This is a genomic window from Winogradskyella sp. SM1960, from assembly GCF_020179375.1.
In the GTDB taxonomy this organism is placed as follows: Bacteria; Bacteroidota; Bacteroidia; order Flavobacteriales; family Flavobacteriaceae; genus Winogradskyella; species Winogradskyella marina.
On sequence record NZ_JAICBG010000004.1, the window covers coordinates 1 to 57,671 of the forward strand.

General features: G+C 32.7%; 57 protein-coding genes (1 of these 57 running past the window's edge). 26 read left to right on the forward strand and 31 right to left on the reverse strand.

All coding sequences use genetic code 11. The annotated features are described in order from the left end of the window. Positions 1-212: 212 nt before the first annotated feature. The 12 genes from K1X16_RS10690 to K1X16_RS10745 form a co-directional block, all read right to left on the reverse strand. Positions 213-452: a DUF6095 family protein gene (locus tag K1X16_RS10690; RefSeq protein WP_195872643.1), complete on the reverse strand. Its 240-nt coding sequence runs from the start codon at positions 450-452 to the stop codon at positions 213-215. Beyond that, entirely contained in the window at positions 439-1,251 is an 813-nt protein-coding gene (gene murQ, locus K1X16_RS10695; RefSeq protein WP_225036136.1) for an N-acetylmuramic acid 6-phosphate etherase, read from the reverse strand. The genes K1X16_RS10690 and murQ overlap by 14 nt, the downstream gene beginning before the upstream one ends. 204 nt (positions 1,252-1,455) lie before the next feature. Next, positions 1,456-2,271 carry a DUF4249 domain-containing protein gene (locus K1X16_RS10700; RefSeq protein WP_225036137.1) on the reverse strand — a complete coding sequence of 272 codons (816 nt, stop codon included), beginning with the start codon at positions 2,269-2,271 and terminating at the stop codon, positions 1,456-1,458. A 3-nt stretch (positions 2,272-2,274) separates the two neighbouring features. Continuing rightward, positions 2,275-4,650, reverse strand: a complete 2,376-nt coding sequence (locus K1X16_RS10705; protein ID WP_225036139.1) for a TonB-dependent receptor — start codon at positions 4,648-4,650, stop codon at positions 2,275-2,277. A 138-nt stretch (positions 4,651-4,788) separates the two neighbouring features. Continuing rightward, on the reverse strand, positions 4,789-7,011 hold the full coding sequence (locus K1X16_RS10710; RefSeq protein WP_225036141.1) for an NADP-dependent isocitrate dehydrogenase: 2,223 nt from the start codon (positions 7,009-7,011) through the stop codon (positions 4,789-4,791). 146 nt (positions 7,012-7,157) lie between these two features. After that, a complete protein-coding gene (locus K1X16_RS10715; protein ID WP_225036143.1) occupies positions 7,158-7,733 on the reverse strand; it encodes a pentapeptide repeat-containing protein in 576 nt (191 codons plus the stop codon). A gap of 793 nt (positions 7,734-8,526) precedes the next feature. Beyond that, a complete protein-coding gene (rplS, locus tag K1X16_RS10720) occupies positions 8,527-8,877 on the reverse strand; it encodes a 50S ribosomal protein L19 (RefSeq protein ID WP_195872649.1) in 351 nt (116 codons plus the stop codon). A gap of 133 nt (positions 8,878-9,010) precedes the next feature. Further along, complete coding sequence (locus K1X16_RS10725; protein ID WP_195872650.1) at positions 9,011-9,352, reverse strand: hypothetical protein; 342 nt, start codon at positions 9,350-9,352, stop codon at positions 9,011-9,013. Between the two features lie 13 nt (positions 9,353-9,365). Beyond that, positions 9,366-10,040: a tRNA (guanosine(37)-N1)-methyltransferase TrmD gene (trmD, locus tag K1X16_RS10730; protein ID WP_195872651.1), complete on the reverse strand. Its 675-nt coding sequence runs from the start codon at positions 10,038-10,040 to the stop codon at positions 9,366-9,368. A gap of 172 nt (positions 10,041-10,212) precedes the next feature. Beyond that, on the reverse strand, positions 10,213-10,836 hold the full coding sequence (locus K1X16_RS10735; RefSeq protein ID WP_225036146.1) for a tRNA (guanine-N1)-methyltransferase: 624 nt from the start codon (positions 10,834-10,836) through the stop codon (positions 10,213-10,215). 271 nt (positions 10,837-11,107) lie between these two features. After that, entirely contained in the window at positions 11,108-12,556 is a 1,449-nt protein-coding gene (locus K1X16_RS10740; RefSeq protein WP_195872653.1) for a glyceraldehyde-3-phosphate dehydrogenase, read from the reverse strand. 139 nt (positions 12,557-12,695) lie between these two features. Continuing rightward, positions 12,696-14,105, reverse strand: a complete 1,410-nt coding sequence (locus K1X16_RS10745) for a trypsin-like peptidase domain-containing protein (RefSeq protein WP_225036147.1) — start codon at positions 14,103-14,105, stop codon at positions 12,696-12,698. Positions 14,106-14,285: 180 nt separating this feature from the next. Between K1X16_RS10745 and dapF the strand changes: the two genes are divergently transcribed. The 5 genes from dapF (at position 14,286) to K1X16_RS10770 (ending at position 18,307) form a co-directional block, all read left to right on the forward strand. Continuing rightward, positions 14,286-15,059 carry a diaminopimelate epimerase gene (gene dapF, locus K1X16_RS10750; RefSeq protein WP_225036148.1) on the forward strand — a complete coding sequence of 258 codons (774 nt, stop codon included), beginning with the start codon at positions 14,286-14,288 and terminating at the stop codon, positions 15,057-15,059. After that, positions 15,053-15,577 (forward strand): GNAT family N-acetyltransferase, encoded by a 525-nt coding sequence (locus tag K1X16_RS10755; RefSeq protein WP_195872656.1) that lies wholly within the window; start codon positions 15,053-15,055, stop codon positions 15,575-15,577. Before dapF ends, K1X16_RS10755 begins: the two co-directional genes overlap by 7 nt. Positions 15,578-15,579: 2 nt before the next feature. Then, the gene (gene mltG, locus K1X16_RS10760; RefSeq protein ID WP_195872657.1) at positions 15,580-16,623 is read left to right on the forward strand and encodes an endolytic transglycosylase MltG; all 1,044 of its coding nucleotides are present in this window, start codon (positions 15,580-15,582) and stop codon (positions 16,621-16,623) included. 3 nt (positions 16,624-16,626) lie between these two features. Next, on the forward strand, positions 16,627-17,532 hold the full coding sequence (locus K1X16_RS10765; RefSeq protein WP_225036149.1) for a DUF2279 domain-containing protein: 906 nt from the start codon (positions 16,627-16,629) through the stop codon (positions 17,530-17,532). 118 nt (positions 17,533-17,650) lie between these two features. Next, entirely contained in the window at positions 17,651-18,307 is a 657-nt protein-coding gene (locus K1X16_RS10770; RefSeq protein WP_195872659.1) for a peptidoglycan-binding protein LysM, read from the forward strand. 149 nt (positions 18,308-18,456) lie between these two features. On the opposite strand, the gene K1X16_RS10775 is transcribed toward K1X16_RS10770, so the two are convergent. The 4 genes from K1X16_RS10775 to dnaA form a co-directional block, all read right to left on the reverse strand. Beyond that, complete coding sequence (locus tag K1X16_RS10775; RefSeq protein ID WP_195872660.1) at positions 18,457-19,173, reverse strand: SAM-dependent methyltransferase; 717 nt, start codon at positions 19,171-19,173, stop codon at positions 18,457-18,459. Further along, positions 19,173-20,594 carry a PQQ-dependent sugar dehydrogenase gene (locus K1X16_RS10780; RefSeq protein ID WP_225036150.1) on the reverse strand — a complete coding sequence of 474 codons (1,422 nt, stop codon included), beginning with the start codon at positions 20,592-20,594 and terminating at the stop codon, positions 19,173-19,175. Before K1X16_RS10780 ends, K1X16_RS10775 begins: the two co-directional genes overlap by 1 nt. A gap of 71 nt (positions 20,595-20,665) precedes the next feature. Next, positions 20,666-21,121 carry a low molecular weight protein-tyrosine-phosphatase gene (locus K1X16_RS10785; protein ID WP_225036151.1) on the reverse strand — a complete coding sequence of 152 codons (456 nt, stop codon included), beginning with the start codon at positions 21,119-21,121 and terminating at the stop codon, positions 20,666-20,668. Between the two features lie 12 nt (positions 21,122-21,133). Further along, on the reverse strand, positions 21,134-22,561 hold the full coding sequence (gene dnaA / locus K1X16_RS10790) for a chromosomal replication initiator protein DnaA (RefSeq protein WP_195872662.1): 1,428 nt from the start codon (positions 22,559-22,561) through the stop codon (positions 21,134-21,136). Positions 22,562-22,761: 200 nt separating this feature from the next. Here dnaA and K1X16_RS10795 point away from each other — a divergent pair, with 200 nt between their 5' ends. After that, entirely contained in the window at positions 22,762-23,169 is a 408-nt protein-coding gene (locus K1X16_RS10795) for an acyl-CoA thioesterase (protein ID WP_195872663.1), read from the forward strand. On the opposite strand, the gene K1X16_RS10800 is transcribed toward K1X16_RS10795, so the two are convergent. The 5 genes from K1X16_RS10800 to K1X16_RS10820 form a co-directional block, all read right to left on the reverse strand. Beyond that, positions 23,164-23,769 carry an IMPACT family protein gene (locus K1X16_RS10800; RefSeq protein WP_225036152.1) on the reverse strand — a complete coding sequence of 202 codons (606 nt, stop codon included), beginning with the start codon at positions 23,767-23,769 and terminating at the stop codon, positions 23,164-23,166. The genes K1X16_RS10795 and K1X16_RS10800 overlap by 6 nt on opposite strands. Next, positions 23,769-24,620 carry an EamA/RhaT family transporter gene (locus K1X16_RS10805; RefSeq protein WP_225036153.1) on the reverse strand — a complete coding sequence of 284 codons (852 nt, stop codon included), beginning with the start codon at positions 24,618-24,620 and terminating at the stop codon, positions 23,769-23,771. The genes K1X16_RS10800 and K1X16_RS10805 overlap by 1 nt, the downstream gene beginning before the upstream one ends. Beyond that, positions 24,617-25,228, reverse strand: a complete 612-nt coding sequence (locus K1X16_RS10810) for an HAD-IA family hydrolase (RefSeq protein WP_225036154.1) — start codon at positions 25,226-25,228, stop codon at positions 24,617-24,619. The genes K1X16_RS10805 and K1X16_RS10810 overlap by 4 nt, the downstream gene beginning before the upstream one ends. 97 nt (positions 25,229-25,325) lie before the next feature. Beyond that, positions 25,326-26,333: a bifunctional diaminohydroxyphosphoribosylaminopyrimidine deaminase/5-amino-6-(5-phosphoribosylamino)uracil reductase RibD gene (gene ribD / locus K1X16_RS10815; RefSeq protein WP_225036156.1), complete on the reverse strand. Its 1,008-nt coding sequence runs from the start codon at positions 26,331-26,333 to the stop codon at positions 25,326-25,328. Further along, on the reverse strand, positions 26,334-26,792 hold the full coding sequence (locus K1X16_RS10820; protein WP_225036158.1) for an LEA type 2 family protein: 459 nt from the start codon (positions 26,790-26,792) through the stop codon (positions 26,334-26,336). It abuts the gene before it with no gap. Between the two features lie 51 nt (positions 26,793-26,843). Between K1X16_RS10820 and K1X16_RS10825 the strand changes: the two genes are divergently transcribed. From K1X16_RS10825 to K1X16_RS10845, 5 genes are all read left to right on the forward strand, one after another. Continuing rightward, positions 26,844-27,335, forward strand: a complete 492-nt coding sequence (locus tag K1X16_RS10825) for a GNAT family N-acetyltransferase (protein WP_225036160.1) — start codon at positions 26,844-26,846, stop codon at positions 27,333-27,335. 3 nt (positions 27,336-27,338) lie between these two features. Next, on the forward strand, positions 27,339-28,226 hold the full coding sequence (prmC, locus tag K1X16_RS10830) for a peptide chain release factor N(5)-glutamine methyltransferase (protein ID WP_225036162.1): 888 nt from the start codon (positions 27,339-27,341) through the stop codon (positions 28,224-28,226). A 125-nt stretch (positions 28,227-28,351) separates the two neighbouring features. After that, a complete protein-coding gene (locus K1X16_RS10835) occupies positions 28,352-29,023 on the forward strand; it encodes a hypothetical protein (protein WP_225036164.1) in 672 nt (223 codons plus the stop codon). A gap of 2 nt (positions 29,024-29,025) precedes the next feature. Continuing rightward, positions 29,026-31,020, forward strand: a complete 1,995-nt coding sequence (gene ligA / locus K1X16_RS10840; protein ID WP_225036166.1) for an NAD-dependent DNA ligase LigA — start codon at positions 29,026-29,028, stop codon at positions 31,018-31,020. A gap of 104 nt (positions 31,021-31,124) precedes the next feature. Continuing rightward, positions 31,125-31,865 carry a hypothetical protein gene (locus tag K1X16_RS10845; RefSeq protein WP_225036168.1) on the forward strand — a complete coding sequence of 247 codons (741 nt, stop codon included), beginning with the start codon at positions 31,125-31,127 and terminating at the stop codon, positions 31,863-31,865. Positions 31,866-31,883: 18 nt separating this feature from the next. Here K1X16_RS10845 and K1X16_RS10850 read toward each other — a convergent pair whose 3' ends face one another. After that, entirely contained in the window at positions 31,884-32,798 is a 915-nt protein-coding gene (locus K1X16_RS10850; RefSeq protein ID WP_225036170.1) for a bifunctional metallophosphatase/5'-nucleotidase, read from the reverse strand. A gap of 3 nt (positions 32,799-32,801) precedes the next feature. After that, positions 32,802-33,560 (reverse strand): 5'-nucleotidase C-terminal domain-containing protein, encoded by a 759-nt coding sequence (locus K1X16_RS10855; protein WP_225036172.1) that lies wholly within the window; start codon positions 33,558-33,560, stop codon positions 32,802-32,804. A gap of 71 nt (positions 33,561-33,631) precedes the next feature. On the opposite strand from K1X16_RS10855, the gene K1X16_RS10860 reads away from it, so the two are divergent. The 15 genes from K1X16_RS10860 to K1X16_RS10930 all read left to right on the forward strand — a co-directional run bounded on the left by K1X16_RS10860 (position 33,632) and on the right by K1X16_RS10930 (position 49,178). Further along, complete coding sequence (locus K1X16_RS10860) at positions 33,632-34,150, forward strand: DUF6913 domain-containing protein (RefSeq protein WP_195872676.1); 519 nt, start codon at positions 33,632-33,634, stop codon at positions 34,148-34,150. Next, positions 34,150-35,034, forward strand: coding sequence for a 4-hydroxy-tetrahydrodipicolinate synthase (dapA, locus tag K1X16_RS10865; RefSeq protein WP_225036174.1), 885 nt, complete (start codon positions 34,150-34,152; stop codon positions 35,032-35,034). Before K1X16_RS10860 ends, dapA begins: the two co-directional genes overlap by 1 nt. Before the next feature lie 107 nt (positions 35,035-35,141). Next, the gene (locus K1X16_RS10870; RefSeq protein ID WP_195872678.1) at positions 35,142-35,942 is read left to right on the forward strand and encodes an outer membrane protein assembly factor BamD; all 801 of its coding nucleotides are present in this window, start codon (positions 35,142-35,144) and stop codon (positions 35,940-35,942) included. A 10-nt stretch (positions 35,943-35,952) separates the two neighbouring features. Further along, entirely contained in the window at positions 35,953-36,279 is a 327-nt protein-coding gene (locus tag K1X16_RS10875; RefSeq protein WP_179335555.1) for a DNA-directed RNA polymerase subunit omega, read from the forward strand. Between the two features lie 14 nt (positions 36,280-36,293). Further along, complete coding sequence (gene coaBC / locus K1X16_RS10880; RefSeq protein WP_225036176.1) at positions 36,294-37,505, forward strand: bifunctional phosphopantothenoylcysteine decarboxylase/phosphopantothenate--cysteine ligase CoaBC; 1,212 nt, start codon at positions 36,294-36,296, stop codon at positions 37,503-37,505. Then, positions 37,498-38,385 carry a DUF4835 family protein gene (locus K1X16_RS10885; protein WP_195872680.1) on the forward strand — a complete coding sequence of 296 codons (888 nt, stop codon included), beginning with the start codon at positions 37,498-37,500 and terminating at the stop codon, positions 38,383-38,385. The genes coaBC and K1X16_RS10885 overlap by 8 nt, the downstream gene beginning before the upstream one ends. Positions 38,386-38,521: 136 nt before the next feature. Then, positions 38,522-40,174, forward strand: coding sequence for a DNA repair protein RecN (gene recN, locus K1X16_RS10890; protein ID WP_225036177.1), 1,653 nt, complete (start codon positions 38,522-38,524; stop codon positions 40,172-40,174). A gap of 22 nt (positions 40,175-40,196) precedes the next feature. Further along, complete coding sequence (locus K1X16_RS10895; RefSeq protein ID WP_195872682.1) at positions 40,197-40,466, forward strand: hypothetical protein; 270 nt, start codon at positions 40,197-40,199, stop codon at positions 40,464-40,466. 31 nt (positions 40,467-40,497) lie between these two features. Beyond that, a complete protein-coding gene (locus K1X16_RS10900; protein ID WP_225036179.1) occupies positions 40,498-41,316 on the forward strand; it encodes an enoyl-ACP reductase in 819 nt (272 codons plus the stop codon). Between the two features lie 218 nt (positions 41,317-41,534). After that, on the forward strand, positions 41,535-44,087 hold the full coding sequence (locus K1X16_RS10905) for a T9SS-dependent choice-of-anchor J family protein (protein WP_225036181.1): 2,553 nt from the start codon (positions 41,535-41,537) through the stop codon (positions 44,085-44,087). 172 nt (positions 44,088-44,259) lie between these two features. Further along, a complete protein-coding gene (locus K1X16_RS10910; RefSeq protein WP_225036183.1) occupies positions 44,260-45,261 on the forward strand; it encodes a glycosyltransferase in 1,002 nt (333 codons plus the stop codon). Between the two features lie 70 nt (positions 45,262-45,331). Then, positions 45,332-46,231 (forward strand): YbbR-like domain-containing protein, encoded by a 900-nt coding sequence (locus K1X16_RS10915; RefSeq protein WP_225036185.1) that lies wholly within the window; start codon positions 45,332-45,334, stop codon positions 46,229-46,231. A 1-nt stretch (position 46,232) separates the two neighbouring features. Further along, positions 46,233-46,820 carry a dephospho-CoA kinase gene (gene coaE / locus K1X16_RS10920; RefSeq protein ID WP_225036186.1) on the forward strand — a complete coding sequence of 196 codons (588 nt, stop codon included), beginning with the start codon at positions 46,233-46,235 and terminating at the stop codon, positions 46,818-46,820. A 108-nt stretch (positions 46,821-46,928) separates the two neighbouring features. Next, the gene (locus K1X16_RS10925) at positions 46,929-48,461 is read left to right on the forward strand and encodes a sensor histidine kinase (protein WP_225036187.1); all 1,533 of its coding nucleotides are present in this window, start codon (positions 46,929-46,931) and stop codon (positions 48,459-48,461) included. A gap of 9 nt (positions 48,462-48,470) precedes the next feature. Next, positions 48,471-49,178 carry a response regulator transcription factor gene (locus K1X16_RS10930; protein ID WP_195872689.1) on the forward strand — a complete coding sequence of 236 codons (708 nt, stop codon included), beginning with the start codon at positions 48,471-48,473 and terminating at the stop codon, positions 49,176-49,178. 218 nt (positions 49,179-49,396) lie between these two features. Here the strand turns inward: K1X16_RS10930 and miaA are convergent, their stop codons facing one another. From miaA to K1X16_RS10970, 8 genes are all read right to left on the reverse strand, one after another. Beyond that, the gene (miaA, locus tag K1X16_RS10935; protein ID WP_225036188.1) at positions 49,397-50,314 is read right to left on the reverse strand and encodes a tRNA (adenosine(37)-N6)-dimethylallyltransferase MiaA; all 918 of its coding nucleotides are present in this window, start codon (positions 50,312-50,314) and stop codon (positions 49,397-49,399) included. Between the two features lie 8 nt (positions 50,315-50,322). Next, positions 50,323-51,228 (reverse strand): ion transporter, encoded by a 906-nt coding sequence (locus K1X16_RS10940; protein WP_225036189.1) that lies wholly within the window; start codon positions 51,226-51,228, stop codon positions 50,323-50,325. Positions 51,229-51,253: 25 nt separating this feature from the next. Continuing rightward, positions 51,254-53,197: a DUF3857 domain-containing protein gene (locus K1X16_RS10945; protein WP_225036190.1), complete on the reverse strand. Its 1,944-nt coding sequence runs from the start codon at positions 53,195-53,197 to the stop codon at positions 51,254-51,256. Between the two features lie 5 nt (positions 53,198-53,202). Then, complete coding sequence (locus tag K1X16_RS10950; RefSeq protein WP_225036553.1) at positions 53,203-54,567, reverse strand: exonuclease domain-containing protein; 1,365 nt, start codon at positions 54,565-54,567, stop codon at positions 53,203-53,205. Positions 54,568-54,665: 98 nt separating this feature from the next. Beyond that, positions 54,666-55,325, reverse strand: coding sequence for a YggS family pyridoxal phosphate-dependent enzyme (locus K1X16_RS10955; RefSeq protein WP_317196433.1), 660 nt, complete (start codon positions 55,323-55,325; stop codon positions 54,666-54,668). Positions 55,326-55,388: 63 nt separating this feature from the next. After that, entirely contained in the window at positions 55,389-56,627 is a 1,239-nt protein-coding gene (locus tag K1X16_RS10960) for a DUF1015 domain-containing protein (RefSeq protein ID WP_225036192.1), read from the reverse strand. A 61-nt stretch (positions 56,628-56,688) separates the two neighbouring features. Then, positions 56,689-57,060, reverse strand: coding sequence for a four helix bundle protein (locus tag K1X16_RS10965; protein WP_225036194.1), 372 nt, complete (start codon positions 57,058-57,060; stop codon positions 56,689-56,691). Positions 57,061-57,137: 77 nt separating this feature from the next. Next, positions 57,138-57,671, reverse strand: partial view of a 3-hydroxyacyl-CoA dehydrogenase family protein gene (locus K1X16_RS10970; RefSeq protein ID WP_225036196.1) — the 3' portion only. Its footprint extends 357 nt past the window's final position; the window shows 534 of its 891 coding nt (coding positions 358-891); its start codon lies beyond the right edge, outside the window; its stop codon occupies positions 57,138-57,140.

A 57,671-nucleotide genomic window follows, 5' to 3' on the forward strand; every position in this document is an offset into this window, starting at 1 on the left:
AAGCCCGTTTGCGCCGATGGTACTGCTTTACTGTGGAAGAGTAGGTCGCCGCCTTTTTTGAAAACCCTTACTAGATAACTAGTAAGGGTTTTTTGTTTTTATATACTTTACGAGTTTAAAACAAGCTAATAGCTAAGGATAAAATTGATATTATTCCCTTACTTTTAAATAGAAAACTATTTAAGGTAGATCAATGCTGATGTAGATATAGTCTATTTCTTCTTTTTAAAAATACTATCGAGAATAGTGTTGATCCCTAGAAATAGAAATACAATAGCGCCTATACAGAGTATAAAGGCTATGATAAGTAAAGGTATGTAAAGTGGTTTTTCGCTATTATCTAAGGCTAAGTGAACTAATGTAGGCCCTAAGAACATTAAGGCCAAACAAATGCCCATGCGTTTTAATCCTTTAACTAAAATGTCTTTGTCTGTTCTATTATCGTCTTCCATGAGTAATACTATCTCTTACGTTTTTATGTTTTTCTAACAACACAGCTGCTTCAGATTTTGAAATGTTTAATTCATTCACAATCATGTTTACAGCTCTATTAACTAATTTGTCATTACTGAGCTGCATATCTACCATTTTATTTCCTTTGACTTTACCTAATTGAATCATTACGGTTGTTGTAATCATATTCAGAACTAATTTTTGTGCCGTTCCGGCTTTCATTCTAGAACTTCCTGTTATAAATTCTGGACCAACTATAACTTCAATAGGAAATTGTGCAGTTAGCGACAATGGGCTATTTTTATTACAGGTAATACAACCTGTTATAATATTTTGTTCATTACACTTTTCTAGCGCGCTAATAACATAAGGTGTTGTACCAGATGCCGCAATACCTATCACTATATCTTTTTCTGAAACCTTATAATCTTCTAAGTCTTTCCACCCTTGAGTGGTAGAGTCTTCCGCATTTTCTACCGCTTTTCTAATTGCATTATCACCACCTGCAATAATACCTATGACTAAATTGTGAGGAACACCGAAAGTAGGTGGACATTCTGAAGCATCTAAAATTCCTAATCGTCCGCTTGTACCAGCGCCCATATAAAAGAGTCGACCACCTGATTTCAGTTTATTCACGACTTGTGAAATAAGGTTTTCTATTTGAGGTAGTGCTTTTTCTACAGCAAAAGGAACTGATTGATCTTCTTTGTTTATAGCATTTATAACCTCGCTAATAGACATATTTTCGAGATTATTATAGTTTGAGTCTTGCTCTGTTGTTTTTATAAAATTCATGCCTTAAAGGTAAGAAATAATTTTGGCGGAGGTGTTGCATTAGCGGTAGTAACGGCATCCTTTTTGCTAAATTCGTTTCGTTTTAGATGATTATAAATATAATTAATGACCAATATGTCTGAAAGTATTCACTTTATATAAAAGCAAAAAGATATAGTGGATGACGCGACCCACTTTTTGGTGGGTAATGCCCAAATCACATTTTTATTCTACTGTATAAATAAGCTCATCAACTTCTGATAATCTAAAATACCCATAAGGAAAGTTGTCTGGATTAGTGGTATTGATGCAGTTACCTCTTATGGTTGCAGGTTGTGTTTCAAATGGGCCACCTCCGGAATCACCACCTTGTTGCAAAAGGATAAACATAAAGTCGTAGAATTGGCTAGATATACCGTAATTTCTTATGGTTACTATATCTCCAGACTCTAAGTCTTCTTCAGTGTAAAATCCGAATATCTCATTGCCATCCGTAAAGGTATCGTCGTAAACACTTAATGTTGGGACCACCGGAATATCGCTTATAAACTCAAAAAAATAGTAATTATCAATACCTTCAGGATCTGTATAAAAGGCTTTGAGTTCTATATCGTCGCCAGAAAAACCGCCTTCATTATTTTGCTCTACATAATCAATGGGAACTACGGATGTTAAGGTTTCGGTAGCAGTATAAGTTTCTCCATTGTAGATTATAGCTAAAGTATATTCTGCATCTATCACAGGAATAAATGAATTGTTGTAATATATACCAGAATTATCTTCTTCTATAAAATTGAACGTATTACCAACCGTATCCGAAATTTGAACCGTAGCATCATTAGCAGGTGGAATAGTATCTTCAAAAAATGGTGCTGATAAGCTTAACTTAATGCTTTGTTCATTGCCAGAAGTGTTTTTAAAATAGTTTATAGAAGCTTCGATTACTAATTTAGGTTCGGCATCATTTAAATCTACATCAATAACATCTTCGCAACTTGAAAATAGTACTAAACAAAAACTTATATATAATAATTTTTTCATGATTTAAAATTTAAAGTTATAAGAGAATGATGGTACAATACCAAAAATAGCTAAACGTGTGGCTTCATTGATTCCAGTATTTCTATTTTCACTAAAGGAAATACTCGCCGCATTTTTTCGGTTATATACATTATAGAGTCCAAAGACCCATTCTCCTTTAAAATTCTTGGTGCTTTCTGGGTTCGGAGTGTAATTAACTGCTAAATCTAAACGATGGTAAGCTGGTAATCTGCTCGAGTTTCTGGCTTCATAACTTGGAATAATAATGTCATTATATTGATATTGACCATTGGGAAACGTTGTAGGTTGGCCTGTTTGAAAGATTAAATTGGAACTAAAGGACCATTTATTGTTTAATTCGTAGTTTCCGGTTATTGAAATGTCGTGCGTTTTATCGTAAGGTGTGTTGTACCATTCGCCATTATTAATTCCGGTTTCAATAGCTGTTCTTCCAGGTGTTCGTTGTTCTGATTTAGAAAGTGTATATGCTAACCAACCAGTAAACTTTCCTTCATTTTTTTTAAGAAGCACCTCTAAACCGTAGGCTCTAGCTTCACCATTAAGGATAACTTGTTCTATGGCATCATTAGCAATGAGATCGGCACCATCTATATAATCTATTCGGTTTTGGATGGTTTTATAAAAACTTTCGACTTCTATAGAATAGGCATTATTTTTAAAGGTTTTAAAATATCCAATTGCGACTTGATTTAATAATTGGGGTTTTATGTATTTTCCACTTGGTGTCCAGACATCTAAAGGAGTTGGTGAGCTTGTGTTAGATAATAAATGTAAATATTGGCTCATGCGATTATAACTTGCCTTTACTGAAGAATTATCGTTTAATTGATAAGCTACTGCCAAGCGTGGTTCTAAATTTGCAAACGATTCTATAACATCACTTCGGCTATATGTATCTGTGCCAATTGGTTCTGCTTTTTCATAAATCCCAAAAGCTTCGTTAAATGTTAGAGGGCTGTTGTTTTCGTATTGATTTAATTCATCTTGTCCTAACCTGTGAAACATACTAAAACGTGCACCATAACTGACAGACAACCGATCACTCAATTTATGTTCAGCATCGATATAAACGGCATTTTCAAAAGCATACTTATCTATGAGTTTAAAAGGATTAATTCCAGATTCAGCGTTTATAGGTTTAATATCTCCAGGATTGAATTTATAATACATACTATTTAAACCGTAATCTAGTTTAAAGTTATTATTTACATAGTGTTTAAAATCATACTTAAGGTTGAAGTTTCTTATTCCCGAAATCCAATCAAAGCCAACAAAGCCAAGTTGAAGTCCATAATAATAGTCGGAATATATAAGTGATAGATTGGAGAAGATCTTATCAGAAAAAATATGATTCCATCTAAAATTGAGAACAGAATTCCCGAATGAATTTTCGAAGCTATCAGATATTTTAAACACGTCTCGACCAAAATAACCAGATAAATAAATATTGTTATTATCGTTGATGTTGTAACTTAATTTTGTGTTTAAATCATAAAAATAAGCCGTATTATCTAAGTCAAAAAGGGGTAAGAATAAATGCGCATAGCTACTACGACCACCAATTAAAAAAGACCCTTTATCCTTTTTTATAGGACCTTCTGCTAACAACCGACTAGAAATTAGTCCAATTCCACCATTCATATGAAAGGATTTACTGTTTCCCTCCTTTTGATAAATATCTAAAACGGAAGAGATACGACCACCATATTTTGAAGGGATGCCTCCTTTATATAGTTTTATATCTTTTATAGCATCTGGATTGAAGACGGAAAAAAATCCAAAAAGATGAGATGAGTTAAAGATTGTAGCTTCATCCAAGAGTATGAGGTTTTGGTCTGCAGCGCCACCTCTTACGTTAAAACCAGAAGCACCTTCACCACCATTGGTAACACCAGGTAAAAGTGTGATAGATTTTATAACATCGACTTCACCTAATACAACTGGCATATTTTTTATCGTTTTTATAGATAAAGAATTGACGCTCATTTGCGGTTTTTTGATGTTTAATTTTTCAATATCTTCGGTAATAACAACTTCATCTAAACTTTCTGCGGATTCTTTGAGCTTATAATTTTTACTCAAATTACTGTTAAGTGTTATCGTTTCAGAAATTGTTTTATAGCCTAAATAACTAATTTGAATGACATAAGTGCCTTCTGGTAATGTAATAGAGTAGAAGCCATACTCATTGGTAACAGCTCCAGTTTGTAGTTCTGGCAGAATTACGTTGACACCAATAAGTGATTCATTACTATTGATGTCTGATATATTACCGCTTATAGTGTAATCTTCTTGCGCTAAAATATAAATAGGACTTAATAGAAAGAAGAGTATTAGACTTCTAAGGTTTATTATCATAGTTGATTTTATCTAAATATTATAACGTATCTAAACCTTTGACGTTTAGGTTAATATTTTGTTACATTAAAAGTAATTTAAAAGCATAAAAAAAGCTTCCCAAAGGAAGCTTTTAACATAATATTGATCTGAATATTATTAAAAATCTAAAATAGAATTTAATAATTCACTAGGACGCATAGCGCTTGATATTAATTTTTCATTAGGAAGATAATACCCTTCGATATTTACAGGTTTTCCTTGACAATCGATAAGCTCTTTTACTATAGCCTCTTCATTTGAAGATAACTCATCATATATTTTTGAAAATTCAGCTTTTAAATCAGCATCTTTATCTTGGTTAGCTAATGCTTCTGCCCAATAAAGTGCTAAATAAAAGTGACTTCCTCTATTATCTAATTCGTTAACTTTTCTTGAAGGTCCTTTACTGTTTTCTAACAATTTATCGGAAGCATCATCTAAAGCTTCTCCTAGGATACTTGCTTTTTCATTACTATTAGCGACTGAGAAATGTTCTAAAGACACAGCCAATGCTAAAAATTCGCCTAAAGAATCCCAACGTAGGTGATCTTCAGAAATAAATTGTTGAACGTGTTTAGGTGCAGATCCACCAGCTCCAGTTTCAAATAATCCACCACCATTCATTAACGGTACAATAGATAACATTTTTGCACTAGTACCAACTTCTAAAATTGGAAATAAATCTGTTAGGTAATCTCTAAGTACATTCCCTGTAACTGAAATTGTGTCTTTACCTTCTTTAATTCTTTTTAATGTAAAATTAGTTGCGTCTACTAAAGACAGAATTCTAATATCTAAGCCTTCAGTATCATGATCTTTAAGATATAGGTTCACCTTTTTAATCAATTCTGCATCATGAGCTCTTTTCTTATCTAACCAGAACACAGCAGGTGTTTCTGATGCTCTTGCTCTAGTAACTGCAAGTTTAACCCAGTCTTGGATTGGTGCATCTTTTGCCTGACACATTCTCCAGATATCTCCTTCTTCAACTTTATGCGTTAAAAGAACATTACCATCTGCATCAATAACTTCAACTTTACCTTTTGAAGCAATTTCAAAAGTTTTATCGTGAGAACCGTATTCTTCAGCTTTTTGAGCCATAAGTCCTACGTTTGGTACAGTACCCATTGTTGTTGGGTCAAAAGCGCCATGTTTTTTACAGAAATCGATCGTTGCACTGTAAACACCAGCATAACTACTATCTGGAATTACTGCTTTGGTATCTTGTTGCTTACCTTCTGCATTCCACATTTGACCAGACGTTCTAATCATGGCAGGCATAGAGGCATCAATAATAACATCACTTGGTACATGTAGGTTGGTAATTCCTCTATCAGAATTTACCATTGCTAAATCTGCACCATGATGTAGTTCATAACGAATATCAGCTCTAATTTCATCGCGTTTGTCTTCTGGAAGTTCACTTAATTTTTCTAATAAGTTACCAAAACCGTTGTTAACATCAACGCCTATTTTATCGAATGTTTTTCCATGTTTATCAAATAGATCTTTAAAGAAAATACGCACTGCATGACCAAAAATGATTGGGTCAGAAACCTTCATCATGGTTGCTTTCATATGTAGAGAAAACAATACACTTTTATCTAAAGCATCTTCTACTTGCTCTTCTAAGAACTCAAGTAAAGCAGTTTTGCTCATTATTGTAGCATCGATAATTTCACCTTTTAATAAGGCTAAATCGCTTTTTAAGTTGGTTTTATTTCCTTTCGTATCTGTATGCACAATACTTACAGAAGTAGCTTCATCTAATGTTACAGACTTTTCATTGTGAGCAAAATCTCCTTTTGCCATAGTAGCAACATGTGTTTTAGAATCAGATGCCCAAGCTCCCATACTATGTGGGTTTCTCTTAGCGAAATTCTTAACGGCTTTTGGTGCACGTCTGTCTGAATTTCCTTCTCTTAGTACTGGGTTTACAGCACTTCCTTTTATTTTATCGTAGCGTGACTTAATTTCCTTTTCCTCATCGTTTTTAGGTTCCTCTGGATAATCAGGAATCTTAAATCCTTGTGCTTGTAATTCTTCAATGGCAGCGATAAGTTGAGGCACTGACGCACTAATATTTGGTAATTTTATAATATTAGCTTCTGGCTTTTTTACTAACTCACCTAATTCTGCCAATGCATCTGCAACCTTTTGATCGTCTGTTAATAAGTCTGGAAATACAGCTAAAATTCTAGCCGCTAATGATATATCTTTTGTCTCTATAACAATACCTGAAGACTTCGTAAATGCTTCAACAATCGGTAAAAATGAACGCGTTGCTAAAGCTGGTGCTTCGTCCGTTTTTGTATAAACAATCTTTCCTGTTTTTGTCATATGTCTTGTAAATAAAATGAATAAAATTTCGCTCGAAATTGAGCTGTGCGAATATACGAAAACGTTTGATTTTAATAGGTATAAGATTGTTACTAAACCGGTATTGATTTTAAGAATTTAATAAATAATAACTTAAAATTTTGAATTTAATCTTTTATCTTAATATTAAAGCAAACTAATAAACCAGAAATGCTCGCTTTAGAGAAAAAAGCGTGTTTAATTTTATTTGTAGAAGGGTTGATATTAATATTGCTAGCTGATGTAAAATCTGAATGTTCTATATTGGTTTGATAGAATGTAGATTGGTGTAAGTCGCAGTCTTTGAAAACTGTATGCTTCGCTTCTGTTTCAGTGAAATCTACTTGATGCATAATACAATTTGAAAATACTGTACGATTGATTTTTAATTGATAGAAACTACTTAAATTAAGCGTACAATCGATAAACTTAAACGACAATAGAAATGTATTACAATTCTGAAATAAAACTCCGAGTAATTTACAACTTTTAAATATCACATCATTGAAAGACGTGTGCATTACATTCACATTACTGAAATTACATTCTATAAAATCACATTCTAGAAATATGAGGTTTGAAATATCTGAATTTTCGAAATTACAATTCGTAAATGTACACGCTGTATATTCCGCTTTTAAAAGTGGGTTTACTGTGTAATCCTTATCATTGAATTCTTGTTGGTCTATTAACGGTAGATTCATTTTACAAGAATACGAAAGTTATAGGATATTTTAAAAGAGAGATTATAAAGACGTAATTTAATTTAGGATAGAGTAATCGCGTTGTAGGTTAAAGTTTTGTAGTTGAAAATAACTAAGCTTGATAAGAGAATTTTGTATAAAAAAAAGCCATATCACTCAGAATAATCTGTGTTGACATGGCTTTCATAGAAACAGTACTAACGTGACCTATTTAGTTTTACCTAACTCAGCTGTATGACGGATGTCATCATCTTTTTCGGTTCAAGTGTTTCTGTTTCAAATCGAAACAATTCATATCTTTCAAAATGTATTGACCTGATATTACTATGTTTCTTAGGTTTGTTTTTCTTGATGTTTTTCCTATAATCTTCAATTTAATGAATGTTAGGTCTAAAACATTGCTCTTTCTTTTCGTGTGCACTTTCGATTCCATTACTTTTTCAGAGCTTTTCACGTCATTATACTAACCTACGTCGTATGTTAATACAATTAAGCTTCATGATCGTTTTACAAACACTTACTAACGCAAGCTGCTATACAATCTCAAAAAACAACCTCAATACATAAAGAACGAATCTCTAGTAACAATTTAACATTAATTTGAAATAAAATTCAAAACCAAACTAGGTTTGTTGTTAATTGTTATACTAAATTACGCAATTATTTTGAGTATTGCTATTTTTTTTAACAATTTAGATATCAACACTTTATAAACCAGTGTTATTAACAATTGTTAATAACCAAAAAAGCCTTCTGATAAAGAAGGCTTGTAATTATAATATGTAAGTTGGAATTATCTTCTAACTTCTTTGATTCTTGCTTTTTTACCAGTAAGACCTCTAAAGTAGTAAATTCTAGCTCTACGTACTTTACCACGTTTGTTAACTTCTACTTTTTGTAAAGCAGGTAAGTTTACTGGGAAGATACGTTCTACGCCAATTGTACCTGACATTTTACGGATAGTAAACGTTTCAGAAGACCCGCTTCCTTTACGTTGTAATACAACTCCCTTAAAGAACTGTGTACGTGTTTTACTTCCCTCTTTAATTTCGTAGTATACTGTGATTGTATCACCAGCACTAAATTCTGGAAAGTCTTTACGGGTTACAAATTCGTCTTGTACAAATTTTACTAAATCACTCATTTTATTTTATTTATAATAATTGATTCAAAGCAACATTCACGATTTTCGCCAGAGGTTGGTCTAAATTGGTTTGCAAAAGTAGTACTTTTTTGTTTATTTGCAATGGTTTGCTATTATATTTTTAGTGTATAGTCTAAGTTTTTGGAAGTTTTGTGTTGGATTTATATGTTGTAAATTCTGAAATAGCAAAAATGATTAGGCCTACAGCAAAAATTAGATAGGATAAATTTTGAACGATTGATGAAATACCTTGAGTTAATAGTAAAGTGTCCATACCCTCTCTACCCGCAAAAACACTAACAAACAATTTTGCTACATATGTTATTACAACAAGTACATAACCGATTAAAATAAGCCAAGTTGCTAGACTTCGCTTCTTTATAAATAGAATAATTGTAGCAATAAGTACTATAACAATAGATACGGCACTAATAATTTGACCGATATAAAATAGAATTTCTGTAGAATTATTCATGGAGCTATGTTTATTATTTAAGTAAGTCTGGTCGTCTTTCTTGGGTTCTTTTATACGCTTGTTCTTCTCTCCACTTTTCAATTTTAGCAAAGTTACCGCTAAAAAGTACTTCAGGGACTTTCATACCATCATATTCTCTTGGTTTGGTGTAAATTGGTGGTGCTAATAATCCATCTTGAAACGAGTCGGTTAGGGCAGAAGTTTCATTTCCTAATACACCTGGAATTAATCGTATTACAGCATCGCATAACACGGCAGCTCCTAATTCACCTCCAGAAAGTACATAGTCTCCGATAGATATTTCGCGTGTGATGAATTTATCGCGAACGCGTTGATCGACTCCTTTGTAATGGCCACAAAGAATAATAATATTTTCTTTTAATGAGGTTTGATTAGCGATACTCTGATTAAGCTGTTCACCATCTGGAGTCATATATATAATCTCATCATAAGTGCGCTCACTCTGTAATTTTGAAATGCACTTATCAATAGGAGCTATACTCATTACCATACCTGCACCTCCACCAAACTGCGTATCATCTACCGATTTATAGCCACCTGTTGCATAATCTCTTAAATTATGAAAGTGAACTTCGACTAAACCAGCTTCAATTGCTCGTTTTAAAATTGAAGCTTCAAAAGGACTTTTTAAAAGTTCTGGCAGTACGGTTATGATATCTATGCGCATAATTTGTTTTAGTATAGTTTGCAAAGATATGTTTAATTGCTTTAATTTTTTAACTAGAGGATAGTAAGGTTGGTTTAAAATTATGAGATAAGATTGATGGAGTCGTTTTATAAGTACAAAAAAATCCGTAATTAAAATTACGGATTTATATGACTATAATTTAAAAACCTATTTAAGACTTGTGCTTGTTTAATTCGTCTTGTAATTGGCGTCTAACTTTTTGTTCGCGCTCTAAAGCGTTACGTCTGTGTTCTTCAAACTCTGTTTCTACTTCGTCTAATTTATGTTTAGCTTCTCGTGTTGACGAGTTACTCCCTTTAAATTTATAGATAAAGATTAATAATAAAGCTAACAAAGCAGCAATGATAGACCACATAATAACATTATAATTGGTTTTACTGGTTTCCATACCTAATAAAGCCATGTTATTTTTTTCAGAATCTGTTTGCTCTAAATTACTTTGTGTATTTGCTAGTTTAGTTTTTAGATCTTCAATTTCTTTAACTTGATTTCCAACCATATTTTCAGAATTTTCTAAACTCGTATATGTTGTTTTTAAAGAATCAAGAACATTGGATTTTAAAGTTAAAAGCCAAGCGTATTTTACTGCTTTATAATTTTGTCCGTTGGTTCCTTTAAAGCTACCAGATTTCCTAAATACATATTCAAATTGACTATCAATAGTACCACTTTTAAGAGATAATTTATCTTCTTCGTCGTTGTCAGATTGTGCAAATGTTGTTTGAAAACTAAATGTAACTACAAGAATTACAATAACTTTTATTAAGAACTTCATCTTAGAGGTGATTTTTGGTGGTGTTCGATTAAATTGGTTGCCAAGATAATAATTTTATGAATATTTCATATCACAATTACAAAACAAATAGCCTTAGATTTTACTAAGGCAATTTATATACGACTGAAGTATTGTTTTTAGATGTTAACTTATTTAAGTTATCACTATTTTTATAATTACCTAGTATATAAATAACAGAAAGTTAGCTAATTTAAGATAGAAAAAATCCTGCCATAGGACAGGATTTTATATTTTCCTTCTTCAATTTAGTCTAATAATAAGCATAGCGTCTAACTTTAGAAATATATTTTGCTAAACGAATAACTTGTTGGCTGTAGCCATATTCGTTATCATACCATATATATAGTATTGCATTTTTACCATCTTTTCTAACAATAGTTGCTTTACTATCATAAATAGCAGGAGCAGAGCTACCAACAATGTCGCTAGAAACTAATTCATCACTCATTTCGTATTTAATTTGCTCTACTAAATCCCCTTCTAGTGCATACTTTTTCATAATCGTATTTATACTAGCAACGGTAGTTTTATTTTTTAATTCTAAATTCAGAATTGCAAGAGATCCATTAGGTACAGGAACTCTAATAGCATTAGACGTTAACTTTCCTTCTAAAGTTGGTAAGGCTTTGCTTACCGCTTTACCAGCCCCAGTTTCTGTAATAACCATATTTAAAGCAGCAGCACGACCACGTCTGTATTTACTATGAAAATTATCTACTAAATTTTGATCGTTAGTATAAGCGTGTATCGTTTCTAAATGTCCAGTGCTAATCCCGAAAGAATCTTCAACGGCTTTTAAAATAGGTGTAATAGCATTTGTTGTGCAAGATGCGGCAGAAAATATATTAGTTTTATCCGGATTATGCTCCAAATGATTAACACCATGTACAATGTTAGGTATGCCTTTTCCAGGTGCAGTCAATAAAACTTTCTCGACTCCTTTAGATTTTAGGTGTCTGCTAAGTGCCTCTTTATCTCTGAATGCACCAGTATTGTCAATAACCAAAGCGTTATTAATGCCGTAAGATGTATAATCAATGTCTTCTGGCGCATTTGCAGAAATTACATTTACCGTAGTACCATTAATAATTAATGCAGAATTTTTAACATCAGTACTTACAATTCCAGAAAAAACACCATGTACAGAATCGTTTCTTAATAAAGAAGCACGTTTATTTAAAACTGTTTCAGTGATGTCTCCTCGCGTAACAATAGCTCTTAATCGTAATTGTGTACCTTTTCCTGTTCGTGTCATTAATTCACGTGCCACTAAACGTCCAATTCTTCCAAAACCATAAAGGACCACATCTTTAGGTTCAATGGCTTCGTTGTCTTTGGCTTTACCTAATTTAGAAGCTACAAAAGCCGTAGCATTGCCATATTTTTGATCTTCTAAATGAAATTCATAAGTTAACTTGCCAATGTCTAATTTGGCAGGTGGTAAGTTTAAAGTACTAATGGCCTGCGCAATTTCAACCGAATCAAAAATTGAAATTGGTTTTTGAACAAATTCGCCTGCATACTCATGCAAGTTTAAAATTTCGCTTACATTTCTGTCTATTAATTGATTTCTGAATATAACAAGCTCAATAGATTTGTCATACCATAAATCGCTTATAATTTTAATAAATTCGACAGTTGCTCTGCGACGATCGGCTTGAAACGCTAACTCTTTTTCGTAAGTGTCGTTAAATCCCATGTTTTTTGAGTTAAATTGGTGTTTAATTTTTTGCAAAAGTAACATATTTCAAACGTTTTCGTAGCAACTTTTACTGAAAATAAAAACCCTTCAAAAAATATGATTTTGAAGGGTTAAATCTATCCAATTAATCGTGGAACTATCTAAAACTATGTACCACTTTTTCGCCTTGATTATTTATAATTTCAATCTGAAGCGGTTCTCTTAAATTTCTTGCTTTCATAGCATTTTGAGCATCCTCCACAGTGTATAATTTATTGCCGTTTATTTTTGTGACAATACTACCTTCTTCAACACCAACACGACTCCAACCAGCTTTATAGTTGTCATCGGCGAATTTTGATATTTTTACACCATAATCCGTATTGTTAGTCTTTAATTCTTTTTTCGTAGCATTTTTTACAAACCCTATAGTTTGTATAACGGTAACTGTAGGTTTTAATAAGGTAACAGGCAGGACCTCCTCACGTCCATCTCTTAAAAGTGTAACGTTAACCACATCTTCTGGACTCTTGGTTTTTAAATAACCCGTTAAATCAGAGAACTTATTAATTTGTACATTATCAATTTTGTTAATGATATCACCAGGTTTTATACCTGCTTTTTCGGCACCAGTATCTTCTTGCACTTCATTGACGTAAAAACCTTCAGTAGCTGTAGTTCCAAGTTGTTCTGCAGCTTCACTATTAAGCGCGCCTCCTGTAACTCCTAAAATACCATTTTGAACATTACCATATTCTATAATGTCATTTACAATTTTACGAGCAATATTACTTGGTACAGCAAATGAGTAACCTATATAAGAACCTGTTTGTGAAGAAATAGCCGTATTAATTCCTATTAAATCACCATTTACATTCACCAAAGCTCCACCAGAGTTTCCTGGGTTTACAGCAGCATCAGTTTGAATAAACGATTGAGAATGTTGACCTGTTAAATCTCTAGATTTTGCACTTATAATTCCTGCTGTTACCGTAGAATTTAGATTAAAAGGGTTACCAACAGCTAAAACCCATTCTCCAACTTTGGCGTTATCAGAATCTCCAAAAGCCATAAAAGGTAAGTCTTCGTCTGTGTCAATTTTAAGTAATGCAATATCTGTGGCTTCATCAGTACCAATTAATTCTGCAATATAGGACTTGTTATTGTTTAAGGTAATACTTATTTCGTTAGCGTTATTGATAACGTGGTTGTTGGTTACAATATACCCTGTTGGCGAAATAACAACACCACTTCCTGTACCAACTTGGGCACGTTGCGACTGTCGACCAAAGAATAAATCTCTCATCGTTGTTGGTGCACTAATTACCGAAGTGTTTTTTACGTGAACAACGGCATCTAAAGATTTGTCTGCTGCTTCCACAAAATTTGGCGTGTTTACGGCTTTGTTGTACGTATTCATAGAATTTGTAGGGACAAATACAGGAAGTTCGGATGATTGTTCAACAGCTAATGGTTGTGCTTCATCTTCAACAAAAACTTTGTAACCACCTAAAGTTAATAGACCACCTAATGCAGAAACAAACACCAATGTTATTATCTTCTTCATAATTTTCAGATTTAAGTTTAACTATTTTATAATTATTATTTTCTTTTTAACTAACGATTAAAATTATTAATTTATTGATTTCAATTTTAAATTTAACGACTTTTTAACGTCAAATTTAACGAGCTATTAACACCACAAAATACAGTCTAATATGCTTATATTTGTGCCATAATTTAGACTATGACATTTTATAAATATCAAGGAACTGGTAACGACTTTGTAATTGTAGATAATCGTTTACAAACTATAGACAAAAATAATACCAAACGCATTGCGCAAATTTGCGACCGACGTTTTGGCATAGGTGCAGATGGTTTTATTCTGTTAGAGAACGCTGAAAATGTTGATTTTAGAATGGTGTATTATAATGCGAATGGCAACGAAAGTACTATGTGTGGTAATGGTGGTCGTTGTATTGTGGCGTTTGCACAGTTTTTAAATATTATTGAAACTGAAACCGAATTTATAGCTATTGATGGCCTTCATAAAGCTAAGATTGAAGACGGTTTAGTGCACCTTGAAATGCAGGATGTTTCAGAAATTGAATCTTTTGAAAACCATTTATTTTTAGATACAGGTTCTCCACATCATGTAGAATTGGTTACAAATATAGATACATTTGATGTTAAATCGAATGGCTCTAGAATTAGATATGGTCAACCTTACAATGAAGCTGGTAGTAATGTGAATTTTGTAGAACAGATCTCCGACAATCATTTTGCTGTTAGAACCTATGAGCGTGGAGTAGAGGATGAAACTTTATCTTGTGGTACGGGAGTTACAGCAGTGGCAATAGCCATGCATAACAGTGAAAAAACACAAAACGAAACTATTCGTTTAAAAACACAAGGTGGTGAACTTAAAGTAACATTTCATTCAGATACAAAAGGCTATAATACTATTTGGCTTATAGGACCAGCTCAACAAGTTTTTAAAGGAGACATAGAATGGTAAGTCTTAAAGGAAATCATATATATTTAAGAGCTTTAGAGCCTGAAGACCTCGATTTTGTTTTTACTATTGAAAATGATACGTCGCTTTGGGAATTAAGTGATACCCAAACACCTTATTCAAGATTTTTAATAAAACAATACCTCGAAAATGCGCAGCAAGATATTTTTGAAGCGAAACAACTTCGGTTAGCCATTTGCGATTATAACGATACTACCATTGGTTTAATTGATCTGTTTGATTTCGATGTTAAAAATAAACGAGCAGGAATTGGAATTCTAATTCAAGATGAAGGCAATCGTAATAAAGGTTACGGTAAAGAGGCTTTAGAAATTTTAGTGAATTACTGTTTTAAAACCTTGCATTTGCATCAGGTCTATGCCAATATTTCTGAACATAATTTAGCGAGTTTAAAGCTGTTTCAAAATAATGGTTTTCAAAAAATAGGATTAAAAAAAGATTGGAGTTTCGATGGTGAACAATATGCCAACGAATTTATTTTACAACGAATTAACGATTAACTATGTACATTAAAAAGATTCTTTGGGCAGTTGCTCTCATTGGTTTAGTAGTCTTTGGCGCCATTGCTTATTATATATATGGAGCTATGTTTTCTCCAAATACCAATTTCGAGAATGAAACCGCATTCATTTATGTGCCAACCAATGCGAGGTATGCAGAAGTAAGATCGCAATTAGAACCCTTGTTAGATGATATAGAGGCCTTTGATGCTTTGGCAAAACAAAAAAAATACAACACTAATATTAAGGCTGGTCGTTTTGCTATTTCAAAAGGGATGAGTAATAATGACATTATTAACTCTATTAGAAGTAAAAACCTGCCTGTTAAAATCGCATTTAACAATCAACATAGTATAAAAGACTTGGCCGGAAGAATAAGTATGCAGATTGAAGCAGATAGTTTAACCTTAGAAAAAGTAATGTTGGACGAATCGTTTTTAGCTAAAAATGGATTTTCAAAAGCGACAGCATTAGGCATGTACTTACCAAATAGCTATGAGTTTTTCTGGAATTCATCTGCCGAAACGTTTAGAGATAGAATGTTAGTAGAATACAATCGGTTTTGGACAGACGCCAGAAAAGCAAAAGCTCAGAAATTGAATTTAACTCCTAACGAGGTCATTACTTTAGCTTCAATTGTACATGAAGAATCTAAGCAAGCAGACGAACAACCACGAGTTGCAGGTGTGTATCTAAATAGATTACGCATTGGAATGCCTTTACAAGCAGATCCAACTTTAAAATTTGCAGCATACCAGTTACCGCAATATCAAAATACTATTATTAGACGTGTATTAAATGTTCATAAGGATATAAACTCTCCTTATAATACATATCAAAATACAGGTTTGCCTCCTGGTCTTATAGCAATGCCAGACTTGTCTGCAATAAAAGCTGTTTTGAATCCTGAAACTCATAGTTACCTCTATTTTGCTGCTGATGCTAAACGTCTTGGTTATCATAAATTTGCAAAAACACTGCGTCAACATAATAATAATGCTAGAGAGTATCATCGTTATTTGTCTTCTCAAGGGATTAATAAATAAGGTTTGAAAGTAGCGTTTGTTTATATATTAGTTTTCTTTTCTACAAGTGCTTCACTTTTTTCACAATCTAAATTCAATCAATTTTTAAAACCTAGCGATACACTTAATACGTCGCGAAGAAATACCGTTGTAATTTCTGAAGCGTCATTGGCAACGGCAACATTATTAGGGCTGAATCAATTATGGTATGCCGATTATCCACGTTCTAATTTTAAAACCTTGAACGATAGTGGTGAGTGGTTGCAAATGGATAAAATGGGGCATGTGTTTTCATCGTATCAATTAGGAAGGTTAGGCGCTAACACATTAAATTGGGCAGGAGTTAGTAAAAAGGATCAATTATTATATGGTTCAACTTTAGGATTAGGATTTCTAACAGCTGTTGAATTTATGGACGGCTTTTCTGAAGAATGGGGATTTTCTTGGTCAGATATGGCAGCTAACGCAGCAGGAACTGCTCTACATGTAGGACAAGAATTACTATGGCAAGAACAACGTATTATTTTAAAATATTCATTTCACCGAACACAATTTGCAAAGCAGCGACCAAATAAATTGGGTAATGGTTTGGCAGAAGAGTTCTTAAAAGATTATAATGGTCAGACCTATTGGCTAAGTGCTAATATTAATTCCTTTTTAAAAACCGAATCGATTCCCAATTGGTTAAACCTAGCTTTCGGTTATGGAGCAGATGGAATGCTCACTGGTGATGATTATGATCCTTTGTTTTTAAACCAAAACAGAACACGTCAATATTACTTAAGTTTAGATATTGATTTAACCCGAATTAAAACAAATTCTCACCTACTAAAAACATTATTTGACGTTTTTAACGTTATTAAGTTGCCATTTCCAACGTTAGAATTGAATGGCGATGGTCGGATAAAATGGCACCACATCTACTTTTAAGTTAAAAAATTAACACTTAATCGGTTGATTTTCAGGAATAGGAAAAATGTTGTATATTTGCACGCGAATTTTGTGAGATAGTTTTGGGGAACTATTTTACTGTAAAAATTTAGCTGTTATGATTAAAGATAGCGTTAAGAATATAGTAATACCTTTTTCAATTTGTGTACTTATGGCATTAGCCTTGTACCCAGATTCTTCTCTTAATCCTGAGACGTATTCAACGGAAGGATTAGAACTCAACTATAATATTTCTGAAGATTTAGCAATGGTCAATCAAGATCATGCTGTGAAACACAATTTGTTTACACCACATTTAGGTAAATCTTTTGAAGGGTTTAAGGAAGCATTAGCTTTTAAAGAATCTAGAGGAAATTATTTTACGGTAAATACTTTGGGGTATTTAGGAAAGTATCAGTTTGGTGCAGAAACCTTAAAGTTAATAGGTATTTATACACCAAATCAATTTCTATACAATCCAGAGTTACAAGAGAAAGCGTTTATTGCAAATGCTGAACGTAACAAATGGGTGCTTAGAAAAGACATTGAGCGTTTTGAAGGAAAGCTAATTTCAGGTGTTAAAATTACAGAATCTGGTATTTTAGCAGCTGCACATTTAGCAGGCCCTGGAAACGTGAAGAAGTTTTTACGTAGCTATGGAGTTAATAACCTGTCTGATGCCTATGGATCTTCTGTTAGGTATTATATGAAACGATTTTCAGGCTATGATACGTCTACAATAACACCAGATAAAAAAGCTAGAGTTACGTTATAAACTATTGAAGTAACTAAAAAAATGAGATAATATCGCATTGAATTTAATGTGTATTATCTCATTTTTTTATTTGGTTAAACTTTCGATTTTAGCGCTTCAGGTTAGACACATAATCCTTTAAGGTTGAGACGTTTACAACAACAGTTTAATTAGCTCTTTTGAATAATAAATATAGCAGGCCGTTTATGTAAGTCTTCTTTATTGTGTTTCCAATCACTAGCCGTTTTTGTTTTAATAAACTCTGTTGGTAAGGTTATGTCGCAGGCTACACAAAGTCTTGTATTTGGATGTAACGTAGCGGTTAAATCTTCAAGCATTTTCATATTTCTATAAGGTGTTTCAATAAAAATTTGAGCTTGATTTTGTTCAAAAGATATGCGTTCTAAAGTCTTTAGTTTTGATTTTCGTTCACTTCTATCTATTGGTAAATAGCCATTAAATGTAAAACTTTGGCCATTCATTCCTGAAGCCATTAAGGCCAGTACTATAGACGAAGGTCCAACAAGTGGCACCACTTTTATATCCATTTGATGCGCTAAAGCTACAATATCTGCTCCAGGATCTGCAATTGCAGGACAACCAGCCTCAGAGAGTAAGCCCATTGAAATCCCATTTAAACATGGATTTAAAAACGTGTTTCGTTCTTCTTCTGTAGTGTATTTATTTAATACTTGAAGTTTTAAAGACGGTTGTGATTTGCCAGGTGAAATACGTTTTATAAAACGACGTGCTGTCTTTTCGTTTTCAACAATGTATGTATCAAGATTCTCAACTATTTTTTTAATTGAAATTGGTAAAACTTCAAGAGGTGGACTATCACCTAATCGGGTAGGTATGAGGTATAATTTTCCTTTGGTGTCGCTCATTAATGTATAACTAGTTTATGTGTACTTTGCGTTTTGTTTTCAATATTGATTTTTAAAATATAAATACCACTAGAGAAATCTGAGGTGTTTACGGTTTGAATATTTTCGGCAGTACGATGAATTGTTTTTACTTGTTTACCTTGTATATCATAAACAGAAATTTTAGTTAAAATATCTGGATTATCATTAATGCCAAAGTTGATTTGAAAGCTATGCTTCGTTGGGTTTGGGTACATGGTTATTTCTGATAATAAATGATCGGGATTACTTAAGGTCGTATCAGTAAGTTTATAAATATGACCTCCAGCGAGATCTGACACATAAATGTCGCCATTTACATCTTCACCAAATGATGACCATTGTCCTGTAAACTGTTGAAAGTTTTTGTTCCAAACGTCATTCGTTTCATCATATACTAAATATCCAATTTCCTGACTACATAGATCTGCAAAGAAGTACCAGCCATAAAAATTGGGGTAAGTAGTGCCCCGATATCTGTAACCACCAGTAATTGAACATTTAGGTGATCCATCACCAAAGTGGCTGTAACCGCTAACCGGAAAGGTAAAAGTACTTTGGTCTGGGCAACCAGATGATTGATAAGAATCGTTACCTTCATAGCATTTCCAACCATAGTTTACACCTGTTGAAGCATCTTCTGAAGATACGCTATTAATTTCTTCATAATTACTTTGGCCAACATCAGCAATCCATTGATCACCATTTAGACGATCGAATGAAAATCTCCAAGGATTTCTTAGTCCGTAAGCCCAAATTTCAGGTAAAGCACTGGAGCCTTCAGCAAATGGATTATCAGAAGGAATGCCGTAGTTTTCAGTTTCGGTTGTTGTGTCAATATCTAATCTTAATATTTTGCCTAAAAAGCTCATTTTGTTTTGCGAGCGATTTTGAGGATCACCAGAAGAACCTCCGTCTCCAGAGGATATATAAAGGTAACCATCAGAACCAAAAGCTAAATCTCCTCCGTTGTGATTTGAATACGGTTGTTCGTAAGAAAGTATTAATAATTCGGAATCAGGATCTGCTATATTAGAGTTTGAAGCATCTACCGTAAACCTGGAAACGACTGTATCTCCAGAGTTGTTAATATAATTTACAAAAAAGTACCCATTATCAGCATAGTCTGGGTGAAACGCTAAACCAAGCAGTCCTCTTTCGTTTCCGCTATCTATTACGAGACTATTTATATCTAAGAAAGGCGTGTCTTGTAGTTCGCCAGAAGCATCAATAATTTTTATTACACCGCTTTGTTCAACAATAAACAATCGGTCATCGCCTGCGTGTTTAATACCTAAAGGATCTACTAAATTAGATGCTATGAGTTCTAATTCTAGCTCTTGAGCATTAGAGTACGCAAAGAAAAAAAATACGATAAAGAAAAGTGTAATGGTCGGTCTCACAATTTATATGAATGGTTAAGTTACTAATTTACAAAAAAAAGACCTTTAATTAGATTTGAAAATGTTAAGTATTAGTGAATTAGTTCTTTAACTAAAATATCACACGTTTCATCAATGAGTTTAAAAACATATTTAAAGCCATCTTGTTCGCCGTAATATGGATCTGGCATATTCTTATTTTCAACTGAAGAATTAGCTTCGAGAAATAGCTTCACTTTTTTCTTATCATCAGTATGTCTAGCTAAACTAATGATGTTAGAATAGTTTGATTGGTCCATTGCGTAGATGATATCAAAGGCATCAAAATCAGTTACTTTAAACTGCCTCGCGCTTTGCCCACTAATATCTAAACCATTTTGTTTAGCAACAGCAATAGAGCGTTTGTCTGGTGCATTGCCAATATGGTAAGCCGCTGTACCTGCAGAATCCAAATAAAAAAGGTCTTCTGGTAGTTTAGATTGCATTATGCCATGAGCTAATGGCGAACGGCAAATATTACCTAAACACACCATTAAAATTCGAGTCATAAAAAAGTGTAATTAAAGTGCTAATTTTTTAGATAAGTCTTCAACGTACTTTCTGAATTGCTTATCTGTTGAAGATAAGTTATCTACAGTTTTACAAGCATGTAATACAGTAGCGTGGTCGCGTTGTCCTATTTGTGAACCAATACTCGCTAAAGACGCTTTAGTGTATTTCTTAGCGAAAAACATAGCTAACTGACGCGCTTGTACAATATGACGCTTTCGTGTTTTAGACTGTAGTGTGTTCACATCCATTTGGAAATAATCTGAAACTACTTTCTGAATGTAATCAATAGAAACTTCGCGCTTAGTATTCTTAACAAACTTCTCTACAATATCTTTGGCAAGATTAATTGTGATTTCTTTTTTGTTGAACGAAGATTGTGCGATTAATGAAATTATTGCACCTTCAAGCTCCCTAACATTTGATTTAATGTGTTTGGCAACATAATCAACAATTTCTTCTGGCATTTCAACACCATCTCTGTAAAGTTTATTCTTTAGAATTGAAACTCTAGTTTCAAAATCTGGAGTTTGTAACTCTGCAGAAAGTCCCCATTTAAAACGCGATAATAAGCGTTGCTCAATATCTTGCATGTCTACAGGAGCTTTGTCACTTGTTAAAATAACTTGCTTTCCGTTTTGGTGCAAATGATTGAAAATATGGAAGAAAACATCTTGAGTTCCCGTTTTACCAGATAAGAACTGTACATCGTCAATTATTAAAACATCAATAATTTGATAGAAGTGAATAAAATCGTTTCTATTGTTCTTTTTAACAGAATCTATATATTGTTGCGTAAATTTTTCAGCAGAAATATATAAAACTGTTTTTTCAGGATATTTATCTTTAATATCAACACCAATAGCATGTGCTAAATGTGTTTTACCTAAACCAACACCTCCAAAAATTAATAAAGGATTAAAAGATGTTCCGCCAGGTTTGTTAGCAACAGCAATACCTGCATTTCTTGCCAAACGATTAGAGTCACCTTCTAAGAAATTCTCAAAACTATAACTTGGGTTGAGTTGCGATTCTATCTTTACATTTCTAATACCAGGAATTACAAACGGATTTCTTAATTCAGGACTTTTATTATTGAATGGTACATCAACATCTTGCGATTTTAAAGCCGATCTGTTAGCACTTGGGATTTTTTCTGTAAATGGTTGTTTGTTGCCATAGGTGTTTTCCATTTTAATAACGTACACCAATTTAGCGTCTTCACCGAGTTCTTTTGTTAGTGAAACTTTTAAGATTTTCACATAATGTTCTTCTAGCCACTCGTAGAAAAACTTACTAGGAACCTGAATACTCAATGCATTACCCGAAAGTTTAACAGCATCTATAGGTTCAAACCAGGTTTTATAGGCTTGTGGTTGTATATTATCTTTTATAAAAGCGAGACAATTACTCCATACAGATTGCGCTGTGATCTCCATTCGTTAAGTTAAATTTTTCGTTGTTAGTTATATTAGCAAAAAAAAAGAGAATTGGAATTCTCTAGTAGTTTTCAACAGGACAAATATGTGAACAAAATTCTTAATAAAAAAATCAAATAAGATAGATTATTTAGATTTTTTTCCTCATGTTTAAAACAATTGAAAATTACAAAATTTTTTCTAAATCAAACCATTAATATATGAATTATAATGAAACTAGTATAAGAGTTCGTTACGGAGAGACTGACCAGATGGGAGTTGTGTATCATGGCAACTACGCTGTGTATTTTGAAGTTGGTAGAACGGAGTGGTTACGAGAATTTGGTCTTAGTTACAGCGGAATGGAAGCCGATGGAATAATGTTACCTGTGGTTTCGTTAACTATAAATTACAAAAATTCAGCACGTTATGATGATGTGCTTAAAGTAAAAACATCATTAAAAAAAATGCCAACTGCGTCTATAGAATTTGAATATGAATTAAGAAACGAATCTGATGTTTTATTGGCTACCGGTAATACAATTTTGGCATTTATTGATACGGAACGGAACCGACCTACGCGTTGTCCAAAATATCTTTTAGATAAACTGCAAGATTATTCGTTATAATTCTTTGATGTCAACTCCGTAAAATTGACTAAAAAGATCAAATACTTTAGAGCTGTTGTTTTTTCTGACAGATATCTTTAGCAAACAATCGAGTTCTAAAATCTGATTTGTAATTTCAACGTCATTTTCTTTCAATAAACGCATCACTTTGCTCATGTTTTTATACTCAAATTTGAGCTGAAATTCTTTATTTATTGTTTTTTCAACAATTTTTGAAGCTTCTAAAGCTAATTGCGCTCCTGTTCGGTATGCATTTATTAAACCACCAACACCAAGTTTTACACCTCCATAATATCTAACAACTATGATTAAAATATTGGTGACTTCAAAAGATTGAATTTGACCATAAATGGGCATTCCAGCAGAATTGTTAGGTTCTCCATCGTCATTGGCTCTGTATTGAATGTTTTCTGTACCTATTTGGTAGGCGTAACACCAATGTCTGGCGGCATAATGTTCTTTTTTTAAATCGTCTAGATGTTGTTTTATTTGGTCTTCATTTGTAACAGGGAAAGTGAATCCGTAGAACTTGCTATTCTTGTCTTTAAATAATTCACCTTGTCCTGGGTTTGTTATAGTTTTATATACGTCTTCTTCCATTATGCTAAAGTTACTAAGGCTATTGAAATTAAGGCTAAAATAATTCCTACCCAATTCATCTTAAATATTTTCTCCTTAAATAGTATAAGACCAGTTAATGTTGAAAGGGCTAGAATCGCAATATGATTAATGGTAAATAAGGTTGAACTTTCAGTGTTTTCTAAGCGCAATGCCATTAGCAAAAAATGAATGGAGCAATAATTTACTAAACCCAATGCGATACCTAAAGGAATGCTTTTAAAGTTGAATTTTATTTTAGTCTTTATACGTTTTCCTATTAAAAGTGTGGTGCCAATAATTGCTGCCATTGTAAAGATTGTTGCAGAAAATAGTGCGATTTTATCATCTGGTGCAAAATAGTTTATTGAGGTGTCAATAATACCAGAGCCTAAAAACAATAGTATTGGTAAATAAATGGATTGCGTAAGCACCACGTTTTCTTTTGGTTTTACAGCGGTTAGATATACAGCAATCAAAGCTAGTATGATTCCGATTATTTTCTGAGTTCCAACACTTTCATTAAATACAATAATGCCAAAAATAACGGGAATAATAACGCTCATTTTGCTAGCCACAGAAGCTACTGAAAGACCATTTTTCTGTGCTGTTAGTCCTAAAACATTAAAAATAGCAATGAATAGAAACCCTAGAGCAATTGCAGGAATAAACCAACCAGACGCTATGATTTCTGTAGGTGAAATTGATCCTTTATAAAGTAAAAATCCTAATGTTGAAGCTGTAAAGTAATTAACAACAATACCTTGAAGAATATTAATCTCATATTTTTTAAAGAGTTTAAAGACTACAAAAATTGCTGTAGACGATAGAATACTAATCAGTAAATAAATCAAAACAACAATTTTTTAGTTTCAAAGAGTGTTACAACATCTTCTTTGGTTTCATCTATATTCCATGTGTAAAAACCCATGGCATCAGCTGTGTCGGTGTTATCTTTAGTATCGTCAACAAATAAACAGTCGCTAGCAGTAAGGTTATTTTCTTTTAGGACAAAGTCAAAAATAGCTGTATTTGGTTTTCTTAGGTTAATTTCTTGCGATAAGTAAAAGGCATCAAAACAATTTTTAAATTCATCAAAAAAAGGGACTGTTTCTTTTACAAAATCAATATGCATATCGTTCGTATTGCTCAACAAAATGAGATTATAGTCGTTTTGATTTGCTAACTTTTTAATAAACTCTAACCGATGCAGAGGGAAGTCTTTTATAATATAGTTCCAAGTGTCAATAAGTTTGGTTTCATTAATTGTTGAAAACTTAGTTTTATAAAACTCTAGAAACTCTACAGTCGAAATTTTTCCAACTTCATAGTGTTCATTGGTAGTTATCATATCCTCTTCAAAAGTCTCTAGATTAAAAACGTCTAAAGCATTTTGCATGGCACCTTTTTTATCTAAGTTGATAAATACATCACCAAAATCGAAAATTAATGTTTTAATCATTTGCCGTTTGTTACGTTGAGTACCTGTCTATTGAACAGGTGAGTTTTGTACTTATTAAGTTTATCTATTCTTTATATGCTATTAAGACCTGATAAATCTATTGTATAGGTTTGAAAATTTTTAGTTTATCATCTAAAATCTCATATTCCGAAATTAATTGGCCTTTCAATTTTGGTGCTTTTGTACCGTTCTCAAATTCAGAATTACCAATAAAAACCCTTGCTTCGTCCCATAGGTTTTCATTAATAAAGGTTTGAAGCGTTTTTGCACCACCTTCAATAATTATAGAATTAATGTTTTGTTGATATAATAAATCGATAATTTGAATTGCTACCGGGTTTTCAAAATCGATGTTTTTATTTGTAACTCTAATGGTTTTAGCCTCATCATTAAATACAGCATAGGTAGAATCTAACTTCGAACGCTTATCTAAAACGACTCTAATCGGATGCGTACCAGCCCAATCTCTAACCGTTAAACTCGGATTGTCTTCAATTACTGTATTGGTTCCAACCAATATAGCCTGTTCTTCAGCACGCCATTTATGTACCAATTGACGCGAATATGTATTCGTAATCCAAACGGGTTCTTTTTTGTTCTTAGTCATAGGAGCGATAAAACCATCACTAGTTTCTGCCCATTTTAATATAATATAAGGACGTTTTTTATTGTGAAATGTGAAAAACCGTTTGTGATGTGCTTTGCATTCTGCTTCCAGAACTCCAACAGTAACATTACAGCCAGAAGCTTTTAGTTTAGCAATGCCTTTTCCTGCTACTTCCGGATTATCATCAACACAACCAATAACTACATTTGGGATGTTGTGTGTAACAATTAAATCGCTACAAGGAGGTGTTTTTCCATAATGACTACAAGGCTCTAGCGTTACATAAAGTGTGCTTTTGGTTAAAAGAGACTTGTCTTTTACAGAATTTATTGCATTGACTTCCGCATGGTGACCACCATATTTGCTTGTAAACCCTTCGCCAATAATACTATCGTTATAAACGATTACAGCACCAACCATAGGATTTGGTCTTGTAGTTCCCAATCCGTTTTTGGCAATTTGCAAACAGCGTGATATGTAGATTTCGTGAGTGTTCAATTAGAACTTAATTTTTACATCTTGAATTTCATCTACAGAATATGTTGAGGAATATCCCATAATCTTATATTTTATATCTCCTTTGATATGCACTTTTAGGCTTTGCGAAATTAAACTTCCTAAAAGACTTCCAAGATTCTTGTCATTTACAAGGCTCTCAGTTGCAACTTTAACGGTCAATGGAATAGTGAACCTCTCTCGTTTAGGAACGTCAAACTCATCTGATACTACAGAAGCTAACTCTAAATCATTAATAAACACCTTAAGATCATCTGTTTTTAAAGTGCCACCAACATCATTTTTATTTAAAAATAATGCTTCTGTTTTTATGATTACGTGTTTTGAATTAGAGTCTATAACTTTAAAATTCTCTAATCTTACAAACTCTGGCTTTTTGGTAAAAGAACAGTTGAAAAGTAGTGTAAAAGTTAGGAAAAACATTAAGAGTCTTTTAAACATAAAATTGTTTTTATACGTATTTTTGGTTTTGCTAAAAAAAAAGATAATTAAGTGCGTAAAGATACTATTGTTATTCGAGAAATTGAAGTTAAAGACAACCCTAAAATAGCGAAAGCCATACGGGAAGTTTTAATAGAAATGGGTGCGCCAAAAGTTGGTACAGCCTATGAAGACGCAGCACTCGATTGCATGACGGAAACCTATAGCGATAAGAAAAAAGCATATTTTGTAGTTGAAAACGGTAATGATATCATTGGAGGTGCAGGAATTTCACCATTAGATAACCATGAAGGCAAAGTTTGCGAACTTCAAAAAATGTATTTTATGTCAGAAGCTCGAGGAAAAGGTTTGGGAGCTGAAATGATGAAAACATGCCTGGAGTTTGCTAAGCAAGCTGGATTTAAACAGTGTTATTTAGAAACATTACCTTATATGACTGATGCTCGTAAACTTTATAGAAAAGTAGGCTTTAAAAGTTTAGAGAAGCCAATGGGAAACACAGGACATTATTCATGCACTGTTTGGATGCTAAAAGATTTGTAAGTCATGGTTTTAAAAGAGCTTCAGAATATATTTCATATCGAATTAGATGCTATTTACGGTAAACACGAAGTAGATAGTTTTTTCTATTTGTGCACAGAACATTATTTGAATGTGCCAAGAATTCAGTTGACCTTAGAACCAGAGTTAGCCATTACAAAGCCTGAAACGGATACCTTTTTTAAAGCTTTAGAACACCTAAAACAACAAAAACCCATTCAGTATTTACTAGGCGAAACCGAATTTTTTGGATTACCCTTTAAAGTGAATGAAAATGTATTGATTCCACGACCAGAAACTGAAGAACTCGTAGCTCTCATTCTTCAAAATGTCAAAAATCAAGATCCAAAAACCAAACCAATTACCATTTTAGATATCGGAACAGGATCTGGTTGTATTGCGATTTCTCTGGCTAAAAATGTTCCAAACGCTAAGATTTATGCTTTAGATGTTAGCAAAGACGCTTTAAAAATAGCGAAACAAAACGCAGACCTAAATAACGTTAAAATCAATTTTATTGAAGCTAGTATTTTAGATGAGACTTGTCATTCCGCACTTGATGCGGAATCCACTTTTGATATCATCGTTTCTAATCCACCTTACATACGCGAATTGGAAAAACGAGAGATTTTGCCCAATGTCTTAGATAACGAACCACATTTGGCCTTATTTGTAGAAGATGATAATCCGTTGTTGTTTTATAAAGCGACTACCAATTTTGCTATTGAAAAATTAAAACCAAACGGACAGCTTTATTTTGAAATTAACCAATATCTCGGTGAAGAAACAAAACAACTATTAGTTGATGCTCAATTTAAAAAGGTTGAATTATTAAAGGATTTGAACGGGAATGATAGGATGTTGAAAGGGTGTAAAGTCCTAGAGATTTTTTAAAATCTTAGGGGTTTAATAATCGAAGAATTTAGATTATACTTCCTTAAAAAAATAAAATCGTTATTGATTATAGTGGATTTTGAATTGTCTGATTGGTGAAGGATTTGAATTAAAAAAGAAATAGAATGAGAACTTTAACATTGTTTTTTATGATTGTGGTTTGCTTTTCTTGTAAAGAAGAAAAAGAATCAGTTCTTACTGTTAAAGATAAAATTGAAATAGATACACTTCCTACTATTGATAGAGAAGACGAGTTAGTCAAGTTGAAACTTCAAAAATTAGAAGAAAGATACTATCATATAAAACTTTCTAATGCAGAAATAGTAAAAGACACTATTGTTGGTTTAGATTTTTTAGAAAGTGATACGCATTTAAATTACACTTTCGATTATGATCCATTTACGAAAAGAATTAATTCGGACTCTATTAGTCTGTATACTAAAAATATTGAAGTTGTAATTCATAAATCTCAGTTTGATACATCTAAGGCAAAACTCACATACGATACTGATAGTTTAAATATTATTCAAATTGATAACCACGATGTTATTGGAGTAGAAGATGTTCCGAGTACCTATATTTCCAAAATAAATTTACACTTAAGTAACAAATATGTTGAAATCGACAAACGTTACTATGAAGATTTGTATGAGCCTAATTTAGATTTAATAGAAGCCTATTATTATGATAAAGAAATTATCATTGTTATGAGTAATAGTGATGGTTATTTAGGATACAGAGTTACTTTCCTTATTGATGAAGTATTAAATATAAAACGTATTATTTACATCCCTTAAAAATGAACATAAAACAAAAAATAGAAGCCCTCAGAGAAGAACTACGTCAGCACAACTACAATTATTACATTTTAGATGACGCAACAATCAGTGATTACGATTTTGATATAAAATTAAAAGAACTTCAAGCTCTAGAAGAAGCGCACCCAGAGTTTTTCGATGCCAATTCGCCAACGCAACGCGTTGGAGGAGCAATCACAAAGAATTTTAAAACAACGGTTCACGACTTAAGAATGTATTCTTTGGATAATTCGTATTCAAAAGAAGACTTACAGGATTGGGAAACCCGAGTTAAAAAAATGGTTGATGGTGATGTAAGTTATACCTGTGAGTTAAAATACGATGGTGCTTCCATAAGTTTAACCTATGAAAATGGTAAATTGTTACGAGCAGTAACACGAGGAGATGGTGTGCAAGGCGATGAGGTTACAGCAAATATTAAAACCATTAAAACAGTTCCATTGCAATTAAAAGGAGATTTTCCAGACCGTTTTGATATTAGAGGAGAAATAGTCTTACCAATAGAAGGTTTCTTAAAAATGAATGAAGAACGCATTGCAAATGAAGAGGAACCTTATAAAAACCCAAGAAATACAGCTTCAGGAAGTTTAAAATTACAAAACAGCTCTGAGGTTGCTAAACGACCATTGGAATGTTTATTATATAGTATCGTAGGGAACAATCTTAATATTTCATCTCAGTTTGAAGGCTTAGAAAAAGCCAGAGCTTGGGGATTTAAAGTGCCACAAGAAGCAAAACTGGTACATTCTATAGATGAGGTTTTAGACTATATTAATTATTGGGACGAGCACAGACACAATTTGCCGTACGAAATTGATGGAGTAGTGGTTAAGGTGAATAATCTATACCAACAAGACGAATTAGGGTTTACCTCAAAAGCACCGCGTTGGGCTATGGCTTATAAGTTTAAAGCCGAGCAAGTTTCTACACGGTTAAACAAAATTACATATCAGGTTGGAAGAACAGGTGCCATTACACCAGTTGCCAATTTAGAACCTGTGCAATTGGCAGGAACTATTGTAAAACGAGCCTCGTTACATAACGCAGATCAAATAGAAAAGTTAGATATTAGAGAAGGTGATGAGGTGTTTGTAGAAAAAGGGGGAGAGATTATTCCTAAGATTATTGCGGTTGATTTAACGAAGCGTCCAGAAAACTCCCAGCCAACACAATATATTACACTGTGTCCAGAATGTAACACCGAACTGGTAAGATTAGAGGGTGAAGCAAAGCACTACTGTCCAAATGATTCAGCGTGTCCACCTCAAGTGGTTGGTAGAATTCAACATTATATATCGCGAAAAGCTATGGATATTGATGGTTTGGGTGGTGAAACTGTTGCGATGTTAGTTAAGGAAGGTTTAATTAATAATTATTCAGATTTATATGAATTAACCGTTGAGCAAGTAATTCCGTTAGAACGTATGGCTGCAAAAAGTGCGGAGAATATGATCAATGGTATTGAGTTGTCTAAACAGGTACCGTTTGAACGTGTTTTATTTGGTTTGGGCATACGCTATGTCGGAGAAACTGTGGCTAAAAAACTGGCAAAGCATTATAAATCTATTGATGCCCTAATGTATGCTTCACTTTTAGATTTGGTAACCGTAGACGAAATAGGAGAGCGTATTGCAGAAAGTGTGGTTGATTTTTTCTCTTCAGAAGAAAATAAGCAAACTATAGAACGTTTAAAGCAGTATGGAGTTCAGTTAGAAATCTCAGCAGAAAAATTAGCCAATCAAACTGAAAAACTAAAAGGGCAATCTATTGTTGTTTCAGGTGTTTTTGAAAACATATCTAGGAACGAACTTAAGAAACTTATAGAAGATAATGGAGGGAAGGTGTCGTCATCTATCTCGTCTAAAACTTCTTATGTTGTGGCAGGTGATAAAATGGGGCCAAGTAAACGAACAAAAGCAGAAAATTTGAATATTGAAATCCTAACAGAAGTAGCGTTTTTAGAAAAAATGAAGTAAATTCCTACAATAAACACATTGTTAATTCGATGAAATGCATTAAATGTGCGTTGAAATGTAAAATAATTGTTTATATTTGCTGATGTTAATTAAGGGATAAATTAATGTTAGTAAATAAAATTTTAAAGGTCGTATTATTGCTTTTAGGAGCAAGTTACATTATACTTCAAGGGTTTGCTTTAGAACAAGAAGGTGATATTGTAAGTGCTGCGGCTTTTGTTTTACTTACATGGCTTTATTTGGGTTGGACTAAACACAAATCTAAGTTATTCTCATTGTTTTTAGTAGTTTTTACCATTGCTCAATTATTAAGTTTATTAGGTTGGTACCGTGAAGAACTTAGAGAAGGGCATATCGATTACTTGTATTATTTAGCAAATATTCTTAGTATTATTTCATATGCATTGCTTATTGTTAAAATGTGTATTTACTTAAAGTTAAAAACAGTTTTTTCGCAATTAACTGTGCCAATAATAATACTTTTTGTTTTAGATATTTTTTGTGTGACGTTAATATCTAGTACAACAGAAAGTGCGTTTACTTATTACGAATATGCCTTAGAGTTTACTTATAATGCTGTTGTAATGATATTACTCTCAGTTGCACTTATTAATTATATGTATCGAAATAATTATAAATCTATGCTATTTTTATTAGGCTCAATTTTTATAGTGTTTTCGGAGATTATTCAGTTAGCGTATTACTATATTTTGAGTGATGATGCCAATTTAGGTTATATTTATTCTTCCTTTTTAGTAGTTGCATTTATCTTCTACTACCTGCAATCACAACACAAAGTAAGTGAGCCAATTCCTATTTATACAGACAATCCTTTAGATGTGTAATTCTAAATTAATAGACTTTTACACTACAATTGAAGCTCCTTCAGAGGTGACATTTTTTCCGGATTCAAAATAAAAATCAACTTTACCAAGATATAAACCAAAGCATCCAACTTGGTTTACTAGAACGTTTTTACCAACACTATTTTTTTCAATAGTCGGTTTCGGTAAAAATGTATGTGTATGTCCACCAATAATTAAGTCAATATCCTTAGTCGCTCTCGCTACGTTAATATCGCTCACTTTATCAGGATTATTTTTGTAGTAATAACCAATATGAGATAAACAGATGACCAAATCACAAGACTGCTCTTCTTTTAAAATACGAGACATGTCTTGTGCAATCTCAATAGGATCATGGTAAACAGTTTCCTTATACATGTCCTTGTTAACTAAACCGTCTAATTGAATTCCCAATCCAAAAATGCCGATTTTAATGCCATCCCTAACAATGATTTTGTAAGGGTTTACATGTGTATCCATAACTGTATTAGAAAAATCATAGTTAGCGGAAACAAACTCAAACTTTGCATGCGGAATCTGTGCATACAATCCATCAATACCATTATCAAAATCGTGATTACCAATAGTAGCTACATCATACTTTAGCATACTCATTAGCTTAAATTCTAATTCACCTCCATAATAATTAAAATATGGTGTGCCTTGAAAGATATCTCCGGCGTCTAATAATAAGGTGTTTGGGTTTTCTTGTCTAATAGATTCAATTAAAGAGGCGCGTCTAGCAACACCACCTTTGTTGGCGTTTCTTCCGTCTTCTGGTCCAAAGGGATCAATATGGCTATGCACATCATTTGTATGAAGAATGGTGATTTTTTTCGATTTAGCAGGACTAAAAGATTGCAAACCAAGACCGCCAACACTAGCTAAAACGGTTGCGGCTGTAGATTTTTGTATAAAATGTCTTCTTTTCATAGTTTAATCTTCTAATTTTATAAAACGTTGATCGATTTTAGGGTTTAAGGTGTCCTTCTTTTTAAAATTATCAATTAATACATCTCTAATTTTATAATTTAAAACATACTTTCCTTCGTTGGGATGAAAAAACGTCATTCCATCACCACCATTATAAAGGTAGTCGTTGGTTGCAATATAGTACGTTCTATTAACGTCAATAGGTTCTCCATGCACCTTTGCTGAACTAACAGCAGAATTTTTATCTAAAGTCAATTGTAATTGATGAGAAATAGGATGTGCGCGTTTTGCTTTAGAGAGATACTCCATCATTTCATTAACCTGAGTTCCTTTTATAGCCACAACTACAACAGAGTTTTCAAAAGGCATTACTCCAAAAGCAGATCTAATGGTCACATCTCCTTTTGAAATAATAGATCGAATACCACCATGATTGAGTAGTGTAAAATCAATGTTTTTTTGAGTTCGTTTATTAAATACAGGATTTGATTCGCTAAATACAGCATCTGCCATTAAATTACCGATAGCTGTATTTAAATCTCCATCCATTTTTGAATAGGTTTTTGGAGCATAAGAAATTATACTATCCATATTTTTATTGATATGTGTCCTATATGGAGAAATAAAATCTTCAATCTTTTGACTGGTTGCTAAGCTGTCATTGATATCTATTCGTTTGCCTTCGATTTTAGAAATGTGAGTTGATGCACAAGAAAAAATGAGCAACAATAAACAGAGTTTTAAAATATGTTTAATAGTCATTGAATAACTTATAAGAAGTTTATAATAAAATGTGAGTGCTTTTATTAAATTTGCACAAAGGCTAAAGGTAAATGATTTTAAAAGCATTTAAAGAAAAATCTAATCGAAAATATGTCAATAATTTACTGGCAACACGTCAGGCTGCCGTTAATAATGATAAAATAAAAACTGTAGCGGTGCTTTTAAATGCTAGTGAATTTCATGAATTTGAAGTGTTTAGAGTGTATTTTAAAGAGTTAAATTTAACATCTCCAAAACATAAAATAGTAGCATTTACCTTAGACGATAAATTAGAACATAATAAATGGAATACGCATTTCAGTCCAAAAGACTTTGGGTGGAAAGGCACTATAAAAAACCAGGATTTACAAGCTTTTATAGATGAACCTTATGATATGTTGATTTGTTTTTATAAAAACGAGGTTTTACAATTAAATATGATGGCTGCAGCTTCTAAAGCAAAATTTAAAGTTGGAATATCTAGAATTGATGAACGTTTTTACGATTTAATAATCGATGTAAGTTTAAAGGATATCAATATTTTTAAACAAGAATTAAAAAAATACTTAAATATTTTAAATAAATTATAATGACCAAATTTATAGGAACTGGTGTTGCATTAATTACACCTTTTAACGCAGATTTAACCATTGATTTTGATGCTTTAGAGCGTTTGGTGGAGTATAATATTGCCAATGGCACCGATTACTTAGTGATCAGTGGTACAACTGGTGAAAGCGCTACAGTTACACCAGAAGAGAAGAAGCAGTTAATAAACTTTATAGTTAAAATAAATAATGGTAGAATTCCTTTAGTTTTAGGTATAGGAGGTAATAACACTACAAATGTTGTAGCTGAAATTAAAGCAACTGATCTCTCTGCCATCGACGGTATATTGTCGGTATGTCCTTATTATAGTAAACCGACACAAGAAGGCATTTATCAGCACTTTAAAGCTGTTTCTGAAGTGTCTCCAAAGCCAATTATTTTATACAATGTTCCAGGGAGAACAGCTACAAATATGACTCCAGAGACGACATTGCGATTAGCTAGAGACTTTGCAAACATTGTTGCGGTTAAAGAAGCCGGAAACAATGTGCATCAGTATTTAGAATTATTGCGTTCTAAGCCAAAAGATTTTTTAGTACTATCTGGAGATGACGATTTAGTATTAGGTGTTTTATTAGCTGGAGGCTCTGGTGTTATTTCGGTAATTGGTCAAGCTTTACCAAAAGCGTTTTCAGAAATGATTAGACTTGGAATTGCACGTAAAGCAAAAGAGGCTTACGATATTCATTTTAAGTTAATGCCTATTACAAGACTCATTTTTTCCGAAAACAATCCAACAGGTGTTAAAGCCGTTTTAGATACCTTAAACATATCAAAATCGCATGTGCGTTTGCCACTTGTAGAAGCGACTGATGGCTTAAAAGCAGCTATCAAATCTGAAATAGAAAATTTAGAAAAAAGTTAAACTTTATATAAATAGGTTTTCAGCCTTGATACAACCTTTATTTTAGCGGATAATAATTGTTTTTTAAATCCGTTAATAATGCTTACTTTTGCATTCTGTTTAAAATTATGAAAAGAGGAATTTACATATTATTAATTAGCATCTTATTGGTTTCTTGTAGTGACTTTCAGAAAACGTTGAAGTCCGAAGATACTGCTGCAAAATTTGAAATGGCGAATGAATTGTTTGAAGCTGAAAAGTGGAACAAGTCATATAGACTGTTAGATCAAATCCTTCAGAAATACAGAGGGAAACCGCAAGCGGAAAAGTTAACCTTTATGCATGCGATGTGTTCTTATAAGTTAGGAAGTTATTATGAAGCTAGTTTTCACTTTGATAAATTTACAGATATTTATCCGCAAAGTGAAAAAGCTGAAGAAGCAGCATTTTTAGCGGCTAAAGGTTATTATTTTAACTCTCCAGTGTATTCTAAAGAACAGAAAGAAACGATTGAAGCTATAGAAAAATTACAATTATTTGTAAACCAGTATCCAGAATCATCATATTTAGGTGAGGCTAACCAACTCGTTAAAGAGTTAGACTTTAAATTGGAGAAGAAGGCTTACGAAATAGCTAAGCAGTACAACAAAATATACGAGTATAAAGCATCAATAAAAGCGTTCAATAATTTTTTACTTGAGTTTCCAGGAGCAACCTTAAGAAATGATGCTTTTTATTACAGATTTGATTCAGCTTACAACTTAGCTGTGTTAAGTGTAGAGTACTTAAAAGAAGACCGATTAAATGATGCTATAGGATATTATAATGCTTTAAAGAAAGCATATCCAAATTCAGAATATTTGGAAGCAGCTAATTTAATGGAAGAAGAATTACAACAACAATTAAATACGTTTACTACTAAAAGTTAAACATTAAACGATGGATTTAAAAAAGACAGACGCACCAGTAAGTACAGTAACTTACAACAGAAACGAAATCGATGCTCCAACAGATAATATCTATGAAGCAATCTCTGTTATTTCTAGACGTGCAGAACAAATTAATACCGACATTAGACGCGAGTTAATAGACAAACTAGAAGAGTTTGCTACTTATAACGATAGTCTTGAGGAAATTTTTGAAAACAAAGAACAAATTGAAGTGTCTAAGTTTTACGAAAAATTACCAAAACCACACGCTTTAGCAGTAAAAGAGTGGTTAGATAATAAGATTTATCACAGAAATACTGAGGATCCTCAGCCATAAACAAAACGCCTTAGATGTCTATTCTAAAGGATAAGAATATTTTATTGGGCATTACTGCTGGTATTGCCGCATATAAATCTGCTAACTTAGTCAGATTATTTATAAAAGCAGGCGCTAACGTTAAAGTCGTTATGACGCCTGCTTCTAAAGAGTTTATAACTCCACTTACGCTTTCTACATTATCAAAAAATCCGGTATATTCCTCTTTCGTTGACGAGGAAGATGATAACCAAGTATGGAATAACCATGTCGATTTAGGCCTTTGGGCAGATATCTTTGTGATTGCTCCAGCCACTGCCAATACAATGGCTAAAATGGCAAATGGTGTTTGCGACAACATGCTTTTAGCAACTTATCTTTCTGCAAAATGTCCGGTGTATTTTGCACCAGCAATGGATTTAGATATGTATAAGCATGAGTCTACCACAACGTCATTTAAAAAGTTAGCCTCATTTGGCAATAAAATGATTCCTGCAGGAACAGGTGAACTCGCTAGCGGATTAGTCGGTGAAGGTCGAATGGCAGAACCAGAAGACATCGTAGCTTTTATTCAAAATGATGTTTTAGAGCAGTTACCATTGCGAGGTAAGCGCGTCTTAATTACTGCTGGCCCAACCTATGAAGCAATAGACCCTGTACGTTTTATAGGAAATCACTCTAGTGGAAAAATGGGTTTTGCAATAGCCAAAGCAGCATCAAAATTAGGAGCTGAGGTCATTTTAGTTACGGGTCCAACACAGCAAAGCGTCTCTAGTAATTTTATTTCAGTAAAATCTGTAGTCAGTGCAGAAGATATGTATACCGAAGTTCATAAGCATTTTAATACTTCAGATATTGCTATTCTTTCTGCTGCAGTTTCAGATTATAAACCTAAGAATGTAGCGACTCAGAAAATAAAAAAGAAAGAAACGACGTTAACTATTGAGTTAGAAAAAACGAAAGATATTTTAAAGTCGTTAGGCGCGATTAAAAAAAATCAGTTCTTAGTTGGTTTTGCACTAGAAACTAATAATGAATTAGAACATGCTAAAGGCAAATTAAAGTCTAAGAATTTAGACCTTATTGTGCTAAATTCTTTACAAGATAAAGGAGCAGGTTTTGGTGTGTCAACAAATAAAGTTACATTTATAACGTCTTCTAAAGATATTATAGAAAATGAATTAAAATCAAAAGCAGACGTTGCTCAAGATTTAATGCACCTTATTTTAAAACAAACTCATGCGTAACCTATTATTTATACTTGCTTTTTTATTGACCGCTGTATCGTTTTCACAAGAGTTAAACTGTACAGTCAATGTTATAGCACAACAAACAGGAAACGAAAATGATGTTGTATATAGAACATTAGAAAAGCAACTTACTGAGTTTGTAAATAATACAGAATGGACAAGACAAACGTTTAGTCCGCAAGAGCGTATTAATTGTAGTATGGTTATTAATGTGTCTCAGCATAGTAATAATATGATTTCAGCATCGCTACAAGTGTCTTCTTCTAGGCCTATTTTTAATTCTACATATAGTTCGCCTGTGTATAATTATAACGATAGGAATTTTAATTTTGAATATTTAGAATTTCAAAATTTGGTTTTTAACGAAAGCCAGTTCGAATCTAACTTAATTTCCGTGTTAGCATTTCATGTATATATGATTTTAGGAATGGATGCGGATACTTTTGAGCTTAATGGAGGTGATCAGTATTTTAAACAAGCACAAACAATCGCTAGCTATTCTCAACATCTTAATGGTCAAGGTTGGAAATTAGAAGATGGATTACAATCGCGCTTTGCTTTAATTGATAATTTAATGTCGCCAACATTTAAAGACATGAGGTTAGCGTTGTACAAATATCACATAGATGCCTTAGATATTATGAATACAGATACAAAAAACGGAAAGGCGCAAATAATTTCTGTATTAGATGATTTGCAAAATGTGCACAGAGCTAGACCAAACTCTTTTTTAATGCGTGTGTTTTTTGATGCCAAAGCCGATGAAATATTAGATATTCTTTCTGGTGGACCAAAGATTAATATTACCAACGCTGTAGATATATTAAACAGAGTGGCTCCAATGCACTCTCAAAAGTGGAGGACTATTACGTATTAGACTTTTTTCAGTTGTCTGGTTTTTAAAAGAATAATGCTACAAGTAGACATTCTTTAGTTGCTTTAATATATTTCAAAAAATAATGACGCTCTACTTGGCTTAAAATCTTAATTTTGTAATACATAATTATAAGCACTTGTTAACATCTCTTTACATAAAAAATTACGCACTCATCGATGAGTTAAACGTTGCATTTAATAATGGTTTAACGATTATTACTGGTGAAACAGGAGCTGGAAAATCCATCTTACTAGGTGGTTTGTCGTTAGTTTTAGGGAAACGAGCCGATTTAAGTCAGGTGAAAAATACAGGCGAAAAATGTATAATCGAAGCTATTTTTGATATTGCCAATTACGATTTAAAATCACTGTTTGTAACCTTAGATTTAGATTATGATGTGCAAACCATTATTAGAAGAGAAATTTTACCTTCCGGAAAATCTAGAGCCTTTATTAACGATACCCCTGTAACCTTAGAGAGTTTAGTAGCGTTGAGTGGTTATCTTATAGATATTCATTCACAACACCAAACGCAGCAGTTAACACAAGACGATTACCAGTTTAAAGTTATTGATGCCTTAGCAGAAAATAAATCAAATTTAGAGACTTTTTCTAAAGAATTATCGACATTTAAAACACTTCAAAAAGCTTTAGAAAGTTTAAAATTGTCTAAAGCCGAATTAATAAAAGAGTACGATTACAATCTCTTTTTATCTAATGAATTAAATGAAGTTAATTTAGAAAAGATTAACCTTGAAGATCTAGAAACGCAATACGAAGAACTAAATAATGTTGAGATTATTGGTGAGAAACTAAGTAGCACCAAAGCCATTTTAAACGCAGAAGAACTTGGTGTGGTAGACCAAATTAATGCTACAAAACAAGAACTGTCTAAAATCGCAAATTTCGGAAAACCATATGAATCTTTAAAAGAGCGTATGGTTAGTATAGGAATTGAGTTAGATGATATTCTTATAGAATTAGATAACCTAGAAGAAAATCTAACCACAGATCCGCAAGAATTAGAGCGTATTAATAACACGCTTCAAGTTGTAAATAATTTGTTCCAAAAACATTCTGTTTCAGAAATTGAAGATTTAATACAAATTAAAAACGATTTAAAACTAAAGATTGATAATACCGAAAGCTTAGACCAAAGTATTATTGATAAAGAGGAAGAGATTGAAAAGGCAATAGAAAAGTTAAATCAAACCGCCTTAAAAATTCATAAGAATAGAAAAAAAATAATTCCGACGTTTGTTTCAAAACTAGAAACACTTTTATCAGAATTAGGTATGCCAAATGCCAAATTTAAAGTGGAATTAGAGTCTTTAGACCAATTTGTTAAAAATGGAAAAGATGGCTTACAGTTTTTATTTATGGCGAATAAAGGCTCTAGTTTTAATGAGCTTAAAAAATCTGCTTCTGGTGGAGAATTATCGCGAATTATGTTAGCAATAAAATCTATTTTGGCAGAATACATTCAGTTACCTTCTATAATGTTCGATGAGATAGATACAGGTGTTTCTGGTGAAATCTCTAACAAAATGGGAGAAATTATGAAGCAAATGAGTCAGAGTATGCAAGTGTTTACTATTACCCATTTGCCGCAAATTGCAGCAAAAGGAAATTCACATTTTAAGGTATTTAAAATAGATGCAGAGGATGTTACACATACACAACTTAAAAAATTAAAAGAAGATGAGCGTATTGTAGAAATCGCTCAAATGCTTGGAGGTTTAGACATTACAGATTCTGCTATGGCTCATGCTAAACAATTGCTAAATTGATTTAATTGTTTAATTTTAAAAGGTGAAATCATACATTGTAATCGTATTTATTTTAGGGAGTTTTTTGATTCTAGCTTGTGCAGAAAAGGAAGATCCATGTGATGTAGATCATATTATTGTTAATGATGAATGTGTACCAACGTATATTTTTCCGGACCCCAATTCTGTAGCTCCTAAAAACGGAGACACCTTTTACCATAAGGTTTATGGTATAATCTCGTACAGAAACGGACACTGGATCAATGATAAAAATCAAATTATCGAAGCACTAGAAAATAAAATTAAATTTTAACAATTAATAACTAACACCTAACAACAACCATATGTCTTATAATTTACTAAAAGGAAAGAGAGGAATAATATTTGGAGCTTTAGATGAAAATTCTATTGCGTGGAAAACAGCACTACGTGTACATGAAGAAGGAGGCACCTTTGTTTTAACCAATGCACCAGTATCTATACGTATGGGACAAATTGATGAACTAGCAGAAAAAACGGGTTCTCAAATTATTCCTGCAGATGCAACTTCAGAAGAGGATCTTAAAAAACTAGTAGAACAATCAATGGAGATTTTAGGAGGTAAAATAGATTTTGTGTTACATTCTATAGGTATGTCCATAAATGTTAGAAAAGGAAAACACTATACGGATCAAAATTATGCATGGACTCAAAAAGGAACAGATGTTTCGGCCATGTCTTTTCATAAAGTGATGCAAACCCTTTATAAAGCAGATGCTATGAATGAATGGGGAAGTATTGTAGCTTTAACATATATGGCGGCACAACGTGTATTTCCGGATTATAACGATATGGCAGAAAACAAAGCCTATTTAGAAAGCATTGCACGAAGTTTTGGATATTTCTTTGGAAGAGACAAAAAAGTACGTGTAAATACCATTTCACAATCACCGACGCCAACAACAGCAGGTAGCGGAGTTAAAGGGTTTGACGGTTTCATAGCATATTCAGAAAAAATGTCTCCTTTAGGAAATGCAACGGCAATGGACTGTGCTAATTATACAATCACTTTATTTAGTGATTTAACCAAACGTGTAACATTACAGAATTTATATAATGATGGAGGGTTTAGCAACATGGGAGTCAGTGAGGGAGTTTTGGAAGCTTTCGTAGATAACCAATAGTTAATCATAATATCACCTTATCAAAAAGCCATTAAGCAGTTTGTTTAATGGCTTTTGTCTGTTTTAACTTTAGAATTTGTTTATGTTTTCTTACAAATTGAAAAATTGTTGTTATTTGTCGACATTATATACGTTTCAGCGATTTGAGGGGTAAACCTCACTATCTTCTATAGAATTAACATATTTTTAAAGAATTACTAACCTAAATTATATTTTTTATGAAAAAAATTACATTATTGATTATTGCTACGTTAGCATTTTCATTCACTCACGCTCAGTATTTGAGCGAAGATTTTGAAGCAGGAGTTCCTCCTGCAGGGTGGATAGATGAAGTCGGAGCTACAAATGGAACGGGAACGGACGTTTGGGAGCAAACCACAGAGCAATCTGTTAGTGGTGCAAATTCTGCTTATTTTAATGATGGAGGAGCTGGAGATAGATGGCTTATTTCTCCTGTAATTGATTTATCTGGAGCAACGGCTCCTGAATTAACTTATTTTGATCATGTTAACTGGAGAAGTTTTGGAGATACACATGACGTATTGTATTCTACGGATTATGTTGGTTCGGGCGACCCAGAAGTTGCTACGTGGACTCTTATTAATGGTGTTCTAGGTACGGAAGATACTTGGGTTGAAAATGGACCATATGCATTGCCTACAAATGCAACGGTATATATTGCTTTTCATTATATAGGTGATAACGCTGCAGACTGGTACCTTGATGATGTCTTAGTGGCTGAAGCACCTACATGTTATGCAGCTGAAATAGATAGTGCAGTTGCCGTTGACGATTGTGACAATTCACAATTTTCAATTTTAGTAGATGTAACCGACTTAGGAAGTTCTGTTAATCTTGAAATTACCAATGATGCAGGTGTTGCTTCTACAACAGTTACAGCTACAGGAGAAGTTACTGTTGGGCCATTTCCAACAGGAACACCAGTAGTTTTAACGCTAGAAAATGAAAATGAAGACACATGTGATGTTGTTTTAGATGCCGTATTAGACTTTTGTCCTTCGGCAGCAAATACTTTAGACTATTACAACTTACAATGGCCAGCGACGTTAACATTTGCTGAAACTGAAGCGGCAGATCAGATGGTTTATGCTCAAGCTTATGAAGCGGGTTTAACTGACACCACAGTTGGAGAGGCTGCAGCAGGTATAGACGTTTGGATTGGTTACAGTACTACAGATACAGATCCATCTACAGAAGATTGGACTTGGGAGGTTGCGACATTTGAAGCAGAAGTAGGAAATAATGACGAATATGCTGTAAACATGGTTGATCTTGGTTTATCGGAAGGTACCTATTATTATGCAAGTCGCTTCAGTTTAAATGCTGGTCCATATATGTATGGCGGTATTTTGGCTGATGGAAGTAATGGTGGTGCTTGGGATGGAACTACAAACATTTCTGGTGTATTAACAGTTACTGCTCCATTGCCACCGGCAAATGATGATTTTGCAAATGCTATTGCTATAGTATGTGGCGATACTGTTAGCGGTGATACGACATATGCTACTATGGATGAGGGTGATGCTACGGTTGATATAACTACTAACGCAGATATAGATTCACCTAATGTATGGTATAGCTTTATGGGTACAGGGGATATTGTAACTGTGTCTACTTGTATGAATACAGACTTTGATACAGAATTATTTGTGTTTACTGGAACTTCTGGAAGTTTAGTTGCTGTTGCTGCAGGTTATGATGAGTGTGGTGCTTCTTGGGATTTCGAGGCAGAAACTACTTTTACTTCAGTAGCAGGTACGCAATATTATATTGCTGTTGAAGGTTATAATTTAACTAGTACTGGTACATTTGAATTAGCAATTACTTGTGAGGCACCTCCAACATGTACTAATGCAACGGCAACATACAGTGTCGTTAGTGATTGTGAAACTAGTGGTGGATTTAACATTGAAGTAGATATTACAGATATGGGAACAGCTACAGATATTACAATTTCTGATGATCAAGGTAGTGATGCTCAAGCAGCGACGGAAGCGACAACTTTAACTTTTGGCCCTTATGTAAATGGTACAGAAGTAGTAATTACAATTTTAGATGATGATGATGCAACTTGTGAGCAATCAAGTGACATTTTAACTCAAGTAACGTGTCCTCCTGCAAATGATGAATGTTCGGGTGCAGAAGCTCTTACAATTGGTGCTACTGTTGCAGGAAGCACTATAGGTGCTACTGGTGCCGCTTCTTCGTCATGTGATGGTACGATAGGTAATGATGTTTGGTATACAGTTACTGGTGATGGAGGTGATATAACAATTACTTTAGATGCAGCTACTGTTGATCAACAAATTGGTGTTTTTGAAAGTGTTGATTGTGCAGGAATAACATTAGGATCTTGTCTTGTTAGTGCAGATGGTTTCACTAATCCTTCATCAGTAACATTTACTTCAACTGCAGGAACTAATTATTATATCCAAGCTGGAGCTTGGTCTAGTTCTTCTGGTGATTCAGATTTTTCTATTACTATAGAAACTACATTATCTACCAATGATTTTGAAACTGAAGCAGCGTTCTCTTATTATCCAAACCCAGTTAAAAATACATTATCGTTAAATGCTCAAAACACTATAGAGCAAGTAGCAATGTATAATATGCTAGGTCAAGAAGTATTAAGAGCAACTCCTAATACTGTTGATAGTGATTTAGATATGTCTCATTTACAAAATGGTACTTACTTTGTTAAAGTAACTATTGCAAATGTGACTAAAACAATACGAGTGATTAAGCAATAGATCTTAGACACTTTTTAATTAAAGAAAAGCCGCTAGTTATAGCGGCTTTTTTTATGCTTTAATTTGAAATGAATAATAAGACGACGTAAACATCTATTGGATTTTTTTGCAGAATCTATATAAGCCATAGTTTCTATAAAAGTTGTAATTGGTTTAATTACCTTTGTGGTATATGAAGGCCATTGATTTTTCATTTATTATCCCTGTTTATAATAGACCAGACGAGATTAAAGAGCTATTAGAAAGTTTTTTAAATTTTGAAGGGGAACACGCGTATGAAATTGTAATTGTAGAAGATGGTTCAACCCAAACATCTGAAGCAGTTATTACTCAATTTAACAATCAATTAGATATTTCGTATTACTTTAAACCAAACTCTGGACCTGGGGATTCTCGAAATTATGGCATGCAAAAGGCTAAAGGGAATTACTTTATTATTTTAGATTCAGATGTGTTGCTACCTTCAAATTACTTGATAGAAGTCAACAGGTTTTTAGCAACGTCATATTATGATTGTTTTGGAGGTCCAGATGCAGCACATAGGTCATTTTCAAACCTTCAAAAAGCGATTAATTTTGCAATGACGTCTTTTATTACCACAGGTGGTATACGAGGCGGAAAACAAAAGGTAGAAGACTTTCAACCTAGAAGTTTTAATATGGGTTTATCTAAAAAAGCTTTTAAAGCTTCTGGTGGATTTGGTAAGATTCATCCTGGTGAAGATCCCGATTTATCCTTAAGGTTGCAAAATTTAGGTTTTAAAACTGCATTAATACAAAATGCTATTGTGTATCACAAGCGACGTATTTCTTGGTCTAAATTTTATAAGCAAGTCCATAAATTTGGAATGGTCAGGCCTATTCTTAACCAGTGGCATCCAAATTCAAAAAGTTTAGTGTATTGGTTTCCTACATTATTTAGCTTAGGTTGTATTGTTTCAATACTATTAGCCGTTTTTCAAATTAATTTATTATTATATGTTTACGGATTGTATTTTGCTGTAGCTTTTATAATAGCTTTAATAACAAATCGAAATCTAAGTGTTGCGTTTCAGGCGTTATTGGCTATTGTAATCCAGTTTTTTGGCTATGGTTACGGCTTTTTAAAATCGACATTTAATTTAGTTATCCTAAGGAAGCATCCTGAAGAGGCATTTCCACAACTATTTTTTTAAATTTTAAATGAATCAAAAGAAGAATTTAAACATACTAGACCATTTAAAAAAGAAAAACGTTAAGCGGTTTATGCTATTCATTATAATAGCATTTGTGTTTTTAATTTTTTCTAAATTTTCTAATGACTATAAGCAAACTATAAACTTAAAAGTTAACTTAGTTAATATTGATGATGAAATTTTAATAAAAAACGATTCGGCAAACTACCTTCAAGCTTATGTAGAAGCTAAAGGGTTTTCATTAATTCCATTTGTATTCAACAATTCTAAGGAACTTCAAGTAAACGCACAAAATGAAGTAACTATAACACCAAATAGCTTTGTTTTCGATGTCTTAAAACATCAATACCTTATAGAGGATCAGCTGGGAAATGCATATGATTTAATTTCAATACTGCCAGATACGCTTTTAATTGCGTACTCTAAAAGAGCGTCAAAGTCAGTTCCTGTGACGCTAAAAAGTGCTGTTAATTATGCCGTAGGTTACGATTTAAAAGAAGAATTTAGTCTTAATGTAGATAGTGTAAAAGTTGTAGGTTCCGAAGAGGAAGTAAACAAAATTAATTCGATATCCACAGAGGAATTGGTTTTAAACGACATAAATAGTGACATAAAAAATACAGTAAAATTAGATGTCTCAGCTTACGACAATATTGATGTTTTTCCTAAAACAATAGAAGTATCAGGAGATGTTGTTCGCTTTACAGAAGGGACAATTGAGGTGCCAATTATTATTGTGAATCAACCAGAAAATGTTGAAATTAATTACTTTCCTAAAACGGTTGCGCTTTCGTATTATGTAGATTTAGAAAATTATAACGCTGTAAAAGCTATAGATTTTAGAGTAGAATGTAACTATGCAGAATTGGAGGAAAATCAAACGTTTTTAGTACCAAAAGTGGTTAAAAAGCCAGAATTTGTAAAGCATATATATATCAGGCAAAAACAAATAGACTTTATCGAATTGTAATATGGTAATAGGTTTAACAGGCGGAATAGGAAGTGGTAAATCCACTATTTTAAAGTGCTTTAAGTCATACGGAATTCCTGTGTATATAGCTGATGACGAAGCAAAAGCATTAATGAACCGTTCTAAAGTAATTAAACGTAAGTTAATTCATTTGTTTGGTGAGAAAGCCTATGAAAACAATGCGTTAAATAGGCCTTATTTATCGTCTAAAATCTTTAGTGATAAAACCTTACTTGCTAAAATGAATGCCATTGTGCATCCAAAAGTCGCATCACATTTTAAACGCTGGTTAACTAAGCAAGATGCAGCATATGTTATAAAAGAAGTGGCGATTATTTTTGAAAACAATCTTCAAAACCAATACGACTATATAATCACAGTAGTTGCAGATGAAGACTTACGAATTCAACGCGTTATGAAACGCGATAACGTTTCAAAAGAAAAAGTAAAGTCTATAATTAATAATCAATGGTCTGATGCCGACAAGGTAGAACAATCTGACTTTGTTATTGTTAATAATGATTTAGAAGATGCTAAAAAACAAGCGCTTAAAATTCACAATACACTACTTAAAAAGTTAAAACACTAATTATAGACATTGTTTTGTTAACGTTAGGTTAAACCTAATTTATACTAAATGTTAAAATGTTAAATTTGACTGATGGGCAAAAAGCTATTCGTGTTATTGGTAATACTAATGAGTTTATCTCTTATAGGTATTATTTTTGTACAATTATTCTTTATAAACAATAGTTTAGAAAACGAGAAGAAGAATTTTACATTTAGTGTAAAGCGATCGCTAAGCTTAGTATCTCAAGCTATTGAAGATTACGAGTATCGCGATTATTTTATGAAACTTCAACCTTATTTAAGAAAAGATAATAAGGCCGATTCTGCTATTATAAAACAGTTATTTATAGCTACTGAAGAAGATAATGATAAAACCATAATACACCGAAACACGATTTTAGAAGAGCGTTTTAAAGTGCCATCATTGTTCTTTGAAATTGATGCAGACAGTTTTAACATTAGTAAACTATCTAGCGAACGCGTTACTGAAACCTATAATAATACCAGCATTGATGGTATTAGACGTATGGATCCAGAAACACGATTGCGAGAGTATTCTTCTTTATCTGCTTTAGATAGGCAGGCGTATGAAGATACATTTCAAACATTGTTAAAAGATAAACCCGTTTATAAACGTGTTACAGCAAAGCAAGTTGAAACCTTACTTAGACGAGAACTCAGATCTGAAGGAATAGATCTTAATTTTGAATTTGCTATTTACGATGATGATTTGGCAACTAAAATAAGATCAGAGAATTTTGAATTAGTAGATGAAACAGCTTATGGTGTCTATGTGTTTTTAGATAATAACAACGAGAGCAGTTACAAACTTTATATCGATTTTATTGATAGAAAAAAGTTCTTGTTAGAATCTGTTTTATGGATGATAATTTTGTCTATCATCTTTACAGGTATTATAATTATTGCTTATGCTAGTGCCATTTATCAGTTAATAAGACAACGTCAAATTTCACAAATTAAGACGGATTTTATCAATAATATGACGCACGAATTTAAAACACCAATTGCGACGATTAATTTGGCTTTAGATTCTATTAAAAACCCAAAAATAATCAACGATAAAGAGAAAGTGTTGCGTTATTTAGGAATGATAAAAGATGAAAATAAACGTATGCATGCGCAAGTAGAAAATGTATTGCGTATTTCAAAATTAGAAAAGAACGAATTAAATATTAGTAAAGAGCGCTTAGATACAAACGATTTGGTAGAAGATGCCATAACGCATGTAGAACTTATAGTTGAAGACAGACAAGGGTATGTTAAAACACATTTAAATGCTGATAGAACATCAATTTTAGCTAACGACACGCACTTTACAAATGTAATAGTCAACATATTAGATAATGCCATTAAATACTCGGATGGTGCACCTAAAATAGATGTACACACCGAAAACGTAGGAAACAATATTCTTATAAAAGTGGTAGATCAAGGTAATGGAATGACAAAGGCAGTTGCCAAGAGGGTGTTCGAGAAATTTTATAGAGAACACACTGGAAACGTACACAATGTTAAAGGTCATGGGCTAGGTTTGGCTTATGTAAAAAGAATAGTAGAAGACCATCAAGGTCATATATCAGTAGAAAGTGAAAAAGGAAAAGGCAGTACTTTTATTATAAAGATGCCGTTAATATCATAAAAACGAATTATGGAAGAACAAAACAAAAAAATTCTTTTAGTAGAAGACGATCCAAATTTTGGAACTGTTTTAAAAGATTATTTAATGATGAACGATTACGACGTTGTCCATGCTAAAAATGGGATGGAAGGTTTTGAAAAGTTCAAAAAGGACGACTTCGATCTATGTATTTTAGATGTCATGATGCCTTATAAAGATGGTTTTACTTTAGCTAAGGAGATCAGAGAAAAAAATGAAGACGTGCCAATTATATTCTTAACAGCTAAAGCCATGAAGGAGGATGTACTTAAAGGTTATAAAGTAGGAGCAGACGATTATCTTAATAAACCTTTTGATAGCGAAGTTTTGTTAATGAAAATAAAAGCGATTATGCAGCGTAAAGCGAAAGATACCGTTGCAGATAGTAAGCAATTTGAATTTAAGATTGGTCGTTTCGATCTGAATTCTAAACTGCGTTTCCTTAAATTTGATGGTGAAGAACCTTCTAAATTATCACCTAAAGAAAATGAATTATTGCGTTTATTGGCACTTCATGAAAATGATTTAATGCCAAGAGAATTAGCATTAACAAAAATATGGAGGGATGACAACTATTTTACATCTCGAAGTATGGACGTGTATATTGCTAAATTACGTAAATACTTAAAACCAGACCCAAATGTTGAAATTTTAAACATTCATGGAGAAGGCTTTAGGTTAGTGATAAATAACAAATAAGTTTCCTTTATATAGTTAAAGAGGCTGTCTAAAAAGTTAAAAAACTACTTTTTGTCACATTGAGCGCCGTCGAAATGTCTTTAAATCTAGAGCATTAGGTTTTTAGACTACGTTCAACTTGACAATAGAATTAACTTTTTAGACAGCCTTTTTTTTTGTTATATTCAGAGTTTTTTTGAAAAATATAACAGTTTCAAAATCAATTAATCATTGCGTCTTTACTGCATTTTAGAGTTGATATGATGTATGATTTCATCAATATCAGTTTCAAAATCAAACCAACTAATTGTATCATCTTTTCTAAACCACGTTAATTGACGTTTAGCAAAGCGTCTGGTATTTTTTTTGATTTCAGAAATGGCAAAATCTAAGGTAGTGTCTCCTTCAAAATGAGCAAATAGCTCTTTATAACCAACCGTATTTAAAGCGTTAAGATCTTTGTGTGGTACTAATGCTTTAGCTTCTTCTAGTAACCCGTTTTCTATCATTATATCTACACGTTGGTTAATTCTATCGTAGATCATAGAACGATCTGCATTTAGTCCGATTTTAATGGATTTAAATGGTCTGATTTTTTCAGAATTTGTTAGAAAAGAAGAATAGGGTTTCTTGGTTCCTATACAAATTTCTAAAGCTCTAATAACGCGTTTAGGGTTATCTATTGCAATAGAATTGTAAGCAGTGGGATCTAAGGTTTTAAGTTGTTCTTGTAAAGGTGATATGCCTTCGGTTTTAAACTGAAGATTAAGCGAAGTCCTAATTTTGGAGTCCACCTCAGGAAAATAATCCAAACCCTCCGTTACTGCTTTGACGTAAAGACCAGAGCCTCCAACCATAACTACAACCGGATTTGTATGATGCAATTCTTCAATTTTAGAAATGGCATCACGTTCAAAATCACCTACGTTAAATGGTTCTTTAATAGATTTATGTTGAATAAAATGATGCTTCGCAGCGTTTAGTTCTTCTTTTGAAGGTACAGCGGTTCCTACCTCCATCTCTTTAAAGAATTGACGCGAATCGGCGGATACGATTTCAGAATTAAAATGTTGAGCTAACTTTATGCTTAATGCCGTTTTGCCAATGGCAGTAGGGCCAACAATAGTAATGAGATACTTCTGGGAGATTTTAGACATTAATTAAGCTACGATTTTTTAGGATGGAGTTCATTTCCACAGTTATAACAATATTCTGAATTATCTCTGTGGTCAGACACAAAACAGTTTGAACAGTGTTGTGAATTAAGCTGAATCGTAATATTGTCATCTGGGTTTTTATAAGGATCATAGCCTTTGTTTTTAAGTCCTTCATTTTCGGCATCTTCTTTTTGACTCGTTCTAACATATTCGGCAGATACAATTCCTGTAGGAACAGCAATTATTCCATAACCTAAAATCATAATAAAGGTGGTAATAAATTGGCCTAATGGAGTCTGTGGCGCTATATCTCCAAACCCTACTGTTGTTAATGTTACTACACACCAATAGACGCTTTTGGGGATGTTATCGAATCCATTAGCTTCGCCTTCAACCAAGTACATAATCGTTCCGAAAATTATAGATGTAATCATCACGGCAAATAAAAAGACCATTATTTTTACACGACTAGCAACTAATGAAGCTTTTAGGTGGTTTGAAGCTCCTAAATATCGCGCTAATTTTAAAATTCTAAATACCCTAAGTAATCGTAATGCTCTTAAAGTTACTAAAGCCTGAGAACCTACAAATATGAAAGAGAGATACATAGGTATAGTCGATAAGAAGTCAATGATTCCTAATGAACTAAAGATATATTTAAATGGTTTTTTTACCGAAATTATTCTTAAAATATACTCGATAGAAAACAGAATTGTAACTACCCACTCTCCAATATAAAGGAGTTGGTGGTATTTTTCATCTATACTAACAACACTTTCGAGCATTACTAAAATAATGCTAAGCAATATGAATATTAGCAATAGTATATCAAAAAGTTTTCCAGAAGGTGTGTCTGCTTCATAGATAACTTCATGTAGTTTTATTTTCCAATTTTCTTGCTTATTCGGTTCCATATTCTAAATGTACGAAAAAGTTAAATTATAGTTTTTCTAAAGTAATTACAGTGTTGTTCTGTAGTTCTACAACTTTATCCATAAATAATTTTAAATACGGGTAATATTCTGGTACGTAAATAGGTAAGTCAAATTTCACTTTAAAATAAAGGACCAATTCATTATTTATTAATTCAGTATTAAACAGCAAACTACCAGAGTTGTTAGGTAAACGATAGTTAACTGGTTCTGGTAAGTCTATAACTTTTAAATCTTCATTTAAATTAATCTTAAAACTATAATTATAGATGTCTTTATAACCAAAGTCTATAGGATACGTTCGTTCTTGAAGTTTAAAAGGGTTGCTTTCAAAGAATTTAATAATAAAAGGATTTAAATATATTTTGTTGCCAATTAATTCTGGTTCAATTACAATGTCTAATTCCTCATTGAAATTTGAATCGGCATGGTTTAATACATCATGGTTTTTAATTATAATATCTGTGAACTTATTGGTTTTTCTCTCTAAATAACTTTCTGAGTTGTCGTTAAATTGTTGGATAGAACTATGAGAGTGATAACCTGTAAGCGTACTTAATATTTTTCCAGTAAACTGTTCGTCTTTATAAGAAGATAAGTCTACACGATGCCTTCTTGTAGAGTATTCATTGATTATGATATCCTCCCAAGAACTTCCTTCCTTAAAATCTATGAGGCGTCCGTATTGATTTAGAGTTCTAAATGGTAACTCCCCAAACGATAGGTAATTGTCAGTAGCATCTAAATAGTAGCTTTTATTATCTATTGTCGTTTTTAATATCACATAGTTGAAATCTGTTAATACAGGATAAACAGTTGTAGCGAACCCGTTTCCTCTAGTAGACATTAATATAGGGAAAACACTAAAGTCTTCGTTAGATAGTAGGTTTTCTAACAATAAATTTATTTCAAAAACGCTTCCTACGTTGTCTTTTATTAGTGTTTTTACTGAAACATCATAACGTTCAGATTTTCGATTCCATTTATAATTATTAAGTACAAAGTTGTATATGGCTTTGGCTTTTGTGAGTTTATCTGAAATTGAGATAATAGAATCTGGCAAAATATTTCTTACAAGACTTTTTTTACTAAGCTGTCTTCCAAAATCAGCGTCGGTTTTTAGTTCGTTATCTGCATCTTTCCAAGTTTTTGTATATTTATCTACGCGACCATCAAAGGCATTAAAAACACTCATTTCGTATTCTACTCTAGACATATAGTTTAAAGCGGTAGTGGTAAAATCCTCATCTCGGTAAGCTGGTATATCTTTCATCACGTATTTAGAGATACTACAATCTGTTTTTCCGCCATTGCCAATTACTATGCAGTTTTTTTCTAAACTTATGTCATGCGTATCTAAGGGTATTGAGCCAACAAGTTTAGTATGGTATTGATAATTACCTGGTATACTTGTGTTGTATTCGCTATATAGAACAGGGTCAGTGCCTTGAAAATACCATGGCTGATATTTTGACATAAATCGAGATTGTGTCTCGTAACTTACCGTAATTATACTACCTACTTTTACATTAGGAAGCACAAACTTAACAAGTGTATAGTTCTCGTTTTCTTCTTCAAAAATAGCTCCCTTTGTTAGTTCTGTTTTTACAATTTTACCATTCTCTAAGTTGTAGGTGGTTCCCCTTATATTTTTAATCCTTTCTTTAGACGATTTACCTTTGTAAAGTTTAATTTCAAATTGGCCTCTCTTAATGCCTTCAGTTCTTAAAATTTTGATTTTTTGCTGATTTTGCACTCTGAGCCAAAAGGTTTTGTCATCTACAAAACTGTTGCCATAATCATAGATTACCAATGCGTTAGCTGTAGAATCTTTATCATAAGTTGACAGCTCTAAATCACTTTTAGAAACAGGCATAGCAATATTATAATCTTGTGAGTAACCATGAAAAGTAGCAAAGACAGCTACTATTAGTATTAACCTTAACGTCATATATTTTAATTTAAATCAACAACTTTTAATCTTTTATTTCGTCGCAGATAACTTTGAATAATATGCTGTGTATCTTTATTGTTATCCATAGGTGTTATTAGCGATTTTAAAATCGCTTTATTATTTATTTGATGATTAAGATCAAAATATCCCATGCCTTTAAATATCCCATCTTCTATTAAGAAAACACTTTTTTCTTCAATATCTCGACCTTTATCAATGATAAGCATATTTTTATTAGAATAACTATACTTTTCTATAAGACCGTTTACCCTTTTATTATACGATTCTTTTGGTTCTTCATTAATACAAGCACCATTGCACTCTTTTACTTCGTATTTAAAGCAACTCGTTTTTGTAGTGTATAGGTCGGTTAGTTTTTGGCATAAGTTATAATCGTCTGCCGCTTTAAACATAAAATGTTTACCACTTGCTCTTGTATTGAATGTTGTAATAGGAGCTTCTTCTCTGTTAGATTTATCGATAAAAAGATTTATATAACCATTAGAATCCGTAAAATGATACAATGCATGCGTAAATATAGTTCGTCGTAATGCTCTGTTAAAAATCGGTTTATTCGCTTTTATGGCAGCACTCTCCTTTAACAACGCAGCTAATTCACTTCCTGTTTTTTCATAGGTTACTGTACTTACTAACTTCTGAATTTTCTTTGACTTAGAATTTGTACCTGTAAAATGCTGAACAATTCGTTTTCTAATGTTTTTACTTTTACCAATATATATAATATCTCCGTTGGCATTATGGATGTAATAAACTCCAGTGTCTGAAGGTAATTCTTCTATAATATCTAATAGGTTTGGCGCTATTTTAGATTTTTTTTCAATCTTAATTGCATTTTTTACAATAACCTTATCTAGATCTTTGTTAAGTAGCATTTTAAACAATTTCACTGTCGCCATGGCATCTCCATTAGCTCTATGTCTATCACTCATAGGAATACCTAATGCACGCGTCAGTTTACCTAAACTATACGAGTTCATATCAGGAATAAGTTGTTGAGAAAGCTCAACAGTACAAAGTGTTTTTCTTTTAAATGGAAATCCTAAACGTTTAAATTCGGTTTTAAGAATTCTATAATCAAATGAAGAATTGTGAGCAACTATGATGCAATCTTCAGTGATTTCGACAATGCGCTTAGCCACCTCATAAAATTTTGGTGCATTTTTAAGCATTTTAGAATTGATACCTGTAAGATTAACCACAAAAGGTTGAATTTCACGTTCTGGATTAACCAATGAAATAAATTGGTCGGTTACTTTATGGCCATCAAATTGGTAAATTGCAATTTCGGTGATGCCTTCTTCATTATACTTACCACCTGTGGTTTCTATGTCTAGTATTGCGTAGATGTTATTTGCTTTTAGTTGTTTATACACTAAATCGAACTAAGAGAAGCAATCTAAATATTGCATGAGATTACTTCGAAGTATGGTATCGAAATGATGTATTACTTATAATTTCGTGACCCAAATATACTACTTCCAACACGAACCATAGTACTTCCGCAGTCAATTGCTAATTTATAGTCGCCACTCATTCCCATACTAATAGTATTGAGTTCCGTGTTTATGTTTTTAAGGTCTGAAAATGTGTGTTTTAGGAATTTAAATTCAGTTTCAACTTGTTTCATATCATCTGTAAAAGTTGCCATTCCCATAACACCAGTAATTTTGATATGCTTTAAATCTGAAAATTCATCCGATTGCAAAAGGGTAGCAGCATCAGTTGCAGACATTCCAAATTTACTGTCTTCTTCTGCAATTTTAATCTGAAGCAAACAATTAATAATTCTATTGTGTTTTTTGGCTTGTTTGTTAATCTCTTTTAATAGTTTAAAACTTTCCACACCATGAATTAAACTTACAAATTCAGCCATATATTTCACTTTATTTCGCTGAACATGTCCAATCATGTGCCATTCAATGTCCTTTGGCATGTCTTCATGTTTCTCAACCATTTCTTGGATTTTATTTTCGCCAAATATGCGTTGACCAGCATTGTAGGCTTCCATTAAATCGCTAATAGGTTTTGTTTTAGAAACGGCAACTAAAGTGACGTCTTCTGGTAAGGTAGATTTTATATTATTTAAGTTGTCTTGAATGTTCATTTTTGATGTTTGTTGTTTAGTTGTCTGACTCAACAACTAATAGATAAACGATTAACTCTTTTTTTAATATTCATATATCGTAATCCCACTTCTCAATTTCGGTAGAATATAAGTGCTTTTTGGTGGCATTGTTAAGCCTTCATCTGCAATTTGTTTCATCTGTTCTACATTTGAAGGACACATACCAAAACCTACGACGTATTCTCCGCTATCTACACCACTTTTGATGGTCACCATGTCGTGTTGGCCATTAACATACGAAATTCTATTATCATGTCTTAAGTCATTAATACCTAAAATGGACTGAAGAACCGTTTTGTAAAGTATTTGCGCGTCTAACTGGTCTAATGCAGTTTTAAATTCGTAAGCTGTTTTACGTAAATAAAGGGAATAAAACTCACCATCTAAATACATGCTAAAATGATGTGGTTTAGCTGGTTTGTATGGTATTTGACCTCTATTTTCAATACGATACGAAGCATCTAGTTGTATTAAAAATGCTTCTTTTGATAACCCATTTAAATCTGTAATGAGCCTGTTAAATTCATGAATCACTAAATCCGATTCAGGAATTAAATACGACATAAAAAAGTTATATGACTCATTACCATTGTGATTAGGGTTTTTTGCTTTTTCATCTTTATGTAATAGGTAAGATGAAGCAGATCTATGATGACCATCGGCAATGTAAATGGTCTTCATTTTCTCAAATTCATTTTGAATGGTAGCAATGGTGTCGTCATCATCTATTTTCCACAGACAATGAGTATCTCTATACGTCATTGTAAACTCAAACTCAGCATGTTCCTTTTGAGTTTCCTTTATAATATTTGCAATTATAGCATTATCAGGATAGGTTAATAATACAGGTTCTGCATTAAAGCCAACGGTTTGTAAATAACTTTTAAAGGTTTCTTCACGTTTGGCAATCGTATCCTCATGTTTTTTAATAATGTCATTTTCATAATCTTCAGCACTTGTAGCTGCAACAATGCCACTAAACTCTTGTTTATGTCGATTGACAATTTTATACACATAAAACGATGGTTTTTTATCTTGAATAAAAATACCATCCTCTTTAAATTCTAAATACCGATTTTTTACTAACTTGTAACGTTCTTCACCTGTAACTTCTTGGTCGTATTTGTAACCAGGATTAACAATATGAAGAAAACTAAACGGATTATAAGCCATTCGAGATTCGCGCTCATCAATTGTGTAACTTTGATATGGTCGCGCAGCAACAAGTCCAACGATTGCTCTTGTTGGTTTTACAGCTTTGAATGGGGTTATTTTTGGCATAAAATAGTAATCAGTGTTCAGTGTTCAGTAATCAGTGTTCAGTAATCAGTGTTCAGTCGCTTCAGATTTTTTGAGATCCGAATTTCTCCGGATTTCGAATCATATAATTTATAAGTTTTCCAATTTCAAGACTTTGGTCTGTGAGTTCATTAAATTGCTCTTGGCTAATATAATCACAAGCCAATGCAAATTCTAACCAAGTTTGTGTTTCAGAATTTTCAGCATCACAGTCAGTTAATTTACTTATAAAATGTTTTGGGTAAAGTCGTTTTCTATAGGCTTCTGCCATATTTGCGCAAACACTTCTTGATGAACGTCTAATTTGATCAGTTAATGAATAGGTCTCTTCTTTTGGAAATGATTTAGATACATCCAAAATTTTCATAGCCAAATCAAATCCTTTCTTATAGGCAAGTAAATCTTGAAATTTCATAATTTATTTAATTATTCGATAGCTAAGCATTAATATTACTGACCACAGACCACAGACCACTGACCACTGACCACTGACTACTTCATAAACTGCCCAGAAACTTTTTCCGCTTTCCGACTCTCAGCATAATCATAAAACCCTTCTCCAGATTTTACACCTAGTTTACCAGCCATAACCATATTTACTAATAAAGGACAAGGTGCATATTTAGGGTTTTTAAAGCCATCATACATGACATTCAATATAGAAAGACAAACATCTAATCCTATAAAATCGGCCAATTGTAATGGACCCATTGGATGTGCCATTCCAAGTTTCATTACGGTATCAATCTCTTGTACACCAGCAACTCCGTTGTAAAGCGTTTCAATAGATTCATTAATCATTGGCATTAAGATACGGTTGGCAACAAAACCAGGATAATCATTAACTTCTGTTGGTATTTTACCTAAGGTTTTAGATAATTCCATAATGGTTGTTGTGACATCATCACTTGTGCTGTAACCTCTAATGATTTCTACTAATTTCATAATGGGTACAGGATTCATAAAGTGCATACCAATTACTTTTTCTGGTCGCGATGTAACTGCAGCAATCTGAGTAATTGAAAT

Excerpts from the sequence above, each read along its gene's own strand:
- K1X16_RS10690 (WP_195872643.1), bottom strand. The coding sequence starts at position 452 with ATGGAAGACGATAATAGAACAGACAAAGACATTTTAGTTAAAGGATTA.
- murQ (WP_225036136.1), bottom strand. The coding sequence starts at position 1,251 with ATGAATTTTATAAAAACAACAGAGCAAGACTCAAACTATAATAATCTC.
- K1X16_RS10700 (WP_225036137.1), bottom strand. The coding sequence starts at position 2,271 with ATGAAAAAATTATTATATATAAGTTTTTGTTTAGTACTATTTTCAAGT.
- K1X16_RS10705 (WP_225036139.1), bottom strand. The coding sequence starts at position 4,650 with ATGATAATAAACCTTAGAAGTCTAATACTCTTCTTTCTATTAAGTCCT.
- K1X16_RS10710 (WP_225036141.1), bottom strand. The coding sequence starts at position 7,011 with ATGACAAAAACAGGAAAGATTGTTTATACAAAAACGGACGAAGCACCA.
- K1X16_RS10715 (WP_225036143.1), bottom strand. The coding sequence starts at position 7,733 with ATGAATCTACCGTTAATAGACCAACAAGAATTCAATGATAAGGATTAC.
- rplS (WP_195872649.1), bottom strand. The coding sequence starts at position 8,877 with ATGAGTGATTTAGTAAAATTTGTACAAGACGAATTTGTAACCCGTAAA.
- K1X16_RS10725 (WP_195872650.1), bottom strand. The coding sequence starts at position 9,352 with ATGAATAATTCTACAGAAATTCTATTTTATATCGGTCAAATTATTAGT.
- trmD (WP_195872651.1), bottom strand. The coding sequence starts at position 10,040 with ATGCGCATAGATATCATAACCGTACTGCCAGAACTTTTAAAAAGTCCT.
- K1X16_RS10735 (WP_225036146.1), bottom strand. The coding sequence starts at position 10,836 with ATGAAGTTCTTAATAAAAGTTATTGTAATTCTTGTAGTTACATTTAGT.
- K1X16_RS10740 (WP_195872653.1), bottom strand. The coding sequence starts at position 12,556 with ATGGGATTTAACGACACTTACGAAAAAGAGTTAGCGTTTCAAGCCGAT.
- K1X16_RS10745 (WP_225036147.1), bottom strand. The coding sequence starts at position 14,105 with ATGAAGAAGATAATAACATTGGTGTTTGTTTCTGCATTAGGTGGTCTA.
- dapF (WP_225036148.1), top strand. The coding sequence starts at position 14,286 with ATGACATTTTATAAATATCAAGGAACTGGTAACGACTTTGTAATTGTA.
- K1X16_RS10755 (WP_195872656.1), top strand. The coding sequence starts at position 15,053 with ATGGTAAGTCTTAAAGGAAATCATATATATTTAAGAGCTTTAGAGCCT.
- mltG (WP_195872657.1), top strand. The coding sequence starts at position 15,580 with ATGTACATTAAAAAGATTCTTTGGGCAGTTGCTCTCATTGGTTTAGTA.
- K1X16_RS10770 (WP_195872659.1), top strand. The coding sequence starts at position 17,651 with ATGATTAAAGATAGCGTTAAGAATATAGTAATACCTTTTTCAATTTGT.
- K1X16_RS10775 (WP_195872660.1), bottom strand. The coding sequence starts at position 19,173 with ATGAGCGACACCAAAGGAAAATTATACCTCATACCTACCCGATTAGGT.
- K1X16_RS10785 (WP_225036151.1), bottom strand. The coding sequence starts at position 21,121 with ATGACTCGAATTTTAATGGTGTGTTTAGGTAATATTTGCCGTTCGCCA.
- dnaA (WP_195872662.1), bottom strand. The coding sequence starts at position 22,561 with ATGGAGATCACAGCGCAATCTGTATGGAGTAATTGTCTCGCTTTTATA.
- K1X16_RS10795 (WP_195872663.1), top strand. The coding sequence starts at position 22,762 with ATGAATTATAATGAAACTAGTATAAGAGTTCGTTACGGAGAGACTGAC.
- K1X16_RS10800 (WP_225036152.1), bottom strand. The coding sequence starts at position 23,769 with ATGGAAGAAGACGTATATAAAACTATAACAAACCCAGGACAAGGTGAA.
- K1X16_RS10810 (WP_225036154.1), bottom strand. The coding sequence starts at position 25,228 with ATGATTAAAACATTAATTTTCGATTTTGGTGATGTATTTATCAACTTA.
- K1X16_RS10820 (WP_225036158.1), bottom strand. The coding sequence starts at position 26,792 with ATGTTTAAAAGACTCTTAATGTTTTTCCTAACTTTTACACTACTTTTC.
- prmC (WP_225036162.1), top strand. The coding sequence starts at position 27,339 with ATGGTTTTAAAAGAGCTTCAGAATATATTTCATATCGAATTAGATGCT.
- K1X16_RS10835 (WP_225036164.1), top strand. The coding sequence starts at position 28,352 with ATGAGAACTTTAACATTGTTTTTTATGATTGTGGTTTGCTTTTCTTGT.
- ligA (WP_225036166.1), top strand. The coding sequence starts at position 29,026 with ATGAACATAAAACAAAAAATAGAAGCCCTCAGAGAAGAACTACGTCAG.
- K1X16_RS10845 (WP_225036168.1), top strand. The coding sequence starts at position 31,125 with ATGTTAGTAAATAAAATTTTAAAGGTCGTATTATTGCTTTTAGGAGCA.
- K1X16_RS10850 (WP_225036170.1), bottom strand. The coding sequence starts at position 32,798 with ATGAAAAGAAGACATTTTATACAAAAATCTACAGCCGCAACCGTTTTA.
- K1X16_RS10855 (WP_225036172.1), bottom strand. The coding sequence starts at position 33,560 with ATGACTATTAAACATATTTTAAAACTCTGTTTATTGTTGCTCATTTTT.
- K1X16_RS10860 (WP_195872676.1), top strand. The coding sequence starts at position 33,632 with ATGATTTTAAAAGCATTTAAAGAAAAATCTAATCGAAAATATGTCAAT.
- dapA (WP_225036174.1), top strand. The coding sequence starts at position 34,150 with ATGACCAAATTTATAGGAACTGGTGTTGCATTAATTACACCTTTTAAC.
- K1X16_RS10870 (WP_195872678.1), top strand. The coding sequence starts at position 35,142 with ATGAAAAGAGGAATTTACATATTATTAATTAGCATCTTATTGGTTTCT.
- K1X16_RS10875 (WP_179335555.1), top strand. The coding sequence starts at position 35,953 with ATGGATTTAAAAAAGACAGACGCACCAGTAAGTACAGTAACTTACAAC.
- coaBC (WP_225036176.1), top strand. The coding sequence starts at position 36,294 with ATGTCTATTCTAAAGGATAAGAATATTTTATTGGGCATTACTGCTGGT.
- K1X16_RS10885 (WP_195872680.1), top strand. The coding sequence starts at position 37,498 with ATGCGTAACCTATTATTTATACTTGCTTTTTTATTGACCGCTGTATCG.
- K1X16_RS10900 (WP_225036179.1), top strand. The coding sequence starts at position 40,498 with ATGTCTTATAATTTACTAAAAGGAAAGAGAGGAATAATATTTGGAGCT.
- K1X16_RS10905 (WP_225036181.1), top strand. The coding sequence starts at position 41,535 with ATGAAAAAAATTACATTATTGATTATTGCTACGTTAGCATTTTCATTC.
- K1X16_RS10910 (WP_225036183.1), top strand. The coding sequence starts at position 44,260 with ATGAAGGCCATTGATTTTTCATTTATTATCCCTGTTTATAATAGACCA.
- K1X16_RS10915 (WP_225036185.1), top strand. The coding sequence starts at position 45,332 with ATGCTATTCATTATAATAGCATTTGTGTTTTTAATTTTTTCTAAATTT.
- coaE (WP_225036186.1), top strand. The coding sequence starts at position 46,233 with ATGGTAATAGGTTTAACAGGCGGAATAGGAAGTGGTAAATCCACTATT.
- K1X16_RS10925 (WP_225036187.1), top strand. The coding sequence starts at position 46,929 with ATGAGTTTATCTCTTATAGGTATTATTTTTGTACAATTATTCTTTATA.
- K1X16_RS10930 (WP_195872689.1), top strand. The coding sequence starts at position 48,471 with ATGGAAGAACAAAACAAAAAAATTCTTTTAGTAGAAGACGATCCAAAT.
- miaA (WP_225036188.1), bottom strand. The coding sequence starts at position 50,314 with ATGTCTAAAATCTCCCAGAAGTATCTCATTACTATTGTTGGCCCTACT.
- K1X16_RS10940 (WP_225036189.1), bottom strand. The coding sequence starts at position 51,228 with ATGGAACCGAATAAGCAAGAAAATTGGAAAATAAAACTACATGAAGTT.
- K1X16_RS10945 (WP_225036190.1), bottom strand. The coding sequence starts at position 53,197 with ATGACGTTAAGGTTAATACTAATAGTAGCTGTCTTTGCTACTTTTCAT.
- K1X16_RS10955 (WP_317196433.1), bottom strand. The coding sequence starts at position 55,325 with ATGAACATTCAAGACAACTTAAATAATATAAAATCTACCTTACCAGAA.
- K1X16_RS10960 (WP_225036192.1), bottom strand. The coding sequence starts at position 56,627 with ATGCCAAAAATAACCCCATTCAAAGCTGTAAAACCAACAAGAGCAATC.
- K1X16_RS10965 (WP_225036194.1), bottom strand. The coding sequence starts at position 57,060 with ATGAAATTTCAAGATTTACTTGCCTATAAGAAAGGATTTGATTTGGCT.